Annotated in this window: 52 protein-coding genes (1 of these 52 running past the window's edge); 32 read left to right on the top strand and 20 right to left on the bottom strand. The window is 52.1% G+C overall.

The window, feature by feature from the left end; translation table 11 throughout:
• From rpoH to Q4563_RS12820, 4 genes are all read left to right on the top strand, one after another.
• A protein-coding gene (gene rpoH, locus Q4563_RS12835; protein WP_303604748.1) for an RNA polymerase sigma factor RpoH crosses the window boundary here: on the top strand, positions 1-271 show its 3' end. It extends 590 nt beyond the left edge of the window; 271 of the gene's 861 nt are visible here — the last part of the coding sequence; its start codon lies beyond the left edge, outside the window; the stop codon is at positions 269-271.
• Between the two features lie 70 nt (positions 272-341).
• Positions 342-716, top strand: coding sequence for a DUF423 domain-containing protein (locus Q4563_RS12830; RefSeq protein ID WP_215974885.1), 375 nt, complete (start codon positions 342-344; stop codon positions 714-716).
• Between the two features lie 8 nt (positions 717-724).
• The gene (trmB, locus tag Q4563_RS12825) at positions 725-1,426 is read left to right on the top strand and encodes a tRNA (guanosine(46)-N7)-methyltransferase TrmB (RefSeq protein ID WP_303604747.1); all 702 of its coding nucleotides are present in this window, start codon (positions 725-727) and stop codon (positions 1,424-1,426) included.
• A gap of 27 nt (positions 1,427-1,453) precedes the next feature.
• Positions 1,454-2,245 carry a CPBP family intramembrane glutamic endopeptidase gene (locus tag Q4563_RS12820; RefSeq protein ID WP_303604746.1) on the top strand — a complete coding sequence of 264 codons (792 nt, stop codon included), beginning with the start codon at positions 1,454-1,456 and terminating at the stop codon, positions 2,243-2,245.
• A gap of 12 nt (positions 2,246-2,257) precedes the next feature.
• Here the strand turns inward: Q4563_RS12820 and Q4563_RS12815 are convergent, their stop codons facing one another.
• The 3 genes from Q4563_RS12815 to Q4563_RS12805 are packed head-to-tail and all read right to left on the bottom strand — an operon-like array spanning position 2,258 to position 5,290.
• Complete coding sequence (locus tag Q4563_RS12815; protein ID WP_303604745.1) at positions 2,258-3,253, bottom strand: zinc-binding alcohol dehydrogenase family protein; 996 nt, start codon at positions 3,251-3,253, stop codon at positions 2,258-2,260.
• Between the two features lie 26 nt (positions 3,254-3,279).
• Positions 3,280-3,708, bottom strand: coding sequence for a CBS domain-containing protein (locus Q4563_RS12810; RefSeq protein ID WP_215974889.1), 429 nt, complete (start codon positions 3,706-3,708; stop codon positions 3,280-3,282).
• A 19-nt stretch (positions 3,709-3,727) separates the two neighbouring features.
• Positions 3,728-5,290 (bottom strand): cation:proton antiporter family protein, encoded by a 1,563-nt coding sequence (locus Q4563_RS12805; protein WP_303604744.1) that lies wholly within the window; start codon positions 5,288-5,290, stop codon positions 3,728-3,730.
• A gap of 183 nt (positions 5,291-5,473) precedes the next feature.
• Here Q4563_RS12805 and Q4563_RS12800 point away from each other — a divergent pair, with 183 nt between their 5' ends.
• The 5 genes from Q4563_RS12800 to Q4563_RS12780 are packed head-to-tail and all read left to right on the top strand — an operon-like array spanning position 5,474 to position 7,271.
• Positions 5,474-5,788 carry a DMT family transporter gene (locus Q4563_RS12800; protein ID WP_215974891.1) on the top strand — a complete coding sequence of 105 codons (315 nt, stop codon included), beginning with the start codon at positions 5,474-5,476 and terminating at the stop codon, positions 5,786-5,788.
• Between the two features lie 9 nt (positions 5,789-5,797).
• The gene (locus Q4563_RS12795; RefSeq protein ID WP_215974892.1) at positions 5,798-6,166 is read left to right on the top strand and encodes a PH domain-containing protein; all 369 of its coding nucleotides are present in this window, start codon (positions 5,798-5,800) and stop codon (positions 6,164-6,166) included.
• 12 nt (positions 6,167-6,178) lie between these two features.
• Positions 6,179-6,487 carry a hypothetical protein gene (locus Q4563_RS12790; protein WP_215974893.1) on the top strand — a complete coding sequence of 103 codons (309 nt, stop codon included), beginning with the start codon at positions 6,179-6,181 and terminating at the stop codon, positions 6,485-6,487.
• A gap of 18 nt (positions 6,488-6,505) precedes the next feature.
• Positions 6,506-7,060 (top strand): porin family protein, encoded by a 555-nt coding sequence (locus Q4563_RS12785; RefSeq protein WP_215974894.1) that lies wholly within the window; start codon positions 6,506-6,508, stop codon positions 7,058-7,060.
• Between the two features lie 22 nt (positions 7,061-7,082).
• On the top strand, positions 7,083-7,271 hold the full coding sequence (locus Q4563_RS12780; protein ID WP_215974895.1) for a CPXCG motif-containing cysteine-rich protein: 189 nt from the start codon (positions 7,083-7,085) through the stop codon (positions 7,269-7,271).
• Positions 7,272-7,279: 8 nt separating this feature from the next.
• Here the strand turns inward: Q4563_RS12780 and Q4563_RS12775 are convergent, their stop codons facing one another.
• Positions 7,280-7,813 carry a glutathione peroxidase gene (locus tag Q4563_RS12775; RefSeq protein ID WP_303604743.1) on the bottom strand — a complete coding sequence of 178 codons (534 nt, stop codon included), beginning with the start codon at positions 7,811-7,813 and terminating at the stop codon, positions 7,280-7,282.
• A gap of 275 nt (positions 7,814-8,088) precedes the next feature.
• Here Q4563_RS12775 and Q4563_RS12770 point away from each other — a divergent pair, with 275 nt between their 5' ends.
• Positions 8,089-8,823 carry a 16S rRNA (uracil(1498)-N(3))-methyltransferase gene (locus Q4563_RS12770; RefSeq protein ID WP_303604742.1) on the top strand — a complete coding sequence of 245 codons (735 nt, stop codon included), beginning with the start codon at positions 8,089-8,091 and terminating at the stop codon, positions 8,821-8,823.
• 11 nt (positions 8,824-8,834) lie between these two features.
• Here Q4563_RS12770 and Q4563_RS12765 read toward each other — a convergent pair whose 3' ends face one another.
• The 9 genes from Q4563_RS12765 to pilG form a co-directional block, all read right to left on the bottom strand.
• Positions 8,835-9,359, bottom strand: coding sequence for a hypothetical protein (locus Q4563_RS12765; protein ID WP_303604741.1), 525 nt, complete (start codon positions 9,357-9,359; stop codon positions 8,835-8,837).
• Positions 9,360-9,383: 24 nt separating this feature from the next.
• Complete coding sequence (locus Q4563_RS12760) at positions 9,384-9,869, bottom strand: chemotaxis protein CheW (RefSeq protein ID WP_303604740.1); 486 nt, start codon at positions 9,867-9,869, stop codon at positions 9,384-9,386.
• A complete protein-coding gene (locus Q4563_RS12755; RefSeq protein WP_215974900.1) occupies positions 9,841-10,866 on the bottom strand; it encodes a chemotaxis protein CheB in 1,026 nt (341 codons plus the stop codon). The genes Q4563_RS12760 and Q4563_RS12755 overlap by 29 nt, the downstream gene beginning before the upstream one ends.
• A complete protein-coding gene (locus Q4563_RS12750; protein WP_303604739.1) occupies positions 10,867-17,022 on the bottom strand; it encodes a hybrid sensor histidine kinase/response regulator in 6,156 nt (2,051 codons plus the stop codon). It lies immediately after the preceding gene.
• Between the two features lie 23 nt (positions 17,023-17,045).
• On the bottom strand, positions 17,046-17,897 hold the full coding sequence (locus Q4563_RS12745) for a CheR family methyltransferase (protein WP_215974902.1): 852 nt from the start codon (positions 17,895-17,897) through the stop codon (positions 17,046-17,048).
• 38 nt (positions 17,898-17,935) lie between these two features.
• Positions 17,936-20,161 carry a methyl-accepting chemotaxis protein gene (locus tag Q4563_RS12740; RefSeq protein ID WP_303604738.1) on the bottom strand — a complete coding sequence of 742 codons (2,226 nt, stop codon included), beginning with the start codon at positions 20,159-20,161 and terminating at the stop codon, positions 17,936-17,938.
• A 106-nt stretch (positions 20,162-20,267) separates the two neighbouring features.
• A complete protein-coding gene (locus Q4563_RS12735) occupies positions 20,268-20,810 on the bottom strand; it encodes a chemotaxis protein CheW (protein WP_215974904.1) in 543 nt (180 codons plus the stop codon).
• A gap of 46 nt (positions 20,811-20,856) precedes the next feature.
• Entirely contained in the window at positions 20,857-21,219 is a 363-nt protein-coding gene (pilH, locus tag Q4563_RS12730; protein WP_215974905.1) for a twitching motility response regulator PilH, read from the bottom strand.
• A gap of 45 nt (positions 21,220-21,264) precedes the next feature.
• Positions 21,265-21,660, bottom strand: a complete 396-nt coding sequence (gene pilG, locus Q4563_RS12725; protein WP_215974906.1) for a twitching motility response regulator PilG — start codon at positions 21,658-21,660, stop codon at positions 21,265-21,267.
• 300 nt (positions 21,661-21,960) lie between these two features.
• Between pilG and gshB the strand changes: the two genes are divergently transcribed.
• The 4 genes from gshB (at position 21,961) to ruvX (ending at position 24,946) form a co-directional block, all read left to right on the top strand.
• Positions 21,961-22,923: a glutathione synthase gene (gshB, locus tag Q4563_RS12720; protein ID WP_303604737.1), complete on the top strand. Its 963-nt coding sequence runs from the start codon at positions 21,961-21,963 to the stop codon at positions 22,921-22,923.
• On the top strand, positions 22,920-23,831 hold the full coding sequence (locus Q4563_RS12715) for an energy transducer TonB family protein (protein WP_303604736.1): 912 nt from the start codon (positions 22,920-22,922) through the stop codon (positions 23,829-23,831). Before gshB ends, Q4563_RS12715 begins: the two co-directional genes overlap by 4 nt.
• A gap of 81 nt (positions 23,832-23,912) precedes the next feature.
• Complete coding sequence (locus Q4563_RS12710; RefSeq protein WP_215974909.1) at positions 23,913-24,518, top strand: YqgE/AlgH family protein; 606 nt, start codon at positions 23,913-23,915, stop codon at positions 24,516-24,518.
• On the top strand, positions 24,518-24,946 hold the full coding sequence (gene ruvX, locus Q4563_RS12705) for a Holliday junction resolvase RuvX (RefSeq protein WP_215974910.1): 429 nt from the start codon (positions 24,518-24,520) through the stop codon (positions 24,944-24,946). Before Q4563_RS12710 ends, ruvX begins: the two co-directional genes overlap by 1 nt.
• A 151-nt stretch (positions 24,947-25,097) precedes the next feature.
• On the opposite strand, the gene Q4563_RS12700 is transcribed toward ruvX, so the two are convergent.
• Positions 25,098-26,243 carry a PilT/PilU family type 4a pilus ATPase gene (locus Q4563_RS12700; protein ID WP_215974911.1) on the bottom strand — a complete coding sequence of 382 codons (1,146 nt, stop codon included), beginning with the start codon at positions 26,241-26,243 and terminating at the stop codon, positions 25,098-25,100.
• Between the two features lie 84 nt (positions 26,244-26,327).
• Positions 26,328-27,362, bottom strand: a complete 1,035-nt coding sequence (locus Q4563_RS12695; RefSeq protein ID WP_215974912.1) for a type IV pilus twitching motility protein PilT — start codon at positions 27,360-27,362, stop codon at positions 26,328-26,330.
• Between the two features lie 88 nt (positions 27,363-27,450).
• On the opposite strand from Q4563_RS12695, the gene Q4563_RS12690 reads away from it, so the two are divergent.
• The 15 genes from Q4563_RS12690 (at position 27,451) to ubiD (ending at position 47,839) form a co-directional block, all read left to right on the top strand.
• The gene (locus Q4563_RS12690; protein WP_303604735.1) at positions 27,451-28,185 is read left to right on the top strand and encodes a YggS family pyridoxal phosphate-dependent enzyme; all 735 of its coding nucleotides are present in this window, start codon (positions 27,451-27,453) and stop codon (positions 28,183-28,185) included.
• Positions 28,186-28,195: 10 nt separating this feature from the next.
• Positions 28,196-29,011: a pyrroline-5-carboxylate reductase gene (gene proC, locus Q4563_RS12685; RefSeq protein ID WP_303604734.1), complete on the top strand. Its 816-nt coding sequence runs from the start codon at positions 28,196-28,198 to the stop codon at positions 29,009-29,011.
• Between the two features lie 50 nt (positions 29,012-29,061).
• Complete coding sequence (locus Q4563_RS12680; protein WP_215974915.1) at positions 29,062-29,649, top strand: YggT family protein; 588 nt, start codon at positions 29,062-29,064, stop codon at positions 29,647-29,649.
• A 142-nt stretch (positions 29,650-29,791) separates the two neighbouring features.
• Positions 29,792-31,774 carry a dynamin family protein gene (locus Q4563_RS12675; protein ID WP_303604733.1) on the top strand — a complete coding sequence of 661 codons (1,983 nt, stop codon included), beginning with the start codon at positions 29,792-29,794 and terminating at the stop codon, positions 31,772-31,774.
• Between the two features lie 108 nt (positions 31,775-31,882).
• Positions 31,883-33,028 (top strand): homoserine O-succinyltransferase MetX, encoded by a 1,146-nt coding sequence (metX, locus tag Q4563_RS12670; RefSeq protein ID WP_303604732.1) that lies wholly within the window; start codon positions 31,883-31,885, stop codon positions 33,026-33,028.
• A 2-nt stretch (positions 33,029-33,030) separates the two neighbouring features.
• A complete protein-coding gene (gene metW, locus Q4563_RS12665) occupies positions 33,031-33,618 on the top strand; it encodes a methionine biosynthesis protein MetW (protein WP_303604731.1) in 588 nt (195 codons plus the stop codon).
• 10 nt (positions 33,619-33,628) lie between these two features.
• Positions 33,629-34,132 (top strand): DUF4426 domain-containing protein, encoded by a 504-nt coding sequence (locus Q4563_RS12660; protein WP_303604730.1) that lies wholly within the window; start codon positions 33,629-33,631, stop codon positions 34,130-34,132.
• A 2-nt stretch (positions 34,133-34,134) separates the two neighbouring features.
• Positions 34,135-34,725, top strand: coding sequence for an RdgB/HAM1 family non-canonical purine NTP pyrophosphatase (gene rdgB / locus Q4563_RS12655; RefSeq protein WP_303604729.1), 591 nt, complete (start codon positions 34,135-34,137; stop codon positions 34,723-34,725).
• 274 nt (positions 34,726-34,999) lie between these two features.
• A complete protein-coding gene (locus tag Q4563_RS12650; RefSeq protein ID WP_303604728.1) occupies positions 35,000-37,597 on the top strand; it encodes a glycoside hydrolase family 16 protein in 2,598 nt (865 codons plus the stop codon).
• A gap of 254 nt (positions 37,598-37,851) precedes the next feature.
• On the top strand, positions 37,852-40,233 hold the full coding sequence (locus tag Q4563_RS12645; protein ID WP_215974922.1) for a TonB-dependent receptor domain-containing protein: 2,382 nt from the start codon (positions 37,852-37,854) through the stop codon (positions 40,231-40,233).
• A 109-nt stretch (positions 40,234-40,342) separates the two neighbouring features.
• Entirely contained in the window at positions 40,343-41,500 is a 1,158-nt protein-coding gene (gene hemW / locus Q4563_RS12640) for a radical SAM family heme chaperone HemW (protein WP_215974923.1), read from the top strand.
• Positions 41,501-41,644: 144 nt separating this feature from the next.
• Entirely contained in the window at positions 41,645-44,050 is a 2,406-nt protein-coding gene (locus Q4563_RS12635) for a response regulator (protein WP_303604727.1), read from the top strand.
• 219 nt (positions 44,051-44,269) lie between these two features.
• Entirely contained in the window at positions 44,270-44,599 is a 330-nt protein-coding gene (gene trxA, locus Q4563_RS12630) for a thioredoxin TrxA (RefSeq protein ID WP_215974925.1), read from the top strand.
• Between the two features lie 417 nt (positions 44,600-45,016).
• Complete coding sequence (gene rho / locus Q4563_RS12625; protein WP_215974926.1) at positions 45,017-46,276, top strand: transcription termination factor Rho; 1,260 nt, start codon at positions 45,017-45,019, stop codon at positions 46,274-46,276.
• A 96-nt stretch (positions 46,277-46,372) separates the two neighbouring features.
• Positions 46,373-47,839 (top strand): 4-hydroxy-3-polyprenylbenzoate decarboxylase, encoded by a 1,467-nt coding sequence (gene ubiD / locus Q4563_RS12620; RefSeq protein ID WP_303604726.1) that lies wholly within the window; start codon positions 46,373-46,375, stop codon positions 47,837-47,839.
• A 272-nt stretch (positions 47,840-48,111) separates the two neighbouring features.
• On the opposite strand, the gene Q4563_RS12615 is transcribed toward ubiD, so the two are convergent.
• Genes Q4563_RS12615 through dctP form a run of 3 tightly spaced genes read right to left on the bottom strand, consistent with a single transcriptional unit; the run spans position 48,112 to position 51,733 of the window.
• The gene (locus tag Q4563_RS12615; RefSeq protein ID WP_303604725.1) at positions 48,112-48,750 is read right to left on the bottom strand and encodes an RpiB/LacA/LacB family sugar-phosphate isomerase; all 639 of its coding nucleotides are present in this window, start codon (positions 48,748-48,750) and stop codon (positions 48,112-48,114) included.
• A gap of 58 nt (positions 48,751-48,808) precedes the next feature.
• Entirely contained in the window at positions 48,809-50,713 is a 1,905-nt protein-coding gene (locus tag Q4563_RS12610; protein ID WP_303604724.1) for a TRAP transporter large permease, read from the bottom strand.
• 24 nt (positions 50,714-50,737) lie between these two features.
• On the bottom strand, positions 50,738-51,733 hold the full coding sequence (gene dctP / locus Q4563_RS12605; protein ID WP_215974930.1) for a TRAP transporter substrate-binding protein DctP: 996 nt from the start codon (positions 51,731-51,733) through the stop codon (positions 50,738-50,740).
• Between the two features lie 151 nt (positions 51,734-51,884).
• Between dctP and Q4563_RS12600 the strand changes: the two genes are divergently transcribed.
• The 3 genes from Q4563_RS12600 (at position 51,885) to kduD (ending at position 55,026) form a co-directional block, all read left to right on the top strand.
• Positions 51,885-53,066, top strand: coding sequence for a glycoside hydrolase family 88 protein (locus tag Q4563_RS12600; protein WP_215974931.1), 1,182 nt, complete (start codon positions 51,885-51,887; stop codon positions 53,064-53,066).
• Positions 53,067-53,146: 80 nt separating this feature from the next.
• Positions 53,147-54,199 carry a LacI family DNA-binding transcriptional regulator gene (locus Q4563_RS12595; RefSeq protein ID WP_215974932.1) on the top strand — a complete coding sequence of 351 codons (1,053 nt, stop codon included), beginning with the start codon at positions 53,147-53,149 and terminating at the stop codon, positions 54,197-54,199.
• Positions 54,200-54,264: 65 nt separating this feature from the next.
• A complete protein-coding gene (gene kduD, locus Q4563_RS12590) occupies positions 54,265-55,026 on the top strand; it encodes a 2-dehydro-3-deoxy-D-gluconate 5-dehydrogenase KduD (protein ID WP_215974933.1) in 762 nt (253 codons plus the stop codon).
• A 16-nt stretch (positions 55,027-55,042) separates the two neighbouring features.
• Here kduD and Q4563_RS12585 read toward each other — a convergent pair whose 3' ends face one another.
• Together Q4563_RS12585 and Q4563_RS12580 are read right to left on the bottom strand one after the other, a co-directional pair.
• Positions 55,043-55,948: an ROK family protein gene (locus Q4563_RS12585; protein ID WP_303604723.1), complete on the bottom strand. Its 906-nt coding sequence runs from the start codon at positions 55,946-55,948 to the stop codon at positions 55,043-55,045.
• Between the two features lie 129 nt (positions 55,949-56,077).
• The gene (locus Q4563_RS12580; RefSeq protein ID WP_303604722.1) at positions 56,078-57,178 is read right to left on the bottom strand and encodes a LacI family DNA-binding transcriptional regulator; all 1,101 of its coding nucleotides are present in this window, start codon (positions 57,176-57,178) and stop codon (positions 56,078-56,080) included.
• Positions 57,179-57,671 lie beyond the last annotated feature (493 nt).

The following is a 57,671-nucleotide window of genomic DNA, read 5'->3' as shown; positions in this document are numbered from 1 at the left end:
CCCAGCCCACTACCTAGAAGACAAGCGCCAAGATCCGGCAGTGCAATTAGAAGCGGCCGACTGGGAAGCGACCAACGTCAATGGGCTTGAAAATGCTATGGCTCAGCTGGATGATCGCAGTCGTACCATTTTGCAACGCCGCTGGCTGAGCGATGGTAAATCCACCTTGCATGATCTGGCCGCCGAGTATGGCGTATCCGCTGAGCGCATTCGCCAGCTGGAAAAAAACGCCATGAAAAAAGTAAAAACCATGATGGAAGCGGCTGCCTAAACCCCGCCCACTGTCACCGGAAGGCCGCGCCCTGCGCGGCTTTTTTGTTTTAACCTAAAGATAACCCACCATGCCACAGCTGATACTCGCCACCGCTGCCGCCTTCGGCTTAATCGCTGTCGCCCTCGGTGCATTCGCTGCACACGGGCTCAAACATAAGCTTGCGGACAACTTACTATCAGCCTTTCAGACCGGCGTTGAGTATCAGATGTACCATGCGTTGGCGCTGTTAGCGTTGGCTATTTTAGTTAAACTAACACCGGGCAATTGGCTCACGGCCAGCGCCGGGCTGTTTATACTAGGTACACTGCTGTTCAGTGGCAGTCTCTACGCTTTAGCACTCACTGGCGCCCGCTGGCTGGGGCCCATAACTCCCATTGGCGGCCTGTGCTTTATGCTGGGCTGGATTTGCCTGTTTATCGCCGCTTTTAAACACCTTAAGTAACCCACACCATGACCGAAGAATTTCGCCCCGAATACAAAAAAAAATCCATTCGCAGCTTTGTCATCCGCGCTGGCCGCATGACCGACGGCCAAAAAAAAGCCTTTGAAACCTATTGGCCCCAATACGGCGCCAGCCTGTTCGAAGGCCCCTTAAATACCGAGCAATCGTTTGGCCGGGAGGCACCACTGGTACTCGAAATTGGCTTCGGCATGGGCGCCTCACTTCTAGAGATGGCCCAAAACGAGCCCGACAAAGATTTTATCGGCATTGAAGTTCACCCCCCGGGTGTCGGCCGATTAATTCAGACCGCGGGTCTGGCAGAGGTGAAAAACCTCAAGGTATACATGGCCGATGCCACGGATGTGATGGACGACTGTATTGCCGACAACAGTTTAGCCCGCGTACAAATTTATTTCCCCGACCCCTGGCATAAAAAGAAGCACAATAAGCGGCGTATTGTACAGCCAGAGTTTGTGCAAAAAATTCGACAAAAATTAGCCGTTGGCGGTGTTCTGCATTTGGCCACTGACTGGGAAAACTATGCTGAGCATATGCAAGAGGTGATGGAGGCCGCCGATGGTTACGCCAACACCGAAAGCGCCGGCGGTTTTAGCGGGCGCCCCGACTACCGCCCGATCACCAAGTTTGAAGTGCGCGGCGAAAAGCTGGGCCACGGCGTGTGGGATTTAATTTACCAGCGCACGGTATAAATTATTGCAGCACCGCAAGGAATGCATATGCCCCACCCACTGCTAACCCGCCCCAACCTTAGTGCTGCCCTACTTGCGGCGGCGCTATTTGCTTACCTTTGCGATGCCTTGCCCCTGGCTATACTGGCAATGCTGTTTGTCTTTAATGCCTGCCTGTTTGCCTTAACGGCCTGGCACCCATCGCCAGACTATCGCTGGCATAAGCCGGGCAAAGTGGGGCTGTGGCTATTCGGCCTGACTCTCGGATTTTTTATTGCGCTCTACCGACCAGAAGGTTTTCATTATCCGCTGCTCTATCACTTTATCAGCTTAGATTTTACGCTGTACGCAAACTTGGGCAAAGGATTAGCAGGAATCCTGGTAATCACCTGGCTATGGCCCGTGACCGGCCGCGCTAAAAGCCTCAGCTTAAGCCTTGTGCTGGCGCTACTGGCGGCGATTATAATTTTAGCGGCGGCTTACATCTTAGGCGTAGCTTGGCAAGTCAAGCTGCCCGCAGGTATTGTGTGGTTCTTACTGATTAATATCGGTATTACAGTACTCGCCGAAGAGGCGTTTTTTCGCTTACAGTTACAACAACAATTGACTCAGTTATGGGGCGATGGCCGCCTGTCTATTGGCGCGGCAGCCATCGTTAGCGTGATCTTTTTTGCATTAGCACACCTACCGCCCGATCACCCTTACTTTGCCCTCTATGTGTTAGCCGGCAGCTTATATTGCGCGGTGTTTACCTACACTCGCCGTTTTGCCATGGCGGTGATAACTCATGCCACGGTTAATATCGGCCATTTTATCTTTTTGGCGTATCCTTTAAGTTAAACCGCAGGCTGATCACTCAATCTCAATACCCGCCATAACCAGCTTACCTAACATTCGCCCACTCGCCACTTCATTCAACGCTTGGGTAACAACTTCCGGCGTCATAGGGCCCAAATCTTGTGCCAAAGTGCTTTGCAGCACACCGTTATCCACAGCCGCTGCCACCTGATGCAAGATTTTCTTCTGCTGTTTAATATCGGACGTATTAAACAGTGACCGGGTAAACATAAACTCCCAGTGTACCGATACACACTTGCGCTTAAAGGGCATGATATCCAGCGCCGATGGATCGTCAATGACACCGAGCTTACCTTGAGGGGCGATAAGCTCAACAATGCTTGGCAAATGTTGTTCGGTATGGGTTAAGGATGCCACCAAAGGCACGGCACCAATGCCTAGCTTTTTTAACTCGACATCAAGAGGCTGGCCGTGATCTATGATTATGTCGGCCCCCATGTGTTTAACCCAGGCATGACTTTCGGGGCGCGAGGCGGTGGCAATCACTTTAAGATCAGTGAGCTTTTTCGCCAGTTGAATTAACATGGAGCCCACGCCGCCAGCACCACCGATCACCAATAAATAGCCCTCACTATCGCTGCTCGCGCCAAAGCGGTCAAACAGTAATTCCCATGCGGTTATCGAGGTTAAAGGCATGGCCGCAGCCGCGTTAAACGTTAAACTTTGCGGTTTATGAGAAACGATACGTTGATCCACCAAGTGCCACTGACTAAAACAGCCGGGCCGGTTGATAGCACCGGCGTACCAAACCTCATCACCCGGCTGAAAGTCCTGTACTTGGTCGCCAATAGCTTCCACTATACCAGCGGCATCCCAACCCAATATTTGCTGCTCGCCCGACGCCGGTGTAACACGGCTACGGATTTTTTCGTCCACCGGATTAATACCAACGGCTTTTACTCGCACCAGTATGTCTTGGCCCCTTGCCACAGGTTTTTCACAGTTGAGATAGCGCAGTGTTTTATCTGCAGTAAATCCAATAGCTTGCATATTAATCTCTGTTGCTTTGAATGGCTTTAGGTTTTCGCTCGGGCTTTGGCATAGGCTGCGCCCAAGGTCCGCATAATATCGCGCCAAGAGACAATACCCTTCACATGCCTTTCATCATCGATAATGGGGATGCACGATACCGATTGCTCGTTAAACACTTGCACCGCTTCGGGTAGGCCTGCGTCGGGCGTCAAGGTGGCTGGATTGCGCGTCATAATTTGATGGGCTTTTTTGTTTAAGCTCGCCAAGTCTTTGGTTGTTTCTGCCGCAGTGCCAATATTCGGGCTCAACGCCCGCAGCAGGTCACGATCGGATATAACGCCGACCAATTGCTGTTTGTCCACCACCAACAGATGATGAAAAGTCGTTTTATCAAACAAGTGCTGTACCGTTTTCAGGGTGTCATCCATCTCGACCACGACCACCTTCGACGACATAAATTCGGTAACTTTCATAAGCACTCCTTACTGTGGATTAACCGTCTGCCAATGAACGCGAGTACACTTCCTCTTGCACATGCTCAGCCAAGCCGACACCAGCTTCCGACATGGTTAAATAGGTTTCATCGGCGCCGGCGGCGTTAATTTTATCGGCTTCGTCCTGAAACAGAGTATGCGAGGCAATAAAGCCGGTAAAGCCGCGCTGGCGCAACTGTTTGACCGCAATCATTTTAGCCTCGATATCGCTCATACTAAGGATGACCGCACGCACACTGTCCATTTTCAACCCCTGCCAAAAGACTTGGTCCTCGGCATCGGCAAATAACACCGAGCGCCCTTCACGCCGGTGCCGATCGACCTTACCTGGATCGGAGTCCAACGCAATTAAGCCCGGCACCTTGTCTTTAAGCTGTTCATACGCCGCCGTTCCCGTGCGCCCCATACCAAAGATCAGCACCTCAGCCTCGCCGAGGGAGATGGGTTGCTGATCTGGGTGATGTAGGTTGCGCTCAAAACCCAACAACTTATTGGCTAAGCGTTCGTAAAATGGGTGGGCAATACGATTTAACGGCGCTGATACCACAAACGATACAGCAACCGTCAGTGCTAAGGGCACCAGCCATTGGGGCAAAATAATCGCCGCCACAATCAGACCAAACTCACTGTAATTGGTGAGCGCCAGCGATGTCAGAAAAGCACTGCGAGCGCGCAGTTTAAACACGATCAGTAGCACAAAAAACAACAGGCCTTTCAAAGGCAAGGCCAAGGTGGCTGCTCCGGCCAGTATTAGCGCATCCATTCCGGGCAAGCCACTCATGCCAATTTGTAAAAAGAAGCCGACCAAAAAGACCTCTTTGATGCTCCACAGGGAGTTGGACAGCTCGGTGGCACGCTTGTGCTTGGCTAACAAAACCCCAAACGCCAGCGCACCCAATTCGGAGCTTAACCCCAGCGCCTCAAAACCCAAGCCGCCAATAACCAGAGCTAACAACAAGCCAAGGAGCACCATCAGCTCATCGTGACCGCAAACATCCAGTAACTTAAACAACAGGGGGCGGACCAGCGGCAGCGCAAACACCAATAGCGCCCACACCGAAGGAGAGGTGCCCCCGGCCACACTGATCACCAGCAGCGCCAACAAATCTTGTATTACCAAAATACCAATAGCCACTCGGCCGTGGAAGGCCCGCAGCTCGCGCTTACTGTCCAGCACCTTAGCCGCCAGTACGGTGCTGGAGAACGACAGCGCCACCCCGAGCAGCAGCGCCTCGTACGCAGTAATATCGAGCAGAAGATAGATACCGGGGGTTAATAGCGCTACCGAGGCGACAAAATGCAGTAAACCACCGCCAATGACCTCCGGCTGAACCAGGTTGCGTACGCGCAATTTGAGGCCGACCGTAAACAGCAACAGCAACACGCCTAAGTGCGCCAAGTGTGAGATCACCTCATCACCGTGTTCCGGCAAAGTGGTATAATACCCCAGCCCACTGATAGCAAAGCCTGCGGCAAGGTATCCCACCAGTGGCGGCAAGCCCACTGCCCGCACTAACAACCCCAAGCTAAACGCAAAGGCAATCCACACGGCTTCTAACATAATGACTTAAAGTCTCTTTTCCCTATTGAAGTTTAACTATATCAACCTTAGATTAGTCGATGCTATAGCTTGATACCGACCGCTGTCGGCTGCGGGGCAACCCGACTTAGCCAACAGCGCCCTGTGGGACGACCCACAGGCTACCTGCATAAGGGGACGGCCCCACCTCGAGATTGCTCCATTATGTCCTGGATATTACTGTTTTTTGCCGGCTTGCTGGAAATTGCTTGGGCGACCGGGCTCAAATATACCGATGGCTTTACCCGCCTGTGGCCTACCTTGTTCACTCTTATTGCCGTCGTGGGCAGCTTAGCGTTGCTGGCTCTGGCCCTGCGCCAACTGCCCCTAAGTACTGCGTATACGGTTTGGATGGGGTTTGGCGCGATGGGGACGGTTATTACGGGGTATTTCTTGTTCGGCGAGCAGCTCGGTGCTTTGCGCCTAGGTAGTATTGCCCTTATACTCGTGGGCATTGTTGGATTAAAACTCACGAGCTAGGCTAACTACATGAAAGAGCTTTACGCAGCCAACCCGGTAATGTTCAAAAACAACCCTCTAGGGTTTATTGCGACTTTAATTCTTTGCTTAGTAGGCATCGGCTTCATCATTTTTCTGGTGTGGCACTTAAAAAACAAATCATCGCGTCTGGTTGTTACCGACGAAGACGTTTTGTTTGAGCAGGGCCTGCTCAGCAAAGAGCGCTCCGAGCTCAATATCAAGAGTATTCGCACGGTTAAGGTCAAACAGTCCTTCTGGAATCGCGTTTTTGGTACTGGCACTATCGAGCTGTATACCGCAGGTGACTCACCAGAAATTGTCGCCAAAGGACTGCCCGATCCGAATACCGTGCGCGATATTATTAAAGCCAACGACTAACGAGGCGCCACCGTGAGCAGCGACGACAAAGACAAGACTCAAGCACGGGCGACATTAGTCGCCCTCGTCGTTGTAGGCTTGCTCGCCCTGGCTGCCACTGTACTGGCGCTACCTTTGCTAGGGGAAGCGACCGACGGCATTTTTAGTGCTGGTGTAGGTCTTAAAGATGCCGCTGTTATTTCATTTTTCGTCACCATGGCGCTGCTGGTTGTATTTGCCATTAGTTCAGGTGATGGTCTGATCGGTGAGCTGCAATTTATACTGGGAGGATTCTTCTCCTTCTTTATTGTGATCTGGCTATTGATTGCCTGGATCTTTTAACGTCAAGGTTAAACGATTATGAAACTGTCCCAAATGATTTCTGCTCTAGTTTTACCCACTGCATTGTTGTTTTGTGGCTCTGCTTTAGCCGATAGCAATCGAGGTTTTTTTGCCGGGGTTGGCGCCTCAGCGGTGAATGTCGACGACAGTCCTTCGTTTCACAAAGCCAACCTGTGGACTGCAGAGATCTTTGGCGGCTACAAACACAATGCTTGGCTGGGCGGTGAAGTTCGTTACAGTGAAGGGCTGGGCAATGAAGAGCTAAGGCTAGAAGCGGATGTACCCAGTACAGTAAAAATGGATATCGATAACTCGATGAGTGTTTACTACCGCGCCGAGGCCGTAAACCAAACCGGTAGTTTTTACGCACTTCTCGGCTACACCGACTTGGAATACACCGTTGTGGGCAATGGCGCCACGGCCACTATTTCAGAAGATGATTTCTCTTGGGGGCTTGGTGCAGGCTTTAAAATAGCGCCCAAAATAAACTTAAATTTTGAATATCGAAGCTTAATCCACGTGCAGGACCAGCGCTTCACCACCATTACTACCTCCTTAGACTATCGCTTCTAAGGTTTTATAACGGATACCAGCGATGAATGGTTTATTAGAACATTCCGCGCACTGCCCTTTTTGCGACGCCCAGCTGACATTATTAATTGATACATCAGCTGGGGCCGACCACTCTTACACCGAAGATTGCCACGTCTGCTGCCAACCCATCTTGATACATTTGCATCAGGACAGTGACGGCCACTGGGATATTTCTCTGGAACAAGAATAATCGGCTTGTTATAGCGCCGCTTCTATTGCTTTGGTCAGCGCCTCGCTATTAGGCGCCGTTCGACTGTCGAAGTGCTTCACCGCACCCGTTTTTGGGTTGATTAGGTATTTATTGAAATTCCAGCTAGGCGCTACGGTTTGCTCGGCCAACCAGCGAAATAACGCATTGGCCTCAGTGCCGGTCACCTCGGTGGGCGCCAGCATGGTAAAACTCACCCCGTAATTGGTATAACAGATGTCGGCCGCTTCGGCTTCCGATTTTGCTGCCTGCTTAAACGCGTTACTGGCAAAACCGATCACCACCAACCCCTCAGTTTGGTATTTTTGATGCAGCGCTTCGAGCCCCGAAAACTGTTTGGTATAACCACAGTGACTGGCGGTATTCACCACTAGAGCGGGCTTTTTATTGATAACGTCACATAAATTCACTGACTCGGAAGCATGAAGCTTGCGATACTCTCCGCCCAAGTGCTCTGGGCAACTTTCGGCGAGGGCATTCATCCCCAATGATAACAACAGCCCAAATAATGCAAATTGTCGCATACTCCGCTCCTGTGACGAGTTTTTTGGCTCATATCCATCCCTCAAGTTCCCAGCTTAAACTCGCAAGGGTCGCTATTTGGGTTAAAATACGCATTCAAAATTTTAGGGTTATGATCCGCTGACCATTAACAATCTCAAGGCGAGCAATACAAGTGATAAAGCACTCTCGATAGGTAAATCATGTGCTTTAAACCCGATACAATCATTACTATAGCCTCCTTGTTGGTATCTCAGCGGCCAAACCCAGCTTACTCCTTTCTGGTACAGGTTACAGTATGCGTATACCCAGAATTTATACCGAGCAACCCTTAACCCCTGACACAACTCTCGAACTCGGGGGTGACACAGCTCACTACATCAGCCGCGTATTGCGCATGAGCGAAGGGCGAGTGCTGGAACTGTTTAACGGCCAGGGCGGTGCATATCGGGGCACTTTGGGTCAGGTAGGTAAAAAATGTGTGACTATCGCTCTCGGTGAATTTTTACCCGGCGATCGTGAATCGCCTCTGGCGATTGAACTGGCGATTGGGCTGTCTCGAGGGGAGCGCTTCGACACGGTATTACAAAAAGCCACTGAACTGGGTGTCAAACGTATCGTACCGCTACTAACCGAGCGTACTGAGGTAAAACTGAAAGGCGACAGGCTCGCTAAAAAGTGGCAGCACTGGCGCCAAATCACCATCAGTGCCTGTGAGCAATGCCAGCGCAATCACCCCCCCGAATTAGCCGAGCTTACAGCGCTGACTGATTACCTGCCGTTAGCCGCAGGGGATCACAAATATGTACTACACCATCGCGACAACCAGAGTTTAGCCATTGGTGATTCGCCCCCCTCATCGGCAGCCTTACTGGTGGGCCCCGAGGGTGGCTTAAGCGATATAGAAATTACTGCAGCTCAAGGGGCAGGCTTTGCAGCATTAACCTTGGGACCGAGGGTTTTGCGTACCGAGACCGCCCCACTCTCCGCAATCTCTATACTGCAGTATCTCTGGGGCGACTTACAAAATTGAGCTGTGACTGATCAGTCATCAACGGTTTCGTGAATCACTAACTCACTGCGAGTTTCCACAAAGTAAAAGTAGAACGGGCGAATGCTTAACGCGTCTTCCTCGGGACAGGCCTCGGAGGTATCTACACTAAGCGGCGCATAGTCGACATTAACCTGCGCGGCATCGTCATCGATTACCTGCGCCGACACCGACTGTAACTCAAGGGCGTAGTCACAATTATTATCGTCGCGATCACCCATGTCGATGAGTACAACTTGCCCTTCATCAAAGTCAGGATCGAAAGCCAGTGCTTGATCGGTGTAGCGATCGAGAAACAAAAAGTAATTGTCTTCATCGCGCAACACTAACAATTGCTTTTGGCCATCAATAGCCAGTAAGGGTTGCTCGTCACTGATAACACGGCGCACACTAATGCTTTCTACCGTTTCGTCGTCATCATCTGTTACCCCTGGATCGAACGGTTCATCCCGCTCTGCACCACAAGCACTGGCAAGCAGTGCCAGTATCAACCAAACAACTAACCCTTTGGGTTGCATACATTTCCTGCTATTCATACTGTGTTAGAAATTATGGCGTGCCTTCAGATAGGCCTGTTCCATGCGAACAATCGATGGAATAGCAGCCAACTCACCCGACCAGCTCACGGCCATATCGTCGTATGTGTCGTGAGGCGCGTCTTTGGTTTCTGCGATTTCATCGGGTGTAACCCGCGCCAAACGAGGTAACCCCTGAGTTAAAATGGCGATAAAGCCAAGATCTTCATCTTTGCCTGATGTGTTGAGTACGGCGATACGCGAGCGCGAGTTAATCGTTGGTTTAGCGTGGCCATTGAGTAACTCATAGGACATTAGCGGTATATTGCGCTCGCGCCAAGGGAAATCGCCCAGCAACCATTCGGGGCTATTGGCCACGGGTAAAATTTGCGCGACCGGCACAATTTCTGCCACGGTTACGTTGGGCATCAGCAGTAACTTGTCGACAATAGGGATCAACAAGCTCGCGATTTCCTGATGTGAATCAGATTCGATGTATTGCTGAGCTCTCATGAGCGAACGGTTCCTCAGTAAATGGTTCTTGCTTGTGCAAACGTTGAGCCAGCGCCTGAGCGAGCTCATTCGGTTTTGCACTAAATTCAACGCAATCTGTTGCGATGGCCGCGGTGGGCATGGAATCTACCACGCAATCATCCAACGCTTGAGCCCAAACCGCGCCACCTTGCTGCTTGATAAACCGGCAGCTAGCCGAGCCGTCTTCTCCCATCCCTGAAAACACAATCATGCCACAGCGGTTGCGGTGGGAACGGGCTAAATTTGCCGCCAGCTGATCAATCGAGGGCTGGTAACAGCCACCCCATGGCTCATCGTGCAAAATCAACGTACTATTTTCTTGCACCTCTACTCGTTGCATAGGGTCAACCAAGGTAACGGTATTGGCCTGAATGACCGAACCCTGTTCTCCCATCACAGCAGGATACTCTCCAGCGCGACTCACCATGTTCATTAATGTGGGCGAATAGCCCTCATTAATGTGCTGAACATAAAGAAAACCCAAACCTAGATTAGGCTCTAAGGCCTGCAAAAAATTGCACACCGCTGCCGGCCCTCCGGTGGAGGCTGCCAGTATCCAGACCTCTGGCGCGGCTTGTTGATGTTGCAGGTTAACCTCGCCAATCAGCCGCTGCAGGCGCGACTTAATTTTCCTAATCCACGCTAGGCGATCGGCCGGCGTTGATCCAAGTTCACTGCTGTCATTCAGTATCACCGGCTGCGAAGCCGACAATAATGCGTTTAAAATAGGCGCGCCGGGTACATATCCGGCATCGTCTTCGGCGTGAATAATGTCCACCAGCCAAGCATCCAAGCCACTGATACGATCTAAATCATCCAGTGACAGTATGGGTACTTCGGTTTGCTTATCGTCATCCACTGACGGCACCAAGGCGCAATATTCAATTTTTTGCCCTGTCTGACCCACGGCGGTTTTCAACAGGGATAATTTCGCTTCGCTATCGACCAATACTCCCAGTCGCAGCGGTGCGCTCATCTATTCGTCCTCACTTCCATCAACCAATTCTTTGATATTGGTCAGCAGGATATCTTCTTGGTAGGGCTTACCCATATAGCGGTTCACCCCTAAGCCCAGTGCTCGCTCCCGATGTTTGTCACCGGTACGTGAGGTAATCATAATAATGGGCAAATGTTTTAATCGCGAGCTGGTGCGAATGTTTTTTGCGACCTCAAAACCATCCATACGCGGCATTTCAATATCCAGCAGCATGACATCAGGAATATGGTCCTGCAGCAGTAATATGGCTTCGGCACCGTCTTTGGCGGTGATTACATTGTAACCTTCACGCTCCAAGAAGCGCCCGGTAACTTTACGTACGGTTACAGAGTCATCCACCACCATAACGGTTTTTTCTACGTCGTCTTCTTGCGCTACCTCTTTAATAGCAAACGGCTCGAGCAACGTGGATTCAGCCAAGCCGAGAGCAAGTTGCTCACGAATCAGCGCGTGCAGATCGAGGATCACAACCACCGAGCCATCCCCCATTACGGTCGCGCCTGAAACACCACTCACCGCACTGAACTGAGCACCCAAGGTTTTTACCACAATTTCGCGGCTACCCATAAGGCGGTCAACTTGTAGTGCAACGGTATTTTCTGCACTGCGCACCAACACAACGGGCAGAGGTAGCGATTGACTGTCCAGTTTCGGCAGTGCCTCACTGTCTAGTAAGGCACCCAAATAACGCACCAAATATTGCTCGCCGGCGTACTCGAAGCGGGCCGATTCATCTTGGTAGTAATGCTCTAATTCAAACGGGCTAACCCGCACAATACCTTCAATGGTATTGAGTGGAATCGCGTAGTAATCGTCGCCGATTTGCACCATCAGAGCGCGGTTCACCGATACGGTAAATGGCAAGCGAACGGTAAATTCGGTGCCCTCACCCCAGCGTGAGGCGATAAACATAGCGCCACCTAGCTGCTTAATCTCGGAGTGCACTACGTCCATGCCCACACCGCGACCGGAAATCTGGGTAACCTTATCGGCCGTACTGAAACCGGCATGCAAAATAAACTGCATAATGTCCTGATCGGACAGCTGAGCATCATCGCTCATCAGACCGCGCTCAATGGCTTTGGCCCGCACACGCTCAAGGTTAATACCCCGACCATCATCGGTCAGACGCAAGACCACATCACCGCCTTCGCGAGACAGATTAAGCGATATTCGGCCGGCTTCATTTTTACCGGCCTGTTCGCGCTCTTCTTTGGTTTCAATACCGTGGTCAACGGCGTTACGCAGCATGTGCTCCAGCGGTGCAATCATGCGCTCTAGCACCGACCGGTCTAGCTCACCTTCAACGTTGTCGAGTTCAAAACTGACATCTTTACCCAAATCAGTGGCCGCCTGCCGTACAATCCGGCGCAAGCGAGGTACTAGACGTGTAAAGGGCACCATACGCGAACGCATTAGCCCTTCCTGCAAGTCGGTATTAATACGCGACTGTTGCAGCAATAGAGTTTCGGTGTCCCGAGTTTTGTCGGCCAGCGTCATACGCAAATCCAACAAATCGGAGGCCGACTCCACCAGCGATCGCGACAATTGCTGTAGGGCCGAGTAACGGTCCATTTCCAGCGGATCAAAATCTTCGTGCTGAGCTAACTGCTCTTGGCGGAACAATATTTGTGCTTCGGTTTCAATATCCAAACGGCGCAACTGCTCTTGCAGACGCTCAATGGTCGAGTCCATTTCATCCAAAGCCGTACCGACATCACCTACCTGCTCTTCTACACGCGAACGAGCAATCGATGTTTCACCGGCTAGGTTAACCAGCTCTTCCAACAATTCTGCCGATACTTTTACAACCTCTTGTGGACCACTTCGCTTGGCCGCTAGATGCTGTGCCTGCGCACCGGTGGTTGCGACCTGTCCCGAGCCGCCGCCAGGGCCTGATGCTTGTGGCTTTTGTTTAGGCTTGGGGGCAAACGGCAATACTTTTCCCTGCTCCACTGTTTCAGTTTCAGCTGGACCCGGTATTGTCGCTGACGGCTGCTGTTCTACATCCGCCGACCCGTCAACTGGTGCTGCCGAGCCAACGGGATTTGGCGCTGTAGGGGCAGTATCACCATTCAATTTTGCTCGAACCACCTGCACACCATGGTGGATACGATCTTGATAACTGACCAACTGCTTATGGATGGTTTCGTTCATATCGGCGATATTAAGTTCGATGATTTTACTTTCGAACTCATGGGTAAGATCACCCAACTCCGTTAAACCCGCCAGTCGAGCGCCACCTTTAAGGGTGTGCAAGCTACGCTTAAGCTCTTCGACACAATCTTGATTGTTCCAGTCTTCTTGCCAGTCGTGCAACGAGCGCTCAATATCTTCGTTGAGTTCGTCGGCCTCCTCCATGAAAATCTCTAAAATTTCTTCATCGAGTTCGTCTTCCACCTCAACATCTTCAGCAAAGGCGCTATCATCAATTTGTTCAACAGGTGCTTCAGTTTCTTCACTGACATTTAACTCTGCTGATTCTACTTCCGGCTCTGACTCTACTTCCAGCTCCGACTCTACTTCTGGTTCTGACTCTGATTCCGAACGAAGCTCAATTTCTATATCTAGCTCAGCTTCAATATCTGAATCAATGCCCGCAACGGGCAAAGATTCAACATTATCTGAGCCCTCTAAGTCGAGTTCACCTAAGTTAACTTCTTCCACATCGGGGGCGGGAATAGCAGAGAGTTCAATTTCTTCTTCACTAATACTGGCTTCGGCTTCGGCTTCGGCTTCGGCTTCGGCTTCGGCTTCGGCTTCGGCTTCGGCTTCGGCTTCGGCTTCGGCTAACAGGCTAGCGCCAGGTGAAGCTCCGTCAAGCCATTGAGCCAGCGCTGCATCTATGGCCGGTGGTATTGGCGTCAGGTTTTGCCCTGCAGCAACCGCGTCGACCATATCCAGCAGGGCGGTGTGCATTCGAATCAAGTCTGCACACAAATCAGCTTGGCACTGTAGCTCGCCATTAATAATGCGCAGGTACACCTGATACAGTTTATCGCCCAAGCTCGCCATAGGGGGCAGGTTGGCATGTGCAGCCCCGCGGGTTAAATTTTTCAACTCGTCGATAACAGGCGACAGCTGGTCAACGGGTTCTGGCTGTTGCTGCCAAGCATTCAATAATTCATCGGCATCGAGAAGGACATTCATCTCCTCTGCCATAAAGATTGCCAATAGTTCAGGGTCGACTTGTCGCTTACCGTTAGCATCGCCCTCTTGCATTTTTGCCAAAGGCGCGACGTATATTTCCCTAAGTTCAGCGACACGTGCCAGATATTGATCTAGCTTGGGAATAACAACGCTGGTGCCGTGATTGAGCTCTTCAAGCGCCTCATGGGTATAGCTAACACCGTCGCGCAGTAGCTGTAAAATATCGTCATTGATATTAATTTGATAGCTGCGCAATTCTTTGACAAATTTTTCCAGCGGCGTTGCTAACTCGGCAATTGGCGTAATATCGGCCATATGCGCACTGCCTTTTAACGTGTGCAGTGCTCTTTGCATGTCATCGCTGGGTGGCTCAAATAAGGGGCGGGCCGCTTCCATACGATCGATATATTCTTGTACAAGGTGCAGATGTGTGAGCGCTTCGCTACTAAAAATGTCCCACAACTGTGCGTCATCATCGGCAGGGTCAATAGCTGAGGGTTCTTCTTGATCCTCTTCTATTTGATTACTTACATTATCTTCAGTGATTGGCGCCTCAGAGGCCTGACCCGACTCAGTCGATGCAAGGGGCATTAAATCAAACGGAGTCTCCCCACGAGAGAGCTGCTCACCCTGCTCTCGCATGCGGCTGATCACATCGGGCTCTGGCGTAGGTTGCTTCTGGGCAAAGGCGTCAATCAAGCTAGGCAGCTTGAGGCGCACATTTTCAATGAAAGTGACGTGGTCCGTGCCGGGGTTGATTGTGCCATCGATAACACGATTGAGCATATTCTCCACAGCCCAAGCCAACTCACCTAAATCATGGGCGCCAACCATGCGCCCACTACCTTTAAGCGTATGGAACGCGCGGCGAAATTCTGTTAATGAATTACCATCTTCAAAGTCTTGCGCCCAGCGAGGAAAATACTCGGTAATTGCCTCGGTAACTTCACCGGCTTCTTCAATAAATATTTCGAGAATTTCGTCATCAACTTCGTCTTCGTCAGGCGCAGCTTCCTCAACCTGAACCACTGGAGGCGCAGATTCCTCTTCGCTTTCGATTAACGTTTCATTGTTGTCCAGCTCAGGCTCAAGTGAACCATCAGAGCCAACTTCCACTTCTGAGTCTGTATCGATTTCTAAATCGACATCATCGGGCGATGCACTATCTGCATCAACCACAGAAGCATAGGCCTGCTGTAATTCCTGTTCATCACTGAAATCAACTGACGCTTGTTCGTCCGATCCGGCCTTGTCGTCTGCCGATGTAGATCCGGAAAACTTAGTAACCGCGTAACCCAGCTCCGCCACACTCTCTTCAGCCACTAATAACAGCAGATCATTTTCTTCTTCGCTGCTTTCACCGCTGAGCCGTTCTAAATAATATTCCACACTGGTGATCGCATCGGCCAGTGTGTCCAGAGTTGTCCATTCAGGCGTCAGCTCTTTTTGCAATAACTGCTCTTCAATATAACGCGCACAAGCACTGAGAATACGACCGGGCCGAGGCAGCGGTACAATTTCTAAGCTGCCGCGAATATCGCGCAGCATTTGTGGCACTTTAACAAGATGTTCTCGATTCCACTGCGAAGCAATATATTCAACGATAGCGTCTTTCGCATGCTCTAAGCCATTGCGCGACTCACGCATAACGGAGGCTTTGGCATCGGAAAGTGTAATACCTGCCTGGTCTTTAACGACTTTATCGGGGCTTTTGCCCGCATTGGCGGCGAGCACATCTAGCTCACCTTCAATGTCGATGATTTGACCCGCAACGGCCATTAGTTGATCTGAAGTCAGCTCTGTCTGCCCTTCAACCGCAAGTTCTAATGCAGCGCCTTGATCAAGAATGGATCGACGCAAATCACCAATACCCAACACCGCCATGGTATCGGCTACACGCCTAATAATAGCAACTGCATCGCTCAGTGGTTTTTGTTTGTCAGCACCCGACAGACACAAATCTAATGCTTTTTTAACACCGTCCAGTTCAACCTTTAATGCAGTGACCACCGAACGCATGGCTTCAGGATCGGGGCTAGACAGAGAACTGTCACCACTGGCCTCCTCCTTGCCTTCTAGCAGGGCTGACTCTAACTGATACTGCTCATAGACCTGTTTAAGAAAGGAGCCACTGGCGAATCCCGGGGCATGCTTACCTGAGCGAGCCACGTAGTAAAGTAAGTTTTTCAGCAGCTCATCGTCGTTGGCCACTTGTAAAGCTTTTGTGCCATGCACAGCCAAAACTTTTATTTCACGATCCAGGCGCCGTAGAAGATTTTTAATAGACACACTCGACTCGACGGCATCCATTTCCAACGCTTCAGCTAAAGCCACCGCTATCTGCCAGAGACTTTGACGCGCGGTACCCGAGGTCAATCGATATAAACGCTGAAAGACTTTTTGCAAATACGCTAGGTTTTCATCGGCATTCACGGACTTAATAAAACCTGCCGCAGCGTACTGATACATTTGTCGTAATTTCAGTACAGTCGCCTTAAACTGGGCGTTATCTTTTAACAGATCGAGTGGTTCACCGCTGACTTTCTTCGCCGGCGACAGATCTGGCATAAATAAATTGGTATCGGACAGCAATGACTCGCCGCGCACGGTGCGCAAATCATTTAACAAAGGCAAAACAACCAGTGGGTTGTCGCGGCGCGAAGATTTAACCTGATCTAAATAAATAGGAAATTGCAATATGGCGCGCATTAAAACTTCAGCGCCTTCACCAGGATTATCAATACTGTCGCCAATCATGGCCTGGGTTAATTGTTCCATTTCTTCGGCCAGCATAGCGGCGCCGTGGAACTCGACCATTTGCAAACTGCCGCGCACTTGATGAATGTGCGTCAGACAAAAGCGCAAGCGTGACTTATCGTTGGTATCCTGCACATAGGACTCCAGCGACTGCCTTGCTTGGGTAAGCGTTTCGGCAATTTCGTTAATTACCCAATCTAGGGCCGCGAAGTTGCGATTATCTGCCATCTAACGCCTTCCTCGTTGTTTTTTTACTGGTGACGGACATAGGCCTGAACTTCTTCGTTGGCAACGCGTTGCAACCGAGGGTGATCCCACTCCACCACTTCACCAACACCAATGATCAATGCGCCGCCGGGCTTTAAACGATCCACCAGCGAATTCAAAATATCGCGTCGCAACCAGCGACGAAAATACACTAGCAGGTTTTGGCAAAATATAACGTCCATTTGCACCGCTGGCATATCCTGAATTTGTAATACATTACCGTGAGTTAAACATACACGGTCACGCAGCTTACGAACCACTTCATAGCTGCCATCACTACACAAAGTGCAATAACGCTTGGACTCTTCTCCCGTCATGTTTTCCAATGATCGGGGCAAGTAGCGCCCGAGTCGCCCTTTAGCCAGTGCAGTAGAGCTGATATCGAGAGCGGTAACGCCGTAGTAGGGTTCAAGCTGAGCCAGCTCAAAGCAGTCATTAATGACCATAGCCAGCGAGTAAGGCTCTTCACCGGTAGAGCAGCCAACACTCCATACATCGAAGCTTTCAGTTAGTTGTTGATTATTGATTTTGTCTTGCAGTAGGCGTCTAACGAATTCAAAAGAGGCACGATGACGAAAAAAACTGGTTTCTTTGACCGCTATCCGATCGATTAAAATAGACCATTCTAATCGGCCCTGTAAGCCATCGGTCACCAGAGAATAATATTCGGCATAGCTGTCGTAACCCAATTCGCGCATGCGAATGGATAGTTGAGATTGCAGGAGCGACTTTTGCGGAAAAGAAAGATGAATACCCGCTCTCTCTTCCAGCAACGTCGCCCACTGACCAAACTCAGCGTCGCTTAGATCTGCAATGGTGCGTAAAGACCAGCCCATCGTATAGCCTGCCTAACTGACTGCGCCGAAGCTGTCAGTTACACCGTTTTCCTGCTGCCAGTAATATCCAAGTCATCATCGTCGTCACCGTCAATGTCGATTTCCACTTCGTCGTTCAAATCGACCACGTCGTTATCATCCAGGTCGACGACATCATCAAGCTCAATCTCTGCTTGTGGAGTTACATCAGTACCGATGGCAGGCGTTTGCCCAAAGCTAGACAAGTCCATTTCTCCGGAATCCTCTTCCGGTAGTTTGAAACCGGCTACCGATTCACGTAGATCCATGGCCATGGCAGCAAGATTACCAATCGACTGTGCCGTTGCACTGGTACCCGCGGATGTTTGAGTTGTAATCTCTTGAATAACATTCATCGTATTCGAGATATGACCGGCCGACGATGCCTGTTGACGGGCGGCGTTGGAGATGTTTTGAATCAATTCCGCCAAGCTGGTGGATACGTTTTCAATTTCTTCCAGTGCCACACCGGCGTCTTGTGCCAAACGCGCACCGCGCACCACCTCAGAGGTGGTTTGTTCCATCGAGATAACCGCTTCATTGGTATCGTTCTGAATGGTTTTAACCAGCGCTTCAATCTGTTTAGTCGCAGCAGCCGAACGTTCCGCAAGGCGCTGCACCTCATCCGCAACCACCGCGAAACCACGGCCTGCATCACCGGCCATCGAGGCCTGAATCGCAGCGTTAAGTGCCAGAATGTTGGTTTGGTCGGCGATGTCGTTAATCAAAGATACGATATCTCCAATCTCCTGAGATGACTCACCCAGTCGTTTAATACGCTTCGAGGTATCTTGAATCTGTTCGCGAATTGTATCCATACCATTGATGGTGTTTTGTACCACCTTGGCGCCATTGCTGGCGATGGATACCGCTCGCTCTGCCACCGCGGCCGATTCAGAGGCGTTAGCCGATACCTGATCAATGGTAACTGCCATTTCATTAACCGCAGCCGATGCCCCGGCAATCTCTTGCGCTTGGTGCTCAGATGCCTCGGCTAAATGTAGGGCGGTTTGCTGGGTTTCTTGCGCTGCAGCCGATACGTTTACAGCCGTTTCGTTAATGCGCGCCACCAAGATCCGCAGCTGGTCAATGGTGTAGTTAATCGAGTCAGCAATCGCACCGGTGAAATCCTCGGTTACCGTAGCGGTCGTAGTTAAGTCACCATCGGCCAAGTCGGCCAACTCATCAAGTAATCGCAAAATTGCTGTTTGGTTACGCTCATTGGCTTCGGCGGTCACCGCAAGACGTTTACGCGTACCTTGATACAACAAGAAGCCGATAACACCAAGAGCCAGAATAGCCGCAGCCACCAGCACTACCATCACGTTTTCATTGATTGGACGCTCGGTTTCCTGCGCCGTAATGGTGTCACTGATTTCACTCAATGCCTGCAGCAAAGCAGGGGTTTGATCGAGAATAATTTCTTCAGCTAAGCGCACAGCAAACAGCGGCTGAGCACCATCAAATATTGTTTGAATCGAACCACTGATGCCATCAAACAAAGTGGATACTTCTTCTAAGCTGGCACGGGCGTCGGGATCCGTTACCTGAGAAATACCCATCATGTCATCGCCACTTTGCATGGCGTTCAGTACACGCTGGTAGATATTGGCGTCGCGGTTAAACTGATCCGCCACTTTCGAAACATCGCTTTCGTCACCACCACGAAGCATTTTGTCAACGTTGCGCCCGATACGCTCGGCTCGCCATGACTGCATGCGCGCTTGCGATAGCTGCTCGGCTGGAGCATCCGTTTCCAGCAGAATTTCAGCAATAATATTATGCTGTGCCTGCAGGGTTGGCAGATTGGCGTTTAGCTCGCGACCTTTTTCATTAATGAAAACAATGTTTTCTTGGTTGTCCAGAATAATCGAGGCTTGGCCTTTCAGCTCTTTCCAAACCCCACCAAAATCATCAAACTCAGCGGTGAGCACCGAACGCAGCTCGGCGCTGCCATCACGCAAACTGGCCCAGGTAGCATCCATCGTGCTAACAACCTGAGAAAGCTCTCCAAAGGCTTCCTCATCACCCGCGGTGGCGTCCCGCGTTAGACCTGTTAACCGGAACGCCTGAGCACGAAGCTCGGCCGCCTGTTGAAGATAGCGCTGATCGTTATCTGCATTGCGCTGTACGATGGTGAATACGACCGCCGCTGCGATCAAAAACACCACCAGCAAGACGCCGGCAAAAACAATCACAGGATTACCCTTGATCGTCGCAGCGATAGTTCTGGACTCAGTTTTCATTGACTCACTCCCGACCGACTTTTTTAGCTTGTTGTTCGTAAATTGAGAAAGAGCTGACACTAAAGGCCCACTCTTCTTTATCCATTGATATTCGTTTTAATGCACGCTAGTCGCGCGCCGCACTGATAAATCTTTGATCTTGGGCTAACTCAGACAACAAAAACACATTCCATTGCTGCTGTTCACCGATATAACTGCCCTGCACATAAGGGCGAATAGGATCTACGATATCGCCACTTTTTTGTTGGAACTCATCCACAGGGAAATGCTGCATACCAAAGACTTGGTCAACAATGAGGCCGCTGTACAGAGTTTCTGTCTCCAGAACTAGCACCCTGCGCCGCTTACGCCCCCCCACTAACCGACCGCCGCAAAAGGCGGCGAGATCAAACAGTGGGAGTAAACGACCGCGCACATTAGCAACACCCCGCACCCAAGGCTGGACACCCGGCAAGTGGGTGTAATGCGGTACCTCTAGCATTTCAGAGACTTCATCCATTGAGGCAATAAAGTAACTGCCTAACAGTGAAAAACCAATTCCACTCCATTGTTCGCGAGCATCAATCTGCGCCGGCAATCCCTGTGCGGCCTGCCGACTTTGATTCGCTAACTGAGCCAGAGCATGAAAAGCGCTCGATGCTTCTGCCATAGTTATGATCCGTTATTGTTTTTAATCCGGTGCGGATTCATTCCACTTATGCCATCACTTCGCTAATGGCATCCATCAACACATCTGTCGTGATTGGCTTGGCCAAATAGGCGCGAGCCCCCTGGCGCATGCCCCACACACGATCAGTTTGTTGATCCTTGGTAGTAACAATAATCACAGGAATATCAGCAGTTTCCGGCGCTTTGGTCAGCTGGCGTGTAGCCTGAAACCCATTTAAGCCCGGCATCACGATATCCATCAATACCAAATCGGGTAGTTCTTTTTTGGCCAAGGCCACACCCTCTTCGCCATTGGGTGCAGTCAAGACAGCGTGCCCACTTTTTTCCAACATGGTGGTTAATTTATACGTCTCAGTCGGCGAGTCGTCGATTATTAATACTCTAGCCATAGCGTCCCCGAGGTATCAAAAAGAGAAGTTGTTATTGGTTAATAATTACGAAGCCTGCGCTTGCTTTACGTGCTCTTCAATGGCACCTAGCAATTCGCTTTTACTAAACGGTTTCGTTAAATATTGATCCGACCCCACGATGCGACCTTTGGCCTTATCGAATAGACCGTCCTTACTGGACAGCATAATCACTGGGGTAGATTTAAATTCGGTATTGTTTTTAATCAACGCGCAGGTTTGATAACCGTCAAGACGAGGCATCATAATATCCACAAAGATAATATCCGGACGCGTATCGGCTATTTTTGCCAATGCATCAAAACCATCGGTGGCCGTAATCACGGTGCACCCGGCTTTTTTTAACAATGTTTCCGCGGTTCGACGAATCGTTTTGCTATCGTCGATGACCATTATTTTTAGACTTTCCAAACTCACGTCCATACCTGCTGACCTTTACGCTGGTTAGTATCGTTGAGGCCCAAAATGCGATCTGGTTCACGCCTGTCACCTTAATACGCATTTAAGCCGGCCGCAATAAATTCTATTGTTTTATTCTATGCTCAACTTTTAACATAGTTTGTAGGGTTAATCTATAACCGCCTGAATATATACGTAAATTAACTTTTTAAGCGTTTTGATATTCCACACAATTATGATGAAACAGGACTTGCGCAACCATCGCCAAGGGGATAACTTACGACTGCCTGACCATCTACGGACTGAACCAGCCGGATTAACACCATGAGCTTATCGATCGGCATTGTGATGGACCCCATCGCAAATATTGCCTACTACAAAGACACTACCCTCGCCCTGATGTTGGCCGCTCAAGCGCGCGGCCACAAACTCTACTACATGGAGATCACCGATCTCTATCAGTCTCAAGAGCAAGCCCGGGCCAGCATGTGCCCGATCGAAGTGTTCGACAACGGCGATTGCTGGTACAAGCTAGGCCCAGTAGCCGATCGCCCACTGGGTGAATTAGACGCCATTTTGATGCGTAAAGACCCGCCCTTTGACACTGATTATATCTATAGCACGTATTTGCTTGAGGCTGCCCAAAGACAAGGGGCGCTGGTGGTCAACAACCCACGAAGCCTGCGCGACTGCAACGAAAAAATGTTTGCCACCCAATTTCCTCAATGCTGCCCACCGATGATTGTCAGCGCGCAAATGCAGCAGCTAAAAGCCTTTCATCGCGAGCATGGTGACGTCATTTTCAAACCTCTAGACGGCATGGGCGGCAGCAGTATCTTCCGCTGTAAAGGTGATGATCCCAATGTCGGCGTTATCTTAGAAACACTGACCAATCACGGCCAGCACCTAACCATGGCGCAAAAGTTTATTCCCGAGATCAGCAACGGCGATAAACGCATACTAGTGGTAAATGGCGAGGCCGTCCCCTACGCCTTGGCGCGCATCCCCGCCGAAGGCGAAACCCGCGGCAATCTTGCTGCAGGCGGGCGCGGCGTGGCACAGCCTTTAACCGAACGTGATTACTGGATAGTCGATCAGGTCAAAGACTCCTTAGTAGAGCGCGGCCTGTATTTTGTTGGCCTAGACGTGATCGGTGACTACCTAACCGAAATTAATGTCACTAGCCCCACTTGTGCTCGCGAGATTGACCAGGCCTACGACACAGGCATTGGCGAGAAGTTAATCCAGTCGATTGAAAACAGCCTTAAAGCGATCCCGCACACATGAGCAGTCAAGCCCAGGTTGCGGTTGGCATCGACACCAGTGTTAAATCAGCGGATCGGCTGAGCTTTACCGTTTTTATTGCGGTTATTGCACATGCCATGCTGATTTTTGGTCTCAGCTTTACCATCCCCAAACCGAGCGATGCGGCCCCCACGCTGGAAATTACACTGGCCACCCACAGCACCGAAATCGCCCCGGAAGACGCCAACTTTCTCGCTCAGCACAACCAAGAGGCCAGTGGTACCGAGCTTGCTAACGAGCAACTTACGACCGATCAGCAGGCTGATTTTGCCGCCCCCACGGTGAATGACATCAATCCCATGGCGCAAGTACAGGCCGCCGATCAAACCGCCGATCAGCTCACCCAAGTCATCACCACTCAGGGTGAGTCTTCTCGCAACGTACAAAAACACAATGATGATATCAGCGAGAAACAAGAACAGGCGCGCGAAGGGCTGCCCGAAGAGCAACCGATGATTACCCCCGAAATCGCCAGCTTGCAAGCCAAGCTGGATCGTCAGCGCCAAGAGTACGCCAAGCGCCCTCGCGTACGTCGACTCACCTCGGTAGCCACCAAAACCGCCCCCGAGGCCGCCTATTTATTGGAGTGGGGCCGCAAGGTTGAACAGGTGGGCAACGCCAATTATCCCCAGCAGGCCCTCAGTCAGGGCATCACCGGCAAGCTGCGCATGACTGTCACGCTAAACGCCAATGGCACGATTCGCGATTTAGAGTTATCTGAGTCTTCTGGCGTAAGCATGCTCGACCAGGCCGCCTTACAAATCATTCGACTGGCCGCGCCCTTTGATCCCATTCCTGCCAGCGTGCGCGAAAAGTTTGACCAGCTGCAAATCATCCGCACCTGGAGCTTTGAGATCAATGGCCTATCGACGGCTGCAACCTCCGACTAATAAGCGACCGGCTCTTTTCTCGCCGCCGCCCGGGCCTAGATATCCCTTGAGTTTCCAACCCACAGCCCCCATATTCACGCCATGACGAATACAACATCAAGCAACACCCCCAACACCTCAAGCTTCGAGCTAGGCTCCCTGCGCAATCAATTTTTGATTGCCATGCCCGGCATGGAAGACCCCAACTTTATTCACAGTGTGACTTACATTTGTGAGCACTCCGACGATGGCGCTATGGGCTTGGTTATCAATCTGCCAATGGACATTACCTTGGCGGAAATTTATCAACAATTAGGCCTATCCTGTGACGACACATCCGCCCAGAGTACTGCTCTGGCCGGCGGCCCAGTCGGCGCTGAGCGCGGGTTTGTACTGCACCCCAATTTAGAACAACAGCGCTGGCAATCCACCACGTCCATTTCACCCCAAATCGCCCTGACCGCCTCAAAAGATATTCTCGAATCCATGAGTCGCGGTGAAGGGCCCGAGCACTATATCGTGGCGCTGGGTTACGCGGGCTGGGAGCAGGGCCAACTAGAGCAAGAGATTGCCGAAAACGCCTGGCTGACCGTGCCCGCAGATGATCAAATTTTATTCCACACCCCCGCCGAACAACGTTGGTCTGCCGCCGCTCGCGATCTGGGCATTGACCTTAACCTGATTTCCAATAGCGTCGGTCACGCCTAATGGCAGACAATATCAGTCTTATGGCCTTCGATTATGGTCTGCGCAGTATCGGTGTGGCCGTAGGTCAAACCGCCACCGGCAACGCCTCCGCCCTAACCGAACTGCGGGCCCGCGATGGCATCCCCAACTGGGATGAGATCAAACAACTGCTCGATGAATGGCAACCGGATTTAGTACTGGTGGGCTTGCCGCTGAATATGGACGATACGGAAAATGATTTTTGCCCGCGCGCACGCAAATTCGCCAATCGTATTCACGGCCGCTTCGGCCACCGGGTAGAAATGGTTGATGAGCGGCTCTCCAGCGTGGCCGCCAAAGAAGAACACCTCGCCGCAGGCGGCTCCACCCACTTTCGCAGCGACCCGGTAGACGCCATCGCGGCGAGGATTATATTGGAGACGTGGCTGGGCGAGAACACTGAACACTGAGTGCAGAATGCAGAATGCAGAATGCAGTTATATTAATGCTTCTTGTAACGAGCCAAGAAACTTACCGCTGATCGTCAAACCAAAGGGCGCCCCTTTAAAGGGGCACCCTTTGGCCTTCTGCGTACTGCGTTCCGCTAAGGACGAAGCCCCCTTAAAACATCCGCCCCCCACGCCCGCTATCTTCTTCCTCCATGGATAGACTATCGGCCGCGTTGGATAAGTAGGTGGCATCCGTTTCTGAACCGAGTTTGATCATCAAACGCAGGTCGTTGGGTGAGTCGGCGTGCGCCAAGGCGTCTTCGTAGGTAATTTCACCGCCGTCGTATAGGCTGTACAACGCCTGATCAAAGGTTTGCATGCCCAGCTCGGTGGATTTTTTCATCAATTCTTTTAGTTCGCCCACCTCACCTTTGCGAATCAAATCCGACATCAAGGGTGTATTGAGCAGCACTTCCAAACAGGCCCGGCGGCCCTTGCCATCCGGCGTTGGAATCAGCTGCTGGGCCACAATACCGCGCAAGTTAAGCGACAAGTCCATCCACAATTGACGGTGACGGTCGGCTGGGAAGAAGTGAATAATACGGTCCAGCGCCTGGTTGGCATTGTTGGCGTGCAAAGTACACAGGCACAAGTGACCAGTCTCGGCAAAAGCGATGGCGTGCTCCATGGTTTCGCGCGAGCGGACCTCACCAATCAAAATCACATCCGGCGCCTGACGCAGGGTGTTTTTCAGTGCCACCTCAAACGAGTCCGTATCAATTCCCACCTCGCGCTGGGTAATAATACAACCCTCGTGCTGGTGGATAAATTCAATGGGGTCCTCGATTGAAATAATATGCCCTTTGGAGTTGCGATTGCGATGGCCAATCATCGACGCCAGCGAGGTGGACTTACCGGTACCGGTTGCCCCCACAAACATGACCAACCCGCGCTTGGTCATGGCCAGCTCTTTAATAACCTCAGGCAAATTTAAATCATCAATCTTAGGAATCTGCGTTTCAATGCGACGCAACACCATACCTGCCAAATTGCGCTGATAAAAAGCACTGGCCCGGAAACGACCAATACCGCGGGCACTAATGGCAAAGTTAAGCTCTTTAAATTCTAGAAATTCTTTGCGCTGCTTTTCGTTCATGACTGACAGCACCAGCTCGCGCGCTTTTTCCGGCGCCAGCGGCGTTGCGGTGGCCGGCACCACTTTACCGTGCAGCTTGATAGATGGCGGCACACCAGCGGTCACAAATAAGTCCGATGCGTTCTTATCCACCATCAATTGTAATAATCGATCGAAATCCATAATAGGAACCCAAATATTTTATGTTTTCTCAACGACTTAAGCGCTGGCGGTGTACCTTGCACAACGCTTGAGCTTCCTGCGTTCTTAGAAATTTTCCGGCATCTTGGCTTTTTCTTTAGCCGCCTCGCGGGAAATAATACGGCGCGCCACCATGTCTTCCAAACATTGATCCATGGTCTGCATACCGACCGATGCCCCGGTTTGAATAGCCGAGTACATCTGCGCCACTTTATCCTCACGGATCAAGTTACGAATAGCTGGGGTGCCACGCATAATTTCATGAGCCGCAACCCGACCGCCGCCATTTTTCTTCATCAGCGTTTGCGAGATCACCGCCTGCAGTGATTCCGACAACATGGAACGCACCATGGCCTTTTCATTGGCAGGGAATACATCCACTACCCGGTCGATGGTTTTAGCCGCGCTGGTGGTGTGCAAGGTGCCAAACACCAAGTGGCCCGTCTCGGCCGCTGTGAGCGCCAACCGAATGGTTTCTAAGTCACGCAGCTCACCCACCAGAATAATATCCGGATCCTCACGCAGCGCCGAGCGCAAGGCTTCACTAAAGCCGTGGGTGTCGCGGTGCACCTCACGTTGGTTGACCAAGCATTTTTTTGACTCGTGAACAAATTCGATCGGATCCTCAATGGTCAAAATATGTTCGTATTTGTTGTCATTGATGTAATCCATCATCGCCGCCAGGGTGGTGGACTTACCAGAACCGGTAGGTCCGGTCACCAAAACCAAGCCGCGCGGAACCGAACTGACGTCGCGAAACACTTGCCCCATACCCAACTCTTCCATGGTGAGCACCTTGGAAGGAATGGTACGGAATACTGCGCCGGCACCGCGGTTTTGATTAAAAGCGTTTACCCGAAAGCGGGCGACGCCTGGCACTTCGAATGAAAAGTCCGTTTCCAGAAACTCCTCAAAGTCTTTGCGTTGCTTGTCATTCATGATCTCGTAGATCAAACTATGCACCTGCTTGTGATCCATGGGGGGCAGGTTAATCCGCCGCACGTCCCCATCGACACGAATCATGGGCGGCAAGCCGGCCGAGAGGTGCAAATCTGAGGCGCCTTGTTTGGCGCTGAAGGCGAGGAGCTCCGTGATATCCATACAGCTAAACCCTTAATATTGTTCAATTGTTGTTAATGCTGCGCACATTATTATGATATGCCAAGCGCGGGCAAATGTCGGGAACCAAATGCACAAGATAGACGAGAAGCTCGCCAATGTCACCGCTCGATTAACACAAGCCGCTCTGCAAGCCCATCGCAGCGATGCGGATATTGCCCTGATCGCGGTCAGTAAAACACAACCGGCCGAGTGTTTACGCCAAGCCTACCAAGCCGGCCAGCGCCGATTTGGCGAAAATTATCTACAGGAGGCGCTAGACAAACAACAGGCACTGGCGGACTTACCCGATATCGAATGGCATTTTATCGGCCCCATACAATCCAACAAAACCCGCGCCATTGCCGAGCACTTTGCTTGGGTGCACAGTGTCGATCGACTCAAAATCGCCAAGCGCCTCAGCGAACAGCGCCCGGTCACTATGCCAGCTTTGAATATCTGTCTGCAGGTTAATATAGACGGTGAAGACAGCAAATCCGGTGTGACGCCCGAACAACTGCCTGCCCTCGCCCGCGAGGTGAACGCTCTGCCCAATATTCACTTGCGCGGCCTTATGGCGATTCCCGCCCCCCAGTCAGATGCTCACAAACAGCGGGAAAGCTTTACCCGCATGCATCAATTGCTGGTAGCGCTGAATGAGACCAGCTCCGAAGCCCCAACCGGCAAGGGGCCACTAGACAGTTTATCGATGGGAATGTCCGCCGACCTAGAGGCCGCCGTTAGCGCGGGCGCCACAATGGTCCGTATCGGCACCGATATTTTTGGCCCGCGCGCGACACCCCCAACCAACCCCCCGCACAAATAGGTTATACCTAATGATTAAAAACATAGCATTTATCGGCGCCGGCAATATGGCCGGCGCTATTATCAAAGGCTTACTGGCACAGAAATACCCATCCGAGTCTATCCGCGCCACCACTCGCAGCGCCGAAAGCGCCGAGCGGGCCGCCGCGCAACTGGGGATTCACACCTCTACCGACAACCTCAGCACCTGCCAGTGGGCCGATGTAATCGTGCTCGCGGTTAAACCGCAAATGCTGCAAGCGACCTGTGCATCCCTGCGTGGCGCGCTGGATCAACAACTCATCATGTCGGTCGCGGCTGGCATTGATACCGCCACCCTCGGGCGTTGGCTGGACGGTGATTTCGCCATTGTGCGCAGCATGCCCAACACCCCCTCTCAGGTTGGCGTCGGCGCCAGTGGCCTGTTCGCTAATGCCAAGGCCAACCGCGACGACTTAGCCTTTACCGAACAAATCGCCAATGCCACTGGGCTGTGTGTGTGGGTAGAAGATGAAGCTCAAATGCACGCCGTCACCGCTGTTTCGGGCTCGGGCCCGGCCTATTACTTCTTGTTTATGGAGGCGATGATCGACGCCGGCGAAAAGCTCGGCCTCAGCCCTGAAACAGCGCGCCAACTCACCCTACAAACGGCATTGGGGGCCGCCACTTTGGCCGGCCGTGCTGATGTGCCGGTGGGTGAGTTAAAACGACGAGTCATGTCGCCCGGCGGCACTACCGAGCGGGCCATAAATGCGTTTGAGACGGGCCATTTATCCGCACTGGTTGATACAGCCATGAACGACTGCGCCAAACGCTCACAAAGCCTATCCGATGAGCTGGCAAAATAAGATTTTGCCCCAATATCACTTAAACCGTGCCCAATCACTGAGGAGAGACAATGAACACCATGCAGGAAATGCTGGTCTACCTAATTCAAACTCTGGGGTCGCTGTACATGCTAATTGTACTACTGCGCTTTTTGCTGCAGTTGACACGCGCCGACTTCTACAACCCAATTTCTCAGGGCATCGGTAAGGCTACCAACCCATTATTACTGCCATTGCGCCGGGTTATTCCCGGCATTTACGGCATCGACATGGCATCTTTAGTGTTAGCCATGCTGTTGCAGTGGGTTGCTGGGCAGTTAATTTACTTAGTGGCTGGTCAGGGTTTGCTTAACCCACTGGTGGTCATCCCTATGGGGCTAATTGGCATTTTAAAAATGCTGGTGCAAATCTACTTTGTTGGCATGATCGTCTATATCGTCGCCAGCTGGATCGCGCCCTTTAGCCAGAATCCGGCGCTTTTATTAGTGCGCCAACTGGTGGAGCCGGCCATGGCACCGCTGCGCAAAATCATCCCCGCCATGGGGCCGATTGATATCTCACCGATCTTTTTCTTTTTGATTCTCAATCTGTTTAACCAGTTTTTGATTCCGGCACTGGCCGGCCTTCTGGGCGTGAGAGGTCTATTGCTGGGGTTTTAACGCCACCATAATAGACCGATAATCCCGCAAATTGTCCCGCCAGTCCTGTCATTTAGGCTAAAAACTGGCTGACAGGGGCAATTTGCGCTTTAATAGCGAACACGGTCACGTTTGGGCGAAACCACGGGAAAACACTAATAACATGGACATTAAGGCATTACATCGGCAAATGGCGCAGTACAGCGCCTGGAAGCAAGCTCTCGACAAACGCCTACAAGGCTTTTGCCACTGGAGTGAAAAACACCAGCTGGTCACCTCAGATGCCTTAAACTACCTGCACAAAGCCCGCAAGCTACTCGGCGGCGATCAATTCACGATCGCCTGCGTGGGCGAGTTTTCACGCGGTAAAACCGAACTGATTAACGCCCTGTTGTACAACCAAAACAACGGTCGCTTTCTGCCCTCCCAGCCCGGGCGCACCACCATGTGCCCCACCGAGATCTTCTGGGACGCCAAACAACCCAAAAACTGCGTGCGCCTATTGCCGATCGAAACCCGCCGCAGCGCCACCAGCATGCAAAGCTTTAAGCGCATTCCGCAGAACTGGTTTACCATTAGTTTTGACCCGGACAACTTCCAGTCGGTCACCGAGGCAATCGGCCAGGTTTCCGCCAGTAAAATGGTGACCCGCAAAGAAGCCATTAAGTTCGGTTTCAGTGCCAGCGAGTTGGAAGTCGATGAACAAACCGGTCTGGTGCAGGTCCCCACCTGGCGTCACGCCTTAATTAACTTCGACCACCCCCTGTTGCGAGAAGGCCTGCGTATTGTCGACACACCGGGGCTGAACGCGCTGGGCAACGAGCCGGAATTAACCTTAAAAACCTTGCCCGAGGCCCAGGCAATTTTGTTTTTAATGGCGGCCGATAGCGGCGTTAGCGCCAGCGATATGACCATTTGGCGCGACCATATTTCCGGCTTGCGCGACGACCGCTGCACCGCTGTGCTGGGGCTACTCAACAAAATCGATACACTCTGGGATGAACTCACGCCCGAGGCAGAAGTAGCCGCCAATATAGAACGCGTGCGCTTGCAAACGGCCAAGCTGTTGGAGCTGGCGCCGGAATATATCCTGCCCATTTCTGCCAAAAAAGCACTGCTGGCCAAAGTCAAAAATCGTCGTGCCGATCTTTTGCAAAGTAATTTCCCGCAGTTGGAACAACGCTTGGCCGAGTGCATCTTGCGTTCGCAGCAGCAGATCATCAGTCACCGGCTAGTCAGCAACAGCCACGAGATGATCGTCAATACATACAATAGCCTTACTCGCCGCATTGATGAGAGCGAGAGCGAACTGCATGCGTTACAACAAGCCACCGATCAGGATGCTATCAACGAACTGACCCGTCAGCGAGACAAAATTCGCAACGCGCACCACCGCTTCCATAAACAATCGCTGTCACTAAAAACCAGCCAACGCTTGCTCAATAACCAGCGCACCGCCTTAATGGCACCAGTAACCCAAAGCAAAGTTCAAGGGTTAAGCGAAGAGACTCAAGAACGTATGATGCAAAGCTGGACCACGGTGGGCCTATCGCAAGCCATTGGCGATTTTTTCGACAACGTCGATACCAGCGTTAATCACTTAGTGCGTGAAATCGAGCGGGCCAACAAAGTACTGGCCAGTATTTACGACCGCCCAGAGCACGGCACAGAGGCCGCAGCCATGGCCCACAGCCATAAGCTCAATATCACCAGCCACCGTCGCCGTCTCCGTAATCTGGAAAACAATGCCGACCGTTTACGCCGCTCACTCAACAGCGTCCTGGCCACCAAGAACACTCTGATCAGCCGCTTTTTGGGTACACTGGTTAAAGAGGTCAACAACCTATTCAGTGATTTGCGCCGCGATATTAACGATTGGCTGCAAGATGCGTTAACACCACTAACCCATCACAACCAACACCAGAAAAAACTGTTGGAACACCACATGATGCGCTTGGGTGAAATGCGCTCGCAAACTCGCTCGCACCACGAACAGATCCAATCGCTAGAGCAAGGCCTGCACGCTTTGGCCACCGCACGCGGCGACTTGGAGCCCCTGTTCTTAGAAGTCACCCGAGCCCCCGCTGCCAAACCCACCCCAGAGGCCAAAGTGGTATCTTTACAGGCGGCTCGAAAACAAGCCTAATCTAACCCCGCTTTACGGGCTAAATGAGGCCCGACACTTGCAGGCAGGCAAGCGCGACTTTAGACTTGCGCTTTTGCCGCCTTATCCGGTGATGATCAAGAGACATCAATGACCCAAAGCTCCGCTCCAGATTCCGTTGGCTTGGTAACCCCGTTTACCGTGCAGTTCGATGAACCGCTGCGCCTTGCCAGCGGCCGTACTCTAGAGACTTACGAGCTCGTGGTAGAAACCTACGGCAGCCTTAACGCCAACAAGTCGAACGCCGTACTGATTTGCCATGCACTCTCAGGAGATCATCACGCAGCGGGTTTTCACAGCGAGGAAGACCGCAAACCCGGCTGGTGGGATGGCTATATTGGCCCGGGCAAGCCGATCGATACCGATAAGTTTTTCGTCGTGTCGCTTAATAACCTCGGCGGCTGTAGCGGTTCCACTGGCCCGCGCAGTATTAACCCGGCCACTGGCAGCCCTTGGGGGGCGGACTTCCCTAAACTGCGGGTACGCGATTGGGTTCACTCCCAGGCCCGGCTTGCCGACTCGCTGGGTATTGATCAGTGGGCGGCTGTGATTGGCGGCAGCTTGGGCGGCATGCAAGCCATGCGCTGGGCACTGGAGTACCCCGATCGTTTGCGCCACTGTATCGTGATCGCCTCGGCCATGAAATTAAGTGCGCAAAATATTGCCTTTAATGAAACCGCCCGTCAGGCCATATTAAAAGACCCGGAATTTTATCACGGCGATTATCAAAGCCATGACACCTACCCCAAAAACGGCTTAGCTATCGCCCGCATGATTGGCCACATCACCTATTTGTCGGACGATGTGATGGGTGAAAAGTTTGGCCGCGAGTTGCGCACTGGCAGTTTCGATCAGGGGCTGGAAGATTTAGTGGAATTTCAGGTCGAGAGTTACTTGCGCTATCAGGGCGACACATTTTCTAGAAACTTTGACGCCAACACCTATATTCTTATGACCCGCGCGCTGGATTACTTCGATTTAGCACGCGAATATGGCGACGATGCCAGCGTCGCTTTTCGCCGCGCCCAGTGCGACTTTTACGTGGCTTCGTTCAGTACCGACTGGCGGTTCCCGGTTGAACGCTCACGCGAAATTGTCGACGCCCTAATCGACGCACAAAAAAATGTCAGCTACACCGAAGTTGAGTCGCCCTACGGCCACGACGCCTTTTTGCTCCCCAATGAGCACTACCGTGAAGCCTTCAGCCGCTACCTTGCCAGAATCGAAACGGAGTAATTATGCGATTTGATTTTAATCAATTGCAAAACTGGATAGGCGAGAAAAGCCGGGTGCTGGATCTCGCTTGTGGTGATGGCACCTTGTTAAAGCTGCTGGCCGACAGCAAGCAGGTTTCGGGCTACGGTTTAGAAATTGACCCAGCTCATATTCAGACCTGCATCAGCCGCGGCGTTAATGTGATCAATCAAAATCTCGACCGCGGCCTGAGTAACTTCGAAGACAACAGTTTTGACACTGTAGTGATGACCCAAGCACTGCAAACCATGCGCTACCCCCATATCGTGCTGGATGAAATGCTGCGAGTGGGCAAAGAGTGCATTATTACCTTCCCCAACTTCGGCCACTGGAAGGCGCGCTTCCACTTGGCGGTTCGCGGACGCATGCCTGTATCAGATTTGCTGCCCTACGAGTGGTACGACACCCCGAACATTCACTTTTGCACTTTTACCGATTTCGAAATTCTGTGCCGCGAAAAACACATCAGCGTCTTGCACCGCCGGGTAGTCAACGAACAGTCAGCCCAAATGCTGGGCGACTTAGCGCCTAATTTTTTCGGCGAGACAGCCATTTACCACCTTGCAAAATAGGCGACAACCTATGCAGTTACTGGTCAATTTTTTTATAGTCTTAACCACTTTACTCTCCATGTTATGGGCTTCTACAACCATCGCAGCGCCACGCGAAATCCCTGACGCGCGGGTTATTGAGCAGAGCGAACGCAGTAAAGTTTTTCAAGATCACACCGTCCATTTCAGTGTGTTTAACAGTGCGTTTGTGCCGGTCGATGTTGCCAATATTTATCAAATCAGCCGTGCCGACAATCAGGTGCTGATCAATATTAGCGTTACCAAAACCGGCGGAGATGCCTCTCACTTAGGCCTGCCCGCACAGGTAACGGGCACAGCCACTAACCTGATTCAACAAATGCAAACACTCAAATTCCAAACCATTAACGAGGGCAAGGCGACCTATTTTATTGCCCCGTTGCGACACACGAACGAAGAGGTCTTTAATTTCGCCATTGACGTTACCCCCGAGGGTAGCGAGCAGCCATTGCCACTCAAGTTTTCTCGCACGCTCTACGTTAAGGACAGTCAATAATTATGCAGACTATCGTTCTTGCCAGCTCCAATCCGGGCAAACTGAAAGAGTTTAATCAATTGTTAGCCGGTGTCGGTTTTGCCGTCAAGCCGCAGTCGGATTACAACGTAAGTGATGCAGATGAAACCGGCTTAAGCTTTGTGGAAAATGCCATTTTAAAGGCTCGCAATGCCTGCCGCGCAACCGGCCTGCCGGCTCTTGCGGACGACTCAGGCATAGAGGTGGACGCCCTCAATGGCCGCCCCGGTATCTATTCTGCCCGCTTCGCAGGAATCGGCGCCAGCAATGCCAGCAACAATGAACAGCTCCTGCGCGAGCTGGAAAACGTCGCCGAGCAAGACCGCACGGCACGGTATCAGTGTGTGTTGGTGTATATGCGCCACGCCGAAGACCCCACCCCCATTATTTGCCAAGGCAGCTGGGAGGGCCGAATCCTGTCGGCACCAGCGGGTGATGGCGGTTTTGGCTACGACCCTTTGTTTTATGTGCCGACTCACAAATGTGCTGCAGCCGAATTATCGAAAGACGAAAAAGGCAAAATCAGCCACCGGGCGGCGGCGCTAAAACTTCTATTGGCGCAACTCACACAATAACCCAACACCCCTCTTTTATATTCCACTAACCCCCGGCTGGGGTTTTATTTTGGTATCAGCCCCACTATAAAAGTGGGAATGGTCACTTATTGCTCGCTAACAAGACACTCCGCCCACCTTCAAAAGCTCCAGTAAACTGGGACGACTGATCTCGTACCGCCAGACACACTACCCTCGTGCCCAGACCGTTACATTAAAGGTATCGGCAATCACAATTTGCGGCTGCGCTTTTTATTGAGCAGCTCCCTCTATAAACAATAATAACGAGGTCAACATGTCATCGAATTTTGGCTTACCCTTACTGGTGAGTGCCTTAGCGCTTGCCTTATCCGCCTGTGGTGGTACTAGCGACGGCACTGAGAACAACAACTCATCGTCAACGTCTAGCACACAGAGCTCTGCAGTTTCATCCGAGCAATCAAGCCTCGCCAGCTCCGAGGCCTCTAGCGTCGCGTCCAGTGATGCGGCGATCAGCTCCGAGGCTTCTTCCAGCTCATCCCCCGCTCAGAGCTCACAAAGCTCTACGGCTGTCTCTTCCGTGCAATCGAGTATTGCCAGCTCCGAGGCAGCTTCCAGCGAGGCTTCGGCAAGTTCAGTAGTCGCTGTTAGCTCTGCAAGCTCTGAATCATCAGAGTCCAGCAGCTCCGAGGAATCTTCTAGTTCTTCTAGTTCTTCTAGTTCTTCTAGTTCTTCTAGTTCTTCTAGTTCTTCTAGCTCTGAGAGCTCTTCTAGTTCCGAAGAATCCTCAAGCTCCGAGAGTTCTTCAAGCTCATCAAGTTCGACAAGTTCCAACAGTTCTGTCGCATTCAGCTCTATTTCCAGCCACTCCTCGTCATCGACTAGCAGTGAATCGAGCTGGGATCTGGTCTGGCAGGATGAATTTGAAGGTGTCAGTATTGATTCTGCAAAGTGGGAACACGAGGTCAACTGTTGGGGCGGTGGTAATAATGAGGGCCAGTGTTATACCGACGATCCCGCGAACAGCTACCTACAAGACGGTCACTTAATTATCGAAGCGCGCGAAGAGCCCAGTCAAATTTGCGGCCCTTCTGTCAGTCAGGAAGACCCTGCCTATGACCCTAACGATACCTCCGCGTGTAAAGACTACTCGTCTGCTCGCTTACGCACGCTGAGCAAAGCCGACTGGCAATACGGCCGCATGGAAATCCACGCGCGTATGCCCATGGGACGCGGTATGTGGCCCGCAATTTGGATGCTACCTACCGACCAAGCCTACGGCGGCTGGCCACAAAGTGGCGAGATCGATATTTTCGAAGCCTTTGCTCCCGGCACCACCGACCACGACTCAGACCCAAACACCGTGCACGGCACATTGCACTACGGTTTCTCATGGCCCTGGAACCAGAACAGCGGTGCGCCCCATATACCACCGACCAACATCTGGGATGAATTCCACACCTATGCGGTTGAATGGGAAGAAGGTGAAATACGCTGGTATGTGGACGACGTACATTTCGCCACCAATAGCGGCAACTGGTTTAACTACCATTGGGCGGGGCAAGAAGCGGGTTATCGAGTTTCCTCCGGTGCTCAACCGTTTGACCAACCTTTTCATATGATTTTAAATCTCGCCATTGGGGCCGCCGATTGGCTTCCCTACCCGGACGGAAGCACTAGCTTTCCACAAACGATGGAAGTTGACTATGTTCGTGTTTACCAATGTTCGGCCGATCCGGTCACTGGCCGAGGCTGCGCCACCATTGGCGAAGCGCCACAGTCAATCAGCGGCCACGTACCACCCGCCGACAGCCGCGATGAACTGTATTTCTATCAAGACGGCGTTCAAACACTCACCCTAGAAGGTGATGCAGGTGAGGTATCCTCTGGCCTTACCCCCGGCATTTACCCCGAGGATGCCAGCACTATCACTTCAATGCCCAGTGCCACCGGCCCCGATGGTGAAACCGTATGGGACTTGGACTTTTTTGCCCTGCCTGCAGCGGCTTTTTTAACCTCCGAGACGGGTCTTAACTTTGGCGACAACCTACACAGCCGTGCTAAAAATCTGGGTGAGCTACGTTTTGATTTACGAGTTTTGGATATTGAGCCCGGCACCAAGCTGCGTATTAAACTCGACAGCGGCTGGCCCGATCTTAGCTTTCACGAAATTGAGATACCCGCCGATGTCGGTGCAGCCGCCGAGTGGTCCGAGGTCGCTGTACGCCTTTGGTCCCTTAAGGCCAACGATGGCGAATGGTGGGGCCCTACGGTAGATTACACGCATATCACCAACCCGTTTGTCATTGAGCCGATCGACGGCACCGCTCATGTGCAACTGAAAAACATCCGCCTTACCTGTTTGGGTGGAGCCACCAACTGCGATGTTAAACCGGTGGAGCCACCGCTGGCACTCACCGAAGATTTTGATATCTTTATTGATGCCGTGGACATGGCTTGGGGCAATATCGGCCAGTGGAGCGCCAGCGGTTCCCATGTACAGATCAGCATTATTGATGCGGTTGACGTCGCTCGCGGCCAAGTATTTCAGGGCGAGTTCACCGAAGCCGGGGGCAACGGCCTGATGTTTATCCAAACCGAGCCGGGCACCGTGCGCGATGTCAGCGCTTTTAACAACGGCTACCTAGTGTTTGATATTTACAGCCCGCAAACCACTGAGCTGATCGTCAAGGCCGACTGCGTTCACCCTTGCACCTCTGGTGACCGCCCGATAAGCCTAGACAGCAGTGCTGATTGGGAAACGGTTGTTATTCCGGTGGCAGACTTTGTCACAGGCGGGCTAGACCTAACCTCAGTCAATACTCCCTTCGCTATTTTGCCGGCTGGCGAGCAAGGCGGCGTCACCTTGCAAGTGGATAATGTACGCTGGGTCTTGGACGACCCTCGTCCGTAACTCCCTAAACATCGCCCCATCAGGCACAACACTTAGTTGGGCCTGATGGGATTTATCGCCCCTCCAAGAAATCAACGCAATAAGAACCCAAAGCTTAGCTTCTCCTTCTATATCCAAGTCTGGCGCGCCCTAAAAGACCCACCCACCACTGAATTTACGGACATTAGCAAGCGGCGAATAGATTTCTCTTGCATTATCATCCGTAAATGTGAATAATTCTCACCTTCATTATCACACCAATTGGGGGACAGGATATGTCACAAGGTACCGCGCTACACCATAAACTACTGATTGGAGCGGCCAGCACCACAGCGTTATTAGCCACAATGGCCGCCAACGCCGAACACAACAATCAAAAAGTAGAAGAAATGGTGATAACCGCCTCGGGCTTTGAACAAAAGCTTGTGGATGCGCCAGCCAGTATCTCGGTAATCGATCAAACCGAAATTCTCACCCGCCCCCACGTTAACTTACTGGATATGCTCAAATACCAAGAAGGTATTGATATCGGCACTACGCGCGACAAAACCGGCCAGGGCAGCGTCAGTATGCGTGGCTTAACCGGCGAATACACCCTGTATTTGATTGACGGCAAACGCCAAAACAACCACGGCGACATCTACCCCAACAACTTTGGCGGCAACGCGTTTGGCCATATGCCTCCGGCTGAAGCCATCGAACAAATTGAAGTGATTCGCGGCCCGGCCTCCACCCTGTACGGCGCCGACGCGCTCGGTGGTGTCATCAACATCATCACCAAAAAAGATATCGACCACTGGTTCGGCACCGTTAACCTAGCCGGTAATATTCAGCAAAACAGCGACTTTGGCAATGCCACCCAAGCGGATTTTTTCGTGGCCGGACCACTGATTGCTGACACGCTCGCCCTTGGTGTGCGCGGCAGTCTGTACGATACCGAAGCCTCATCGCCTGAGTTTGAGCCTGCCGTCGACCCCAATGGCACAACGCATTATCGCAGCCTCGGATTTGGCAGCGGCGGACGCACAGTCGACAGCGAAAGTCAGGAATACGGCGCCACCTTAACTTTGACACCAAACCGCGACCACACTCTGCGTCTTGCTTACGACTACTCCGAGCAGGTTTACGACAACACACCGTTTACCAACCCGGACACCGGTGAACTGTCTTACCCACTGGGCACCAAAGACAATATCGCAGCACTTTGGCAAACCAGTGGCGGACAGGTAAACCCTCGTGCCGGTTACGCCGCTGATCAAGAGTTTAACCGCGCCTGGTGGTCCTTGAGCCACGACGCCGACTGGAGCTTCGGCACCAGCAGCCTGTCACTGTCTTACGTCGACACTGCCAACGACGGTCGCACCCTGCCACTGAGTGTAGAAGAGCGCTTGCACTTACAAGAGATGTACGATGGCACCGGCGAATATGCCGGCATGAGCGAAGAGGAGCGCCGCAATCTGGCCGAGACCACCTTCCTACCGCGCCCCGACCGCCCACTGGAGAGCCGCCAGTACACACTCGATGCCCGCGTCGACATACCCTTTGAAGCTGCCGGCAGCCACAAATTTGTGCTCGGCGGCCAGGTCATTGACGGCGAGCTGGAAGATGGCGTATTCGGTTTAGAAACCAATAACCCCGGCGGCATTCAAAAACAAGAAATGTACTCTCTGTTTGTAGAGGACAGCTGGACTCTAGCCACTCCATTCACCATCACCGCCGGCGTGCGCTACGACGAACACGATGTGTTCGGCAGTCAGGTATCGCCGCGCCTGTACGGGGTGTACACCATTAACAACAACTGGACCGTTAAAGGCGGTGTGGCCACCGGTTATAAAACGCCGCAAACTACGGATCTGTACGACGGCATCACCGGCTTTGGCGGCCAGGGCACCTCGCCGTTTGCCGGCAACCCAGACCTGGAGCCAGAAACCAGCGTCAACAGCGAAATTGCCATCTACTGGACCGGCAATGATGGTCACAACTTTAATGCCACCTATTTCAACACTCGCTTTGACGACAAAATTGCCAGTGGCGATACCATTTACAGCTGTGAGACCACCGGCGGCCAACGCCCCTGTGTCAATCTGGGTGCCTACGACAGTCTCGGTTACGACACCTACAGTCAAAAAATTAATATCGACCAAGTGGATATTCAGGGCGTAGAAATCGCCGGGCGCTATATTCTGAGCGACAGCTGGTCGCTGAATGCCAACTACACCTGGACCGACAGCGAACAGACCAGCGGCCCTGAGGAAGGTCAGCCGCTGACCAACACCGCCGAGCACATGGCCAATGCCTCTATCAACTGGACCATTTTGCCCAATCTCAGCATGATGCTACAGGGAGAGTTCCGCTCAGACCGCTACCGCAGTTGGGACAGCGTGCTCGACAAGCCGTTGTACTATAAAAATTACGCGTTGCTGCACCTAGGCATTACCTATGAAGTGACCGACAACATCACCGTCTTTGGCCGTGTTAATAACTTGCTAGATGAAGACTTCACCTCTTACACCACCGAATATGTCGACCTGGACAACGACGGTGTCTATACCTTGGCCACGGGTCGCGGTGCGGTCAGTGAAGTGGTCTTTACCGATAACTACAACGTTAAAGATGCCGGCCGCAACTTTTGGGTGAGTGTGCAGCTAAGCTTCTAATGACCACTGCTCGTTTTATTCTCCTTACCTCGGGCCCAAATGGGCCCGTTTTTTTATCTCACACATGCGATAATAGCGGCGCAATGTCTTAACCTGGTACTTAACCTCTGTGCTCACGCTTCCACCGCTGTCTCTGTATATTCATATTCCCTGGTGTGTTCGCAAATGCCCCTACTGCGATTTCAACTCCCACCAAAGTGACACGACGCTGCCCGAGCGGGACTATGTCCAAGCCCTAGCGCAGGACTTACTCGCCGATGCCGAGCTGGCCCAAGGGCGCAAGCTCACCAGTATCTTTTTCGGCGGCGGCACCCCCAGCTTATTTTCCGCCGGCGCGATCGGTCAGATACTCGACCACGCCGAACGCACTCTCGGTTTTAGCGACGACATAGAAATTACTCTGGAAGCCAACCCGGGCACCTTTGAACAAGACAAGTTCACAGGCTTTCGCGCCGCGGGCGTCAACCGCCTGTCCATCGGCATTCAAAGCTTTCAAGACGAACAACTGCAAGCACTGGGGCGCATTCACGACAGCCATTCGGCCCTCAGAGCAGCGGACACCGCACGCCGGGCCGGCTTTGATAACCTCAATCTCGATTTAATGCACGGCCTGCCGGGCCAAAGCTTGAGTGCGGCGATGGACGACTTAAACACCGCGCTATCGCTTGAGCCCGAGCACCTAAGCTGGTACCAGCTCACCATCGAACCCAACACCGTGTTTTACAGTCAGCCTCCCACACTCCCGATTGAAGACACCCTGGCTGACATTCAGGATGAGGGTCACGCCAGGCTTGAACAGGCCGGCTTTAAGCGTTACGAAGTATCGGCCTACGCCCGTGGCGCACGCGCCCAACACAACCTCAATTACTGGCAGTTTGGCGACTATTTAGGTATTGGTGCCGGGGCCCACGGTAAAATCACTCAGCCCAACCCGGGCCATGTGTTCCGCCAGTGGAAGACTCGTCAGCCCGAGGCTTACTTATCAGCACAACAAGGCCCGGGGCGCTATAGCAACCCATTTGTTGCCGGCCGCGAGGCCATTGACCCCACGGCTCTACCGCTGGAGTTTTTACTCAACACCTTGCGGTTAAACGAGGGCTGCGCTCCCGAGCTATTCCCGGCCCGCACCGGCCTCCCCTCACAAGCACTCGAACCGCACTGGCAAGGGTTAGTCGATAAAGGCTTAGTACACCCGCGCCATTTACGTATCGGCACCACTGAGCTCGGCATGCGATTTCTCAACGATGTCTTAGGTGCCTACACCTAAGCGACCATTAAACCTTGGCCTTAACAGCGCGACAAGTTTCGCCACCATCGCCCTTTGCAAAAGAATCGGACCTAAACATCTGACTTTCCTGCGTTCACTGCTACAATTACTAAAAGCAGACCATTCGGATGTGACACCACTTACATGCTGTCCTTTTTTAAATACGCCCGCGAGAACCCAATCGCCACCCGTTTGCTCGGGCTGATTATTATATGCAGCTCCCTAATTACCCTGATCGCCATTATTTTTCAGCTCTACGCCAGCTTTAACGATGACGTCTCTTCGCTGGAGAAGCGCCTCGACCAAGTTAGAGTTAGCACTCTGGCCAGCATCACCAAAAGCCTGTGGGGCTTCGATCAAGAGCAACTGCAAATCCAGGTAGACGGTGTTTTAGAAGTGGCCGACGTGGTGCAGGTACAAGTCGACTGGCACGATTGGAACAATCAACCCCAAACTCTGACCGCCGCTCATCCCAACATTAACAACAGCACCATAAAGAGCAATCCCAACCGTTACCTGATCAAGCAGTACGAGCTAATCTATCAAGATGCCAGCACCAGCGCCCAGCACCTCGGCACGCTCACGGTCACTGCCAACCTGACCAGTATTTACGATAAACTGTTTGAACGCGCCTTCTTTATTGCTGCCATTCAAGGCGGTAAAACACTGATTATTTCACTGCTGATTTTATGGCTAATCCACACAATGCTGACCCGTCATATGGTCACCATTGCCCAATACGCTAACCAGCTCAATCTTAAAAAATTGTCCACTCCCTTAACACTGAATCGCATTAAGACTGACCAAGCCCCGGATGAACTGGACAATGTCACCAACGCCATCAACCACATGCGTGAGACACTGCTCGACGATATTGAGCGTCGCCGCTCTATGGAGCTGGCTTTATTATCAGAAAAAGAAGAGAAAATAGAATCGCGCAGGCAAAAACTGATCGCCGAAGATGCCAACCGTGCCAAAAGTCAGTTCCTGGCCACCATGAGCCACGAAATTCGCACTCCTATGAATGGGGTGATTGGTATGGTGGAAATGCTACGCGACACACGTCTGGACGATAACCAAAAACACTATTTAGAGGTAATCCACCGCAGCGGTGAAACTCTGCTCGACATCATTAACGATATTCTCGATTACTCCAAAATTGAAGCGGGCAAAATGGAGCTGGAAACCGCAGAGTTCGATATTCGCTCGCTGGTGGAGGATTGCATTCAATTGTTTGGGGCCACGGCCAACAAGCGCAGCCTAGAACTGTATTGCTATATTGCTCCCGATATACCCACCAAACTGCGCGGCGACCCCACCCGGTTGCGACAGATCATTACTAATTTGGTGGGTAACGCATTCAAATTTACCAGCGAAGGGGTAATCTCGGTCGATGTGGCGCTGGAAGAGGACAGTACCGACATTGCTCCCAAAATCAAAGTCAGTGTCAGCGACACCGGTATTGGTATCCGTAAAACCGTACAAGACACTCTGTTCGACGCCTTTAACCAAGCCGATAGTTCCACCACCCGCCACTACGGCGGCACGGGGCTGGGGCTGGCTATTTGCAAAAGCCTTACGGAGTTAATGCACGGGGAAATCGGCGTATTCAGTCGCAAAGGTCTGGGCTCCACTTTCTGGTTTACCGCCTGCTTTGCGCCGTCTAATAGCGTTGCCAACATACCCGAGGCACATCAAGCACTGGCAGGTAAGCGCCTGCTACTAACCGAACCCAACCAAGCCATACGCACGCTGATATCTCACTACTGCAGCCATTGGGGCATTGAGCTTGTGAGCCTCAGCAGTGCCAGCGAGACTCTGGAAACACTCGAGGCAGGCTCGCACTTTGATATTGCCTTGCTATCCCAACAGCTGCCTATTTTATCTGGCCTACAGCTCGCCGAGCGAATTCGGCGCGAGCAAACCGCCGAGCAACTGCCCATTATTTTACTTAGTAGTTCAGATGAAGCACTGGCCACTGGCGCATTGGAGCGTTTGGCGATCGCCAATATTCTCCGCAAACCTATCATTGAAAAGAAGCTTTACGCCGCTTTATGCACAACTCAGGGGGTCACACTGGCCACAGGGGAGCGCAATCAAACCGATCCCATCCGTAAACACAACTCGCTGACGCATTTAAAAGTGCTGGTCGCCGAAGACAACGCCGTTAACCGCATGGTCATCAAGGGCCTGCTGGGTAAATTATCCATCGAACCTATGATGACGGAGAATGGTCGCCAAGCCCTGGAGGCGCTTCGCACCAGTGAGGGCGGTTACGATCTTATATTGATGGATTGTGAAATGCCGGAAATGGATGGTTTTGAGGCCACAGAAGCCATTCGCGATTACGAAAAGCGCAATAATCTAACCGCCACAACCATTGTCGCGCTCACCGCCCACGCCCTGCAAGAGCACCGCGAGGCCGTATTTGCCTGCGGCATGGATCATTTTTTGTGCAAACCGATCACTTTGGATGACCTAACCAATGCCCTGGACAAACTGGGCTTAACACCCGGCATCAATGTCGACAACCGCATTGCCGAGCGTTGATTCGCCCCCCAAAGGCTGAATTTCGCGTAAAATAGCTGCTCACAATCACCGTCATAGCGAGCGCTCGCTTGAACGCAAGCGGGACTATCCTTATTATTTACCCAGCTCAGGCGGACAGAGGGCTTTAATTTTTGTTCTCAGCCCCCATATCAGGTGCATTCCCAATGACAATGCACTGAACACTAATTACCCAATAGTGGGTTTGGAGACTTTTTGATTATGAGTAACGACGCTATTGTTCACGTTACCGACGATTCCTTTGATGCCGACGTACTACAGTCCGACTTACCGGTATTGGTCGATTTCTGGGCTGCTTGGTGTGGCCCTTGTAAAATGATCGCCCCCGTGCTCGACGAACTGGTGGATCAATACGCAGGCAAGATTAAAATTGCCAAAATGGATGTTGATGCCAACAAGGAGACTCCGGCCAAGTTTGGTATTCGCGGTATTCCCACACTGATCATTTTCAAAGGCGGCAGTGTTGAATCAACCAAAGTGGGCGCTTTGTCACGCCCGCAACTGGTTGAGTTTATCGAATCTGTGCTTTAACAGCTCAGCGATACACTACCCATTATTAACGCCGCGAAACCGCGGCGTTAATCATTCCAGATAATTTTTCAGGGCTTTGCACTTTTTGAAATTTGCCGCTATACTCCGAATCACTTGTTACAGCTCTCATTAGTTCAGCCCGGTATCAGCGCCACCAACCCGCCAGATTTGGGCAAAATTAAGACTCCCTGCTACCTTCTTTACTTTCCAGAGTTTAAATCTGTGGGTATTCGCAAGCTAGGAGTATCAAACCTGAGCACTGTAATAGAAATTTAATTGAAGTTTGCGTCGCAAAACAACAATATACGCGCCGGCTTTACCGATGGTGCCTAAATCCTTAAACCGATGGTATCTGTCACTTAGCCTGCTGGGCCGCAAATTCCTGCAACTTATTCATTCACAACCAAGTCCAACTGTATGAATCTAACCGATCTAAAAAAGAAACCCATTGAAGAACTGATTGATATCGCTCGCGAAACGGGTCAAGAAAACCTCGCTCGCTCTCGCAAGCAAGACATTATCTTTAATATCCTTAAACGTCACGCCAAAAGCGGTGAAGACATCTACGGCGACGGGGTATTAGAAATCCTTCAGGACGGTTTCGGCTTCCTGCGCTCGGCAGACAGTTCATACCTAGCGGGCCCCGACGACATTTACGTATCACCCAGCCAAATTCGACGCTTTAACCTGCGCACCGGTGATACCATTGCGGGCAAGATTCGCCCCCCTAAAGAAGGCGAGCGTTATTTCGCTTTGCTCAAGGTTAATCAGATTAACTTTGACAAGCCCGAAAGCTCCCGCAACAAAATTCTGTTTGAAAACCTCACCCCGCTCTTCCCTGATCAACGTCTACAGCTCGAAGCTGGTAATGGCTCTACCGAAGATTTGACCGGTCGCATCATCGACTTAATCTCTCCTATCGGTAAAGGTCAGCGCGGCTTGATTGTCGCACCGCCCAAGGCGGGTAAAACCATTATGATGCAGAACATCGCTCAGGCGATCACTCGCAACAATCCCGAGTGTCACATGATTGTTTTGCTTATCGACGAGCGCCCGGAAGAGGTAACCGAAATGCAGCGTTCGGTGCGCGGTGAGGTGGTAGCTTCAACCTTCGATGAGCCACCGGCCCGCCACGTACAAGTGGCCGACATGGTCATTGAGCGCGCCAAGCGTCTGGTTGAACACAAAAAAGACGTTATTATTCTGCTCGACTCCATCACCCGCTTAGCCCGTGCCTACAACACCGTCATCCCCTCCTCCGGTAAAGTACTCACCGGTGGTGTCGACGCTCACGCTCTGGAGCGCCCCAAACGCTTCTTTGGTGCCGCGCGCAACATTGAAGAGGGCGGCAGCTTGTCTATTATCGCCACCGCATTGGTCGATACCGGCTCGAAGATGGATGAAGTCATCTACGAAGAGTTTAAAGGTACCGGTAACTTGGAGTTGCACCTGGACCGCAAGATCGCCGAGAAACGCATCTATCCGGCCATTAACGTCCGCCGCTCTGGCACCCGTCGCGAAGACCTACTAATGAAAGACGACGAGCTACAGCGCGTGTGGATTCTGCGCCGCCTGCTGAACGACATGGAAGACGTCTCGGCTACTGAGTTTTTGGTCGACAAGCTCAAAGACTTTAAAACCAACGATGAGTTCTTCCTCTCTATGAAGAGAAAGTAATAAATCGGTGAATGGTTGACGAAAAACGGGGAACGTAAAATGTTCCCCGTTTTTCGTTATACTTTTCATAACCCGTAACCCGCATCCGGATTTACCATGAAGTACAGCGACCTTCGCGATTTTATTCAACAGCTCGAAGCACGTGGCCAACTAAAGCGCATCAGCGCCGAGATTGACCCCAATTTGGAAATGACCGAAATCTGTGATCGCACTCTGCGTGCCGGTGGCCCCGCCCTGTTGTTTGAAAACCCCAAAGGCTACGACATCCCCGTACTGGGTAATTTATTCGGCACCCCCGAGCGCGTCGCTCTGGGCATGGGCGAAGAGTCGGTAACCGAGTTGCGCGAGATCGGTAAACTGCTGGCATTTTTAAAAGAACCCGAGCCACCCAAAGGCTTAAAAGACGCATGGCAAAAATTGCCCATTTTTAAGCAAGTTTTAAATATGGCACCTAAGGTATTAAAAAAAGCGCCTTGCCAAGAGGTGGTATTAGAAGGCGACGCCGTTGACCTTGACCGACTCCCCATCCAAACCTGCTGGCCAGGAGATGCCGCACCACTCATTACCTGGCCTTTGGTTATCACTCGCGGGCCGCACAAAGAGCGACAAAACCTCGGCATATACCGCATGCAGAAAATCGGTAAAAATCGTTTGATTATGCGCTGGTTAAGTCACCGCGGCGGCGCCTTGGATTTTCGTGAATGGCAGCAAACAAATCCGGGCCAACCTTTTCCCGTAGCAGTGGCCTTAGGCGCCGATCCGGCCACCATTTTAGGCGCAGTCACCCCCGTACCCGACACGTTAAGCGAATACGCCTTCGCCGGACTTTTGCGCGGCGATAAAACGGAAGTGGTCAAGGCTGGTGATAACGAACTGCAAGTGCCCGCCTCGGCCGAGTTTATATTAGAGGGCCACATTGCCCCCGACGACATGGCACCCGAGGGCCCCTACGGCGATCACACTGGTTACTACAATGAGGTGGATAACTTCCCAGTATTCACCGTCACCCGTATCACTCACCGGCGCGACCCAATTTACCACAGCACCTACACCGGCCGCCCACCGGATGAACCCGCCGTACTCGGCCTGGCCCTGAACGAAGTGTTTATCCCGCTGCTGCAAAAACAATTTCCGGAAATTGTCGATTTCTACTTACCGCCCGAGGGCTGCTCGTACCGTATGGCTGTGGTTACCATGAAAAAACAGTACCCCGGCCACGCCAAGCGCGTCATGATGGGCGTCTGGTCGTTCTTGCGACAGTTTATGTACACCAAATTTGTGATCGTCACCGACGACGACGTCAACGCCCGCGACTGGCAAGATGTGATTTGGGCCATCACCACCCGCATGGATCCCGCGCGCGACACCACACTGGTAGAAAATACGCCGATCGATTACCTCGACTTTGCCTCTCCCGTTTCCGGGCTGGGCTCCAAAATGGGTATGGATGCCACCAACAAATGGCCCGGCGAAACCGACCGCGAATGGGGTGAACCCATCGTAATGGATCCGGCCGTTAAGGAAAAGATTGACGCACTGTGGGATGAGCTGGATATTCTTTGATGCATCGCACTTGATTTGAGCAACTATAAAAATATCTATAAAGGCGTCGAAATAAAACTAAAAGACGCAATAAAATCTTCTATTTTTAATATCATTTTTTCGAGAGTATCGCCTTAGGAGTGACCGGTAAGTCGCAAAGAATGTGGACCCGAAGCGGCAACTGTATCGCACTGTAGTCTTGCACAATCCAGCTTGACTATACCTCTGAGAGGTAAAGGCTCAAACAATTAACAAATCACAGGCGACACAACAGTGCCGCCTGTGATGATTCGCTAGGCTTCTAACACCTCTCGTACAAATGCATTCAAGGTTTCATCCTGGCTGTGCTCAAAAAAGCATTCCTGAAAACGCTTACCCGATACCGCTGTTTTTACCAAAGCCGGATCAATACTCTTGAGCGCTTCTACAAAATCCTTAGCCACCCAATCTTTAATGTTATTAAGAATCCCCGCATTCTCAACCTGTGAGGCTTTACGCTCGGGCGGATAACCTTGACCACGCTCGGACTCAAAGGCTTTTTCGAAGATATAGCGCATGTTCAACTCGGCTCCCCAGCCAAATCCTTTCGCGAAAGGCAAAGCTAAGGCATTACCATTATTGATTTGCGCAAACAGGTAAGCGTCCGAAGGATCAATACAATAGCCACAAGTCACACCCGGATAAGCATTGAGTGACATCAACGAACCCTGCCCAGTCCCACAACCACTGATGACAAAGTCTACAGCTTTAGAATTTAACAAGAGACTCGCCATAATCCCCAGATGGATATAGGTCAAACGGTGGTCATCCGGACCATCCATGCCCACATTAAAAACGGTGTGACCGCCGTTACTCCCCACATACTCAAGCTCGTTAAGAATGGTTGGGTTTTTCTCTGCTTGACTAAATTCGTTCATCAACGCAATTTTCATCTTACTTCTCCTATGTCATTAGGCCCAAACTGGGCACTTTCTATGGACGATTGTTAATTTAGAAACCCAGCAGTCTAGGCAAAGCGAGACTGATGGGGGGATAAAAGGTAACCAACAACAGGCCGACAACCTGCATGGCAAAGATAGGTAGCAGTGGCGAAATAATTCGAGTGATTTTTTCACCGGTAATACTGCAGGAAACAAACAAAACGGTACCGACCGGCGGAGTCACTAACCCCAGCGCAAGGTTGTACACAATGATAATGCCAAAATGGATGGGATCCACACCTAGCTCTGTGACCACCGGGAAGAAAATCGGGGTGAAAATCAGCATTGCCGGAGACATATCCATAAATACGCCGACAATCAGCAAAATCGCATTAATCATCAAAAGAATAATGTACTTATTATCACTGACCAGCGTGAGTAGATGGCCAATCGTTTCCGGAATCGACGTAAACGTCATGGTCCAGCTCATCAACCCCGAGCAGGCAATGAGGAACAAAATAACGCCTGAGACCACCGCCGTATCGAGCAGCACCTTCATTAACGACTTCACGCTCAGAGTACGATACAGCAATGCCAAAATAAAACTGTAAAGCACAGCGACGCCCGACCCTTCGATGGCAGTGAAAGCGCCACCCAGAATACCGCCAATAACCAACACCACCATCAGCAAACTAGGGATCGCCCGCAGAATAATCCGCCCAACTTCACTTCGTCCGTAACGATGGCTTTCCGCAGCGTAGCCCTTGCGCTTGGCATACCACAAAGCGACCAACATAACGCAGCCACTCATGATCAGGCCGGGCAAATAGCCGGCGACAAAAAGCGCGATAATAGAGGCGCTACCGCCGGTGATGATAGAGTAAACGATCAGCGCGCCGGAGGGAGGAATCAACATTCCGGCCGGGGCGGACGCCGCATTAATAGCGGTAGTCATGGGCATATCGTAGCCCTTCTCGCGCGCGACCGGGCTGGTAATTCCGCCAATGGCTGACGCGGCCGCGATACCAGAACCCGACAAGGTACCGAACAACATATTGGACAGGATGTTGGCCTGCCACAAACTGCCGGGTATGCGCTGCCCTAACATCATGGCCAAATCGATAAGACGCCGAGCCAATCCGGTTTCATTCATCAAGTTGCCCGCAAGAACAAAAAAGGGCAACGCCAGAAAACCAAAGCTGTCTAGCCCACTGAATATAGTTTCGCCGATAGTGGGCATCACCGTAGCCGGATTAACGTGCAAAAACAGCGTCAGTATGCCCGAGAAGGCGAGCCCCACCGCAATAGGGCTGCCAATAATTAAGAAAACAAAAAAAGTCCCGAACATCACCACCAAGGAACTTAGTGCAGGATTTTTCGCCCCCCATTGCTGGAAGAGGCCCGCATCGGCTATCGCCCAAACGGTGGCAACGATGACGCTGAGCAACACAAACGGCAACACCAGCAGTAAGGACGTAGTTTCCGGCTGCTTCCACATTAGGGCCAAGCTGCGCAGCTGAGAATAGGCCGTTATCAACCCCGCCAACACCAACACCAATTGCAAAGTCCCCACCGGCACTTGCAACATCGGCGTCCGCATCAGGGCGTTAAAGAAGAAAGAGTCGTAACCGCCCCAGACAAGTATGAGCCCAAAGGTCAGCGTCAGGTAATGGTTCAGTGCTTGGACAAAGTGCTCACCCCTGCGGGGAAGGACATCCATCAACAGCGGCAGGTTCAAGTGCCGACCGAGAAGGAAACAATAACCACCGCCCAGCAACCCTAACCAAATTAATGCGTAGCGTAAAAACTCCTGCGTCAGCATACTCGGAGCATTAAAAAAATAACGGGACAGCACCTGATAAAAAATTGCCAGAGACATTAAGGCCAACAAAGCGGCGAGACTGTACCCCAGCCCTTTACTGATCAGAGCGGTGAATGTTCGGCCAGTGCCGATTGCAGGTTGTGGTGTGGTCATGGGTGGCTCACTCGCAATGATCGTTTATTGGGGTATATCGCGGCCGGCGGCACGAAAGATTGCTTCCAAAATCACGCCTTGCTTAGGGTCTTGAAGCGTTTCGCGGTACATGGGCTGAACGGCTTTGATAAATGGTGCCTTATCCACCTGAATAAAATGAACGCCCATCTCTTCCTTGGCGAGGGCCACCGTCTCCGCCTCATTGGCTTCGGCAAAATCAACCGACTTAAGACTGACGTGGCGAAATTCTTCTTCAACAATCGCCCAATCCTCTGGCGCCATTTTTTGGGGAAACTGTAGACTTGTGACCACAAAATCGGTCAAACGTGTTTGCTCGGTCACCAAAACATACTTGGCAACCTCGCCAAACTTTGCTTGATACAGACCAGCCAGCCCACCCTCAGCACCGTCCACTACCCCTTGCTGTAAGCCCGAGTAAAGCTCCCCGAATGGCATCAACACAGGCGTGGCGCCGAAACGCTGCAGCATCTCTACATAGGTTTTGCTGGGAATGCTGCGCAACTTCAATCCCTTTAGGTCATTAATGTCCCGCACCGGCACGGTCGTGTAAATACTGCGAAAATCACTGCTAAGGAACGCCAGCGGCGCAAAATGGTGGCGGGTAGCCGAGGCAAACAATGTCTCGTGCACCAGTGGGCTGCTCATCACGGCCCGGTACTCATCTGCCGAACGGAAGAGGTAGGGCATATTGACCACCCCGAATTCGGGAATCACGCTTTCCAGAGCCGCGCTATTAACCAATCCGGCGTCGATAACGCCACGCTGAACCTGCTGCAGATACTGCAGCTGATCTCCCAGCAGACCGTTGTGAAAAATTTTAAAACGCACGCGCCCATCGGTGCGTTGCTCTATGTTCAGAGCGGCCTCTTCTATAAGGCGACCGGCGGTTCCATCTTTCTGGACACTGGTGGCGATGCGGTAGGTTTCAGCCCACGACGGCGCAGCGCCCGAGAGGATGAACAGGGTCAGCAAACTAAACGCGACAGAACCAAAGCGCATTATTCAACCTCCTGGGGCTTACCCCTGTGATACGACCTATGATTTTGATGGTGGCAAATATAACAAGAAATATCAACGAAAAAATAGATATTGACGAAACTTTTTCTCTAAAGCACAATGTTTTCGTTAATTTTTACTAAGGTAAAGTGTCATGCAGGTTCAAAAAGCATCCTATTTCGCCCGGAAGGACGACCCCGCGCCGACCCTCGCCCACCGGGAAGCGCTGATGCGCTGTGTTGACCGGCTGAACGAATCCCGCGTACTGGCCGGAGCGCGCAACCCCAAAATTGGCAAAGAAGGCAATCGCTGGTCTTACTGTCAGGGCTACGACTGGGTCATGGGGTTCTACTCAGGGCAGCTTTGGCTCGCCTATCAAGTGACCGGTGACCCCGCACTGCGCGAAGCGGCGCAATTACGCCGTCCCCAGTTTCGCGCGGTATTAGAAGATCGTCGATCTCGCGATCACGACATCGGCTTTCTGTTCTCCCTCCACTCGGTTGCCGACTGGCAAATGACTGGCGACGAAACGGCACGCAACATGGGCCTGGAAGCGGCCCGAGCACTGCTGAGCCGCTTTCGCGAAGAAGGAGGCTATCTCCAAGCGTGGACGCCCGTAGGGCCGCACGACCCAGATCAAGCCGTCTTCGCCAATGGGCGAATGATTGCCGATACCATGCAAAACCTGGCTCTGCTGCACTGGGCACACCGAGAAACCGGTATTGCAGATTTTCGGGAAGTGGCGATGCTGCACGCACAAACGACCCGCCGCCACCTTGTGCGAGAAGACTCAACCAGTTTTCACACGTTCTTATTTGATCCCTCGACTGGAAGACCACTGCGCGGCGAAACCCACCAAGGGTACGCCGACGACTCCTGTTGGGCTCGCGGTCAATCCTGGTTAATTCACGGCTTTGCCAATTGCTACGCGGCTACGGGTGAGCCCGAATCTTTGGATTGCGCCCGCGCCGTTGCCGATAAAGCCATTGAGTTAATGGGAGAAACCTCAGTGCCCGTTTGGGATTTTGCCCTGCCAGCCGATGGCACCCACCCGGTAGACAGCTCCGCAGGGGCTGTGATGGCGGCGGGCATGTATCTTTTGGCCGATCTTACGCACAGCGATGAGTCTGAGAAGTGGCGCTCCCACGCCGACCGATTACTCGATGGTCTACTTGAGACCTGCGATCTCACCCGCACGCCGGGGGCTGAGGGTCTTCTGGCTCACGGCGCCGCTTTTGTACCGGCAGGTCGAGACGACGCCATGCTGCCCTATGGTGACTATTACTTTATGGAAGCCTTAATGCGCTCGTTAGGACACCGGCAATTTTTTTGGTGATCGACTCATCAAGCGCGCGTTGTTTCTCACCAATGAACGGTGCATAGTAATCGGTTAACTGTAACCGAGGAGTGACAAAAGTGACATCTGATGTAAACACCGAGCCCACCCTACGAGATCTGGCCGACGAGGCCGGAGTGTCCGTGGCGGCCGTCTCCAAAGTGCTGAATAACCGTAAAGGCGTCAGCACGGAAACTCGGGAGCGGGTTTTACGTATCGCTCGGGAGTTGGGCTATCGCGGGCGAGGCGGGCGGCTCGCAGAGGAGAAACTAACCTCCGCGGCCATCGTAACGCTGGACCGGTATGTCACTAATGACAGCTTCTACGGTGAGATCATTCATAGCATCGTACGCGAGGGGCAGGCAGCCGGTATTAATGTCAGCGTTTCGGTAACCGGCTCGCCCGAAGGCGCGGCGCATCCCGACACTCTGTTTCCCGCCGGCCCACCTCAGGCGGTTTTTTTAGTGGGCATTGACGAGCCCGCCGTGGTGGATGCAGTTCATGCCCTCGGACGCCCCACGGTCATCGTTAACGGCATGGACCGACACATGCGACTGCCTAGCGTTTCACCCGATTATCACCTAGGGGGCTGGCGCGCGACACGTTACCTACTCGACTTGGGTCATCGCAACATCGTTCATGTTACACACCCCTACCGCGAGTCATTTCGTCGACGGGTGGATGGTTTCCGCAATGCCATTGAAGAAGCGGGAATAACGTTCGACCCACAGAGCCATCTTCTTGATTTGGGCTCTCCAGAGGCTATCAGCATTCGCGCGCGGGAAATTGTTACGAATTATTTGAACAGTGTAGATGAACGCCCGACCGCTTTTTTCTGCGTCAACGACATCGTAGCGCTGGGCACTATACAAGCACTGCAGGCCAACGGTCTTAGCGTACCTGAAGACGTATCGGTGATGGGCTTTGATGGCTTATCGGTTGGCGAACATGCTTCGCCCTCACTGACCTCAATGCAAATTGATCGTCAAGAGGTGGGGCGAGCCGCTATCCGTCAGCTGCAAGATCGAGTGGTATTCCCCGATCGCCCAGCTCAACGCGTTTCGATTGGTGTTGATTTGTTAGCCCGAAAAAGTACCGGTCCACTTGTTGGGGCTGGCGCCATTAACAATTAATTCGTGGTGAGTTAGCACACCTCCCACTATTGGGGGCGGCTCGCCACGACTGAACGGAGGTATTTATGATTTTAGATAATTTTAACTTGCACGGCAAAGTTGCCTTAGTCACCGGCTGCAATACCGGTTTGGGCCAAGCGATGGCAGTCGCGCTCGCCGAGGCGGGCTGCGATATCGTTGGGCTCAACTTCAGTGAACCCACCGAAACCCGTGAGCAAATTCAGGCACTGGGCCGCGGCTTTGAAAATGTGCACGCGGACCTGCGCAAAACCGACGCCATTGCCACTGCCGTTGAGACAGCCGTATCAGCATTCGGCAAGCTCGATATTTTGGTCAATAACGCCGGCACCATTCGTCGCTCTGACGCCATTGAGTTTAGCGAGCAAGACTGGGATGACGTTTTAAACGTTAATCTGCGCACGGTATTTTTCTTAAGTCAGGCCGCCGCCCAACAATTTCAAAAGCAGAACAGCGGCGGGAAGATTATCAATATTGCCTCCATGCTGTCGTTCCAGGGGGGCATACGAGTGCCAGCCTACACGGCTTCAAAAAGTGCGATTATGGGGCTGACAAAAGCGCTGGCCAACGAGTGGGCCAAGGCGGGTGTGAATGTAAACGCAATTGCACCTGGCTACATGGCGACATCCAACACCAAGGCACTTCGAGAAGACAAACAGCGCAGTACGGAAATTTTGGGGCGCATCCCCGCCGAGCGCTGGGGACTACCGGAAGATCTAAAAGGGCCTGTGGTCTTTCTAGCCTCCGAGGCGTCAGATTATGTTCACGGTTACACCATCGCTGTCGATGGCGGCTGGCTGGCTCGCTAAATCTGCGAGCGCCCCGTTACGGGGTCGCCCACAAACGGGCGGCCCCTCTTACCCCAGATGAGTCCCCCCAACGCGGCGGCAACACACTACCTCGCCATGTGTCATTAAACACATACTGCTCAATGACCGACGGCAGCTCTTTATAAAGCATCGGAATATTCGAAAGACCGCCACCAATGACCACCACGTCAGGGTCGACCACATTGCACAAAGAAGCAATGGCACGCCCGACGCGATTAATAAGAGCGGATATTTCGTAGATAGCGGCGGTATCACCCTCTTGCGCCAACTGCGCAATCGTTTTTGCCGACTCCTGCTTACCCGTGCGAGCATTAAAACACCGAGTAAGCGCGGTTCCGGAAATCCACTGTTCCAAACACCCCTTTCTGCCACAATAGCAGGCGGGGCCATTGTTTTCGGTTAAGTCTGCCCAAGGCAACGGATTATGCCCCCACTCAGCCGCAATACCATTAGCACCTTCTATTAACTGACCACCGATAACCAGCCCTCCGCCGCAACCGGTACCCAATATCAACCCACACACAATCTGCTTTCCACCTGCCGCACCATCATAAGCTTCCGATAGCGCGAAGCAGTTGGCGTCGTTGGCGATTCGTATAGGGCGCTGCAAAGCGGCTTCGAGATCCCGGGTGAGTGGGCTGCCATTAAGGTACTGGCGATTTGAATTGCGCAATTTGCCGGTCACTCGACAGACCGAGCCCGGGGTGCCAATACCCACACTGGCGCGCTGGCGAAGCTTTAAGGTTTGCTCGGTTTCCGTCACCAGTCGGGAAATTGTGGCAATCGCCTCCTCGTAGGTATCCGGGGTGGGCGCCCTCAGGCGGGAGCAAAACTCCCCCGAATCATCAATAGCGGCCACCTCAATTTTTGTACCGCCAAAATCTACCCCTATGCGAATCACTGCTTTGCTCCACTGCTAAATAACCTCAAAGGCTTAAGCCTTCGCTCAAGTTAAATGGTATCGATACCAAATATAACTTGCAAGCGTTATTTATTCAGCTCAACGAGTCAGTCATGGAGAGTTGCGATGTTATTTTGCAACCGGGCCGGTAGAGCCTCGCGCTATCAGTTTGTACGGGGCCACATAGTGCTTAACCACACCATCATACTTTGAGGCGCCGGGGCCAGCGGCAAGAATGTCCGCAAGCATGGTCACGGCGGTTTCAGCCATTTCCGCAATAGGCTGATGAATGGTGGTTAACTGAGGCCAGACAGCCGACGCCAGGGCGGTATCATCGAAGCCAGCGATACTGACATCTTCTGGTACCTTCAACCCTAAACCATGAGCGACTGCAATTAACCCAGTAGCCATTTCGTCATTACAGGCAAAAATTGCCGTCGGCCGTATTGAGACGGGGAGCTGTAAAAGACTCTTCCCCACTTCAAGCCCACAGCGGTAACTAAAATCACCTTCCGGCATCCACTGATCAGGCACCTCGATAACCGCTTCGGCCATAGCGGCCAGATAACTATGTAACCGGTTTTCGGCGGGCGAGTGAGCAGGGTCGCCTTTGACGAAAGCGATTTTCTTATGCCCTAGACTGATCAGGTGATGCGTCATGGCACGAGCACCAGAGAAATCGTCGATCAACACAGCCGGCGAATGCAGGCGAGGACTGCCCGAAGCAAAACTAAGTGGCAGTACATCTTTTTGAGCCGCCAACTGTTGCGCCTCCAGCGAATCGCAGATCGGAGGCGGGAGGATGACCCCCTCTACCCCCAGTTCAATCAGCTTTTTTAGTGCATCAATCGGTTCAGAGTGAGCCAAAAGCGGCTCAATCAACAGTTGGCAGCCCCGCTGACCACTGGCCGCGAAAGCCCCCATTAAAAATTCCCCGAGATTAGAGGACTTGGGGTTGCTAAAAATGATGCCAATTCGCTGCTGTCCACTACGAGCAGCCCGAGCCGCTAAGTTAGGGACATAATTTAACTCCCGTATAACTTTTTCTACCCGCTCGCGCATTTCTGGGCTCACCGAGGTAGAGCCATTCACCACTCGCGACACCGTCATCGAGCCCACACCGGCTTTGGCGGCGACATCGTGCAGAGTCACCGACTGTTTGCGTGAGGGCTTGGATGATTTAGTTTTTTTGTCTTTAGGCGGGTTAATAGGCTTCTTCTTTGAAGGCATAGGTTAGCGTCCTCGTGAGTCCCGGCTGGTAGCGCCGGCTGCTATTTTCAAGCCGATGGGTGGCCTGTGCAAGGCATTTTGTTAGCTCCACCACCATCTCCTTCGAACTTTCACTCGGGCCTTTATATTTTTTTATTATATAAATAACTAACAGCCGAACATAAAATAATAAAGAGCAGCTCCGAAACAAACGAAATCATCCACTTAAGTTACTGGTTTTACAGGAACTTTCGCAGTTATCGTTAACGACCCCCTCTAACGAACGGTGCGTGAAAATAGAATACTCCCGATCAAAGGGGGTCAATCATAACTTTAAAAAGGTTGTGATAATCGGTTGGTATCGATACCATTCAATAGCTGGCTGATTCCGTATTAGCTGTAGTCCGGCCGAGGACGGAAAGGCCCCAATATACAAATAAATAAATCAGATAACGATGGGTAGCAACATGACTATGAGACTGAATCGTCTGTGCGTCGCAATGGCAGCAGCAAC

The organism is Gilvimarinus sp. 1_MG-2023 (assembly GCF_030548285.1).
Note: the sequence above shows the minus strand (reverse complement) of the source record. Positions and strands in the feature narration are given on the sequence as shown.

Excerpts from the sequence above, each read along its gene's own strand:
- Q4563_RS12695 (WP_215974912.1), bottom strand. The coding sequence starts at position 27,362 with ATGGATATCACGGAGCTCCTCGCCTTCAGCGCCAAACAAGGCGCCTCA.
- trmB (WP_303604747.1), top strand. The coding sequence starts at position 725 with ATGACCGAAGAATTTCGCCCCGAATACAAAAAAAAATCCATTCGCAGC.
- metW (WP_303604731.1), top strand. The coding sequence starts at position 33,031 with ATGCGATTTGATTTTAATCAATTGCAAAACTGGATAGGCGAGAAAAGC.
- Q4563_RS12755 (WP_215974900.1), bottom strand. The coding sequence starts at position 10,866 with ATGAGCGCACCGCTGCGACTGGGAGTATTGGTCGATAGCGAAGCGAAA.
- Q4563_RS12675 (WP_303604733.1), top strand. The coding sequence starts at position 29,792 with ATGGACATTAAGGCATTACATCGGCAAATGGCGCAGTACAGCGCCTGG.
- Q4563_RS12690 (WP_303604735.1), top strand. The coding sequence starts at position 27,451 with ATGCACAAGATAGACGAGAAGCTCGCCAATGTCACCGCTCGATTAACA.
- Q4563_RS12745 (WP_215974902.1), bottom strand. The coding sequence starts at position 17,897 with ATGGGCTGGTCTTTACGCACCATTGCAGATCTAAGCGACGCTGAGTTT.
- metX (WP_303604732.1), top strand. The coding sequence starts at position 31,883 with ATGACCCAAAGCTCCGCTCCAGATTCCGTTGGCTTGGTAACCCCGTTT.
- Q4563_RS12780 (WP_215974895.1), top strand. The coding sequence starts at position 7,083 with ATGAATGGTTTATTAGAACATTCCGCGCACTGCCCTTTTTGCGACGCC.
- pilH (WP_215974905.1), bottom strand. The coding sequence starts at position 21,219 with ATGGCTAGAGTATTAATAATCGACGACTCGCCGACTGAGACGTATAAA.
- rdgB (WP_303604729.1), top strand. The coding sequence starts at position 34,135 with ATGCAGACTATCGTTCTTGCCAGCTCCAATCCGGGCAAACTGAAAGAG.
- proC (WP_303604734.1), top strand. The coding sequence starts at position 28,196 with ATGATTAAAAACATAGCATTTATCGGCGCCGGCAATATGGCCGGCGCT.
- Q4563_RS12775 (WP_303604743.1), bottom strand. The coding sequence starts at position 7,813 with ATGCGACAATTTGCATTATTTGGGCTGTTGTTATCATTGGGGATGAAT.
- trxA (WP_215974925.1), top strand. The coding sequence starts at position 44,270 with ATGAGTAACGACGCTATTGTTCACGTTACCGACGATTCCTTTGATGCC.
- Q4563_RS12740 (WP_303604738.1), bottom strand. The coding sequence starts at position 20,161 with ATGAAAACTGAGTCCAGAACTATCGCTGCGACGATCAAGGGTAATCCT.
- dctP (WP_215974930.1), bottom strand. The coding sequence starts at position 51,733 with ATGCGCTTTGGTTCTGTCGCGTTTAGTTTGCTGACCCTGTTCATCCTC.
- Q4563_RS12735 (WP_215974904.1), bottom strand. The coding sequence starts at position 20,810 with ATGGCAGAAGCATCGAGCGCTTTTCATGCTCTGGCTCAGTTAGCGAAT.
- Q4563_RS12645 (WP_215974922.1), top strand. The coding sequence starts at position 37,852 with ATGTCACAAGGTACCGCGCTACACCATAAACTACTGATTGGAGCGGCC.
- Q4563_RS12830 (WP_215974885.1), top strand. The coding sequence starts at position 342 with ATGCCACAGCTGATACTCGCCACCGCTGCCGCCTTCGGCTTAATCGCT.
- Q4563_RS12800 (WP_215974891.1), top strand. The coding sequence starts at position 5,474 with ATGTCCTGGATATTACTGTTTTTTGCCGGCTTGCTGGAAATTGCTTGG.
- Q4563_RS12795 (WP_215974892.1), top strand. The coding sequence starts at position 5,798 with ATGAAAGAGCTTTACGCAGCCAACCCGGTAATGTTCAAAAACAACCCT.
- Q4563_RS12770 (WP_303604742.1), top strand. The coding sequence starts at position 8,089 with ATGCGTATACCCAGAATTTATACCGAGCAACCCTTAACCCCTGACACA.
- Q4563_RS12680 (WP_215974915.1), top strand. The coding sequence starts at position 29,062 with ATGAACACCATGCAGGAAATGCTGGTCTACCTAATTCAAACTCTGGGG.
- ubiD (WP_303604726.1), top strand. The coding sequence starts at position 46,373 with ATGAAGTACAGCGACCTTCGCGATTTTATTCAACAGCTCGAAGCACGT.
- Q4563_RS12810 (WP_215974889.1), bottom strand. The coding sequence starts at position 3,708 with ATGAAAGTTACCGAATTTATGTCGTCGAAGGTGGTCGTGGTCGAGATG.
- Q4563_RS12765 (WP_303604741.1), bottom strand. The coding sequence starts at position 9,359 with ATGCAACCCAAAGGGTTAGTTGTTTGGTTGATACTGGCACTGCTTGCC.
- Q4563_RS12750 (WP_303604739.1), bottom strand. The coding sequence starts at position 17,022 with ATGGCAGATAATCGCAACTTCGCGGCCCTAGATTGGGTAATTAACGAA.
- Q4563_RS12580 (WP_303604722.1), bottom strand. The coding sequence starts at position 57,178 with ATGCCTTCAAAGAAGAAGCCTATTAACCCGCCTAAAGACAAAAAAACT.
- Q4563_RS12760 (WP_303604740.1), bottom strand. The coding sequence starts at position 9,869 with ATGAGAGCTCAGCAATACATCGAATCTGATTCACATCAGGAAATCGCG.
- Q4563_RS12600 (WP_215974931.1), top strand. The coding sequence starts at position 51,885 with ATGCAGGTTCAAAAAGCATCCTATTTCGCCCGGAAGGACGACCCCGCG.
- Q4563_RS12660 (WP_303604730.1), top strand. The coding sequence starts at position 33,629 with ATGCAGTTACTGGTCAATTTTTTTATAGTCTTAACCACTTTACTCTCC.
- Q4563_RS12700 (WP_215974911.1), bottom strand. The coding sequence starts at position 26,243 with ATGGATTTCGATCGATTATTACAATTGATGGTGGATAAGAACGCATCG.
- Q4563_RS12650 (WP_303604728.1), top strand. The coding sequence starts at position 35,000 with ATGTCATCGAATTTTGGCTTACCCTTACTGGTGAGTGCCTTAGCGCTT.
- kduD (WP_215974933.1), top strand. The coding sequence starts at position 54,265 with ATGATTTTAGATAATTTTAACTTGCACGGCAAAGTTGCCTTAGTCACC.
- Q4563_RS12615 (WP_303604725.1), bottom strand. The coding sequence starts at position 48,750 with ATGAAAATTGCGTTGATGAACGAATTTAGTCAAGCAGAGAAAAACCCA.
- Q4563_RS12805 (WP_303604744.1), bottom strand. The coding sequence starts at position 5,290 with ATGTTAGAAGCCGTGTGGATTGCCTTTGCGTTTAGCTTGGGGTTGTTA.
- Q4563_RS12610 (WP_303604724.1), bottom strand. The coding sequence starts at position 50,713 with ATGACCACACCACAACCTGCAATCGGCACTGGCCGAACATTCACCGCT.
- Q4563_RS12815 (WP_303604745.1), bottom strand. The coding sequence starts at position 3,253 with ATGCAAGCTATTGGATTTACTGCAGATAAAACACTGCGCTATCTCAAC.
- gshB (WP_303604737.1), top strand. The coding sequence starts at position 21,961 with ATGAGCTTATCGATCGGCATTGTGATGGACCCCATCGCAAATATTGCC.
- Q4563_RS12635 (WP_303604727.1), top strand. The coding sequence starts at position 41,645 with ATGCTGTCCTTTTTTAAATACGCCCGCGAGAACCCAATCGCCACCCGT.
- pilG (WP_215974906.1), bottom strand. The coding sequence starts at position 21,660 with ATGGACGTGAGTTTGGAAAGTCTAAAAATAATGGTCATCGACGATAGC.
- Q4563_RS12820 (WP_303604746.1), top strand. The coding sequence starts at position 1,454 with ATGCCCCACCCACTGCTAACCCGCCCCAACCTTAGTGCTGCCCTACTT.
- rho (WP_215974926.1), top strand. The coding sequence starts at position 45,017 with ATGAATCTAACCGATCTAAAAAAGAAACCCATTGAAGAACTGATTGAT.
- Q4563_RS12715 (WP_303604736.1), top strand. The coding sequence starts at position 22,920 with ATGAGCAGTCAAGCCCAGGTTGCGGTTGGCATCGACACCAGTGTTAAA.
- Q4563_RS12710 (WP_215974909.1), top strand. The coding sequence starts at position 23,913 with ATGACGAATACAACATCAAGCAACACCCCCAACACCTCAAGCTTCGAG.
- Q4563_RS12785 (WP_215974894.1), top strand. The coding sequence starts at position 6,506 with ATGAAACTGTCCCAAATGATTTCTGCTCTAGTTTTACCCACTGCATTG.
- ruvX (WP_215974910.1), top strand. The coding sequence starts at position 24,518 with ATGGCAGACAATATCAGTCTTATGGCCTTCGATTATGGTCTGCGCAGT.